Consider the following 46,256-nt stretch of genomic DNA (forward strand, 5'->3'; position numbering starts at 1 on the left):
CGCGCTAACGCGCGACAGCATCGCCGCCGCGCAACGAGAGAGCTGGAGCCCGAATGCCGCAACGCTGATCGTCACCGGCGCGCTGGCTCCCGAGGCCGGGTTCGCGCTCGCCGAGCGCAGCTTCGGTGCGTGGAAGGGGAGCGGGACAGCCTTCCCCTCCCCGACGCCGCGCGGCACGGTCTCCACCACTCCGCGTGTCATCGCGGTCGATATGCCCGGCGTCGCGCAAGCTGCGGTGATCGCCGCGTTGCCCGCTGCCGGACGGCGCGATGCGGACTGGCCGTCGCTCCGCATCGCCAACGCCGCCCTCGGCGGCGGTTTCCAAGGCTGGCTGACGCAGGAGATCCGCGTCAAGCGCGGTCTCACCTATGGCGCTGGCAGCTTGCTCGACAGCCGCCGCGATGCCGCGCTCCTGATGGCTGTGACGCAGACCAAGACGGCCTCGGCAAACGAGGTGGTCGGACTGATCCTCGATCAGATCGATCGCTTTGGCAGCGAACCGGTCGACGCAGGACGTGCGGCCGAACGCAGCGTCTTTCTTGCGAACGGCTTGTCAGGGCAGACGGAGCGCGCTGCCGGGCTTGCCGACTATCTGGCGACGCTGGTCGCGAGCGGCGCGCCGCTCGACGCGCTGCCCGCCGAGCTCGCTTCGTCAGCGCCCCCCTCACCCGAGCGTATCGCCGCCGCGATCGCCGCGCATCTGCGTGCCGATCAGGCGACGATCATCGTCGCCGGCGATTCAAGCCAATGGGCCGGCGCGCTCCGCGAACGTTTCCCGGCGCTCGAGCTGATCGATATCGATGGGAAGCCCTTGCCCTGACCGCAACGGGTCAGGGTGATGGCGGCATGTACCGGTCGCGCAAATCGAGCGGGCGGGCGGTCAGCGGCTTTTCCACCCCCTCGACGAACAGCGCCTGTGGCTGCGACAGCGGTTCGAGCGGATCGCCGTTCCACAGCACGAGGTCGGCGGCGCGCCCCGCCTCCAGCGTCCCGACACGGTCGGCGACGCCGAAGACGCGCGCGGGATTGACGGTGATCGCCGCCACCGCGGCCTCATGCGGCAAGCCCCAGGCGACGGCGTTGCCCGCACCATAGCGCAATTCGCGCGCGCGATGCGCGACGCCGCTTCCCGTCTTGATGACGATAGTTACCCCCGCGGCGTGAAGCCGCGCGGCATTTTCCATCGTCGCGCCAAGCTCGGAGAAGCTGCGCGGCAGATCGGCGAGCGGGTCGAGGATGACGGGGACGTTCGCCGCGGATATCTCGTCCGCGACGCGCCACCCCTCCTCCGCACCGTCGATGATGACGCGCAGCTTCTCTTCGCGCGCGAGCGCGATCATTTCGCTGATGTCCGACGCCCGGTCGACCTTGACGATCAGCGGCATGCGCCCCTGAACCACCGGTACAAGCGCCTCGAGGTCAACGCGCGACAAGCTCTGCGGCCGCCCTTCGCCGCGATCATATGCCGCGCGGTGCGCAGCAAAATGGCGAACGTCGGCCAATGTCGTACGCAGCTGGACGATCGCCGATCCGCGCGCGCCGCCCGCGCGCCCGGCACCGCCCTCGCCCATCTCCAGCACCATGGCGGCGCGCGGACGCGTCACCATCTGCGGCCGCTGGGCAAGATCGATCACCGCGGCCTGCCCGGCGAATTGCAGCGCGCGCCCGCGACGGTCGTCATAGGGCGGCGTGGTCACCGCGTGGGTGATGCCCGCCAGCCGCGATACAGGCAGCAGGATCGAGTCGGGATTGAGGCCGAGCGAAATGTCGAAGCCCGCGCTGATCGCCGCGCTGTGCGTCGCTCGATCCGCGCTCGTCGGAACCTGGCTGACCTCGACCGCTCCCAGCGTGCTGTCGGCCTGGATAAAGCCCGGAGTCACGACCCCGCCGCGCCCGTCGATGACCCGCGCATCGGCCGGGACCGCGACACGGGCGCCGAGCGCCGCGATGCGTCCGTCGCGGATCACGATCGTCCCCCCGTCGATTTCTCCGGCGCCCGTCATCGTCATCAGCCGCGCATCGACGATCGCGATCGTCTCGGCCGAAGCGGGCGCCGCGAGAAGAAGCGCTACGAGCGCGGCGAGCCGGCGGGTCATCTTTTCTCTCCGGGTTGGCCAAGCAGGAAGTCGGAATGGCGGCGATAGCGCACGTCGGCGCGGTCGAAAACGATGCCGCCGTCGATCCAGACCCTTTCGGCGCGCGCATAGATGCTGAACGGGTCGTGGCTCCACAATACGACATCGGCATTCTTGCCGGGCTCGATCGTGCCGACGCGATCGGCGATGCCGAGCGCCTTCGCCGGATTGGCGGTGAACCAGCGGATCGCATCGGCCTTGTTGATCCGGATGCCCGCGCGCCATGCTGCCGACAGCGCCGCCGCGGCTTCTTGGTTCAGTCGCTGGATGACGATCGGATCGTCCGAATGGATGATCGCACAGCCGCCCGCCGCGTGGACCAGCGCCGCATTCTCCTCGATCGCATCGAACACCTCCATCTTGTATCCCCACCAACTGGCCCAGGTGGCGACGCAAATGTCTTCCTTCTCCAGCAACGGCGCGATCTTGTACGCCTCGTTGGCGTGATGGAAGGTACGGATTTTGAACCCGAATTCGCGCGAGACATCGATCATGTTCGCCATCTCGTCGGCGCGATAGCAATGATTCTGGACGAGGATTTCGCCCTTCAGCACCCCGGCGAGCGTTTCGAGCTGCAAGTCGCGCTTCGGCGCTTCGCCGGTCCGGCCGGACGCCTCCCATTTGTCCCGGCGGCGCGCATAGTCCTGTGCGTCGATCCACGCCTTGCGATAGCCCGCGACATTGCCCATTCGCGTCGCTGGCGAGCGCCCCTTGCCGCCATAGACGCGCTTGGGATTCTCCCCGCACGCGATCTTCAGGCCATAGGGGGCGCCCGGGAACTTCATTCCCTGCATCGTCACCGAGGGCACGTTCTTCAACGTCACCGTCCGCCCGCCGAACAGATTTCCCGATCCGGGCAGGATCATCATCGTCGTGACGCCAGCCTCGCGCGCGGCATCGAAACCGGGATCCTGCGGCCAGACCGAATGCTCGACCCACACCAGCGCGGTATTGGGATCGGTCATCTCGTTGACGTCGTTATGCGCGTCGACCGACTCGGGCTGTGCCCAAGCCCCGAGATGCGAGTGCGCATCGATGACCCCCGGGGTTACCCATTTGCCGCGCGCATCGATCGTCCGATAGCCGTCCGGCACCGCGAGCGACGCGCCGACGGCGGCAATCTTGCCGCCCTCCATCAGCACGGTACCGTTCGCGATCTCTTCGCCCGTCGCGGTCAGCACGGTGGCACCCACCAACGCGACGCGCTCGACAGCGGGCGCATGATAGGTGCTGGGATAGGGATCGCGGTCGAATACCGGCGCCGCGTCGGCGGCGGGCGCCGACGCCGGTTGCGGGCGCCCGGACGCGGCGCATCCGGCCAGCGCGGTGGCCGTGAGAAGGACGAACGCCGCGCGCCTCATTTGGCGTCGGGGGTAACCGAGCGGATCACGCCGCCCTTGTCGTCGAGGAAGTCGATCGACGCCTTGCCGTCGGGAGTGACCTTCATCAGGATGCGCGGACGCCCCATCGCGTCGTTCAGCATCACCGCCGACTCGCGGTCGCGGGTCTTGCCGACATACAGGCGCTGACGACCAAAGCTGCCGTCGGCCTGCACCTTTTGCAGCGCGGCGGTCTTTTCGGGCCCGTCGGGCATTTTCGACAGCCGCTCGGCCATGTCGAAATCGAGCGCCGCGTCGGGGCGGTCGTTGACGACCATCGCGGCCCAGCGCCGACCGTCATATTCGCTCTGCGTCAGCTGGATGACCTGATCCTGCTCATATTGGTCGAAGCTCAGATGGCCGCCGCCCGATACCTTGCCGTCGGGGCCCTTCTGGCCGCTGAAGGTCAGCCCGCCGTTTTCGGATCCTTCGTTGTTGTAGAAGATGATCCCGGCGCCGCGGTTGCCGCTCGGATGCGGGCGTTCCTTGCCGTGCATGATGATACCCGGCGAGCGGCTGGTGTTCGACACGATCATGCGGATCGTCCCGTCATCCTCGCGAATGTTGATCCGCTTGACGTCGATCTCGTCGAAAGCCGCCTTGGCGGGTGCGGTGTCGGCGCCGGCGCTGGTCGCCATGGCGATCGCGCAGGCGGCTGTGAGCACGCCTGAATAAAGGACGAGAAGGCGATTGGCGTTCATGGCGTTTCTCCATTGGCAGAAGGCGGGATGGCGGAAAGATAGCGGTCGCGAAGCTCGGTCGCGCGCGACGTCATCGGCTGCGCCTCGCCGCGGATGAAGATCGCGGTCGGGCGCGCGAGTGTGTCGAGCGGATCGCCGTCCCAGATCACGACGTCGCCCTCCTTGCCCGCTTCCAGCGAACCGATACGGTCGGCGAGCCCGAAAATGCGCGCGGGGTTGATCGTGATCGCGGCGAGTGCCGCCTTCCGGTCGAGCCCGTTCGCGGCGGCGTTGCCTGCATTGTAACGCATCTCGCGCTCGCGATGATTGCCATTGCCTTCGATCGCGATGATGACGCCCGCGGCGGCGAGGCGTGCGGCGTTGGTCAGGGTCGCACCCAGCATCTCGAACGACGCCGGGGTATTTTCGACCGGCGTCAGAAGAACCGGAACCCCCGCGGCGGCGATCTCGCCCGCGACGCGCCAGCCCTCGCTCGCACTTTCGAGAATCAGCTTCAGCCGTTCTTCGCGGCCGAGCGCCAGCGCATCGCGAATGTCGGCCGCTCGGTTCACACTGACGAGCAGCGGCATCCGTCCCTCGACGACCGGGATCAGCGCGTCCATGTCGGCGCGCGACAGGGTATAATCGCGCGTTTTGCCGCGATCATAAGCCGCGCGCCGCGCCTTGTAATCGCGCACCTCGGCAAAAAGCGCGCGCAGCGCGACCAGTTCGGCGGCGCGGGCGCCACCCGCGCGCTCGGCGCCCGCGTCACCCATGTCAAGCACCATCGCGACACCGCGCTTCATCAGCATCGCGCGCCCATCGAGCGCGACCGCGGCCGCTTGTCCCGCGAAAAGCAGCTCGCGGTCGCTCCTGTCCTTATAGGCCGGCGTCGTGATGGCGCGGGTGATGCCGCCGAGCCGCGCGACGGGGATCAGCAGCGAGTCGGGATTGAGGCCATAGCCCGCATCGAAAGCCGCGCTGAAGTCGGTCGCGGCGGTCCCGCGATCGTCGGTTGTCTCGACCGAGCGCACCTCGATCAGCCCGAGGGCCGTACCCGTCGCGACGAGCCCGGGGGTCACGATCTTGCCGGTCGCATCGACGGTCTTCGCATCGGCGGGGACGGCGATATCCGCTCCGACCGCGACAATCCGTCCATCGCGGATCACCACCGTGCCGCGCTCCATCTCGCCCGCCGGTCCCATGGTGACCACACGCCCTCCGGTGATCGCGACGGTTTCGGCCGCAGCGGGCGCAGCGGCGAGGGCCAGCGCAGCGGCTAGCAGGCGGATCATCGCGCGAACTCCTGCCCCGGCTGCCCGACCACGAAGTCCGACGGTCTCTGGTAGCGCGGGTCGCTCCGGTCCCACTGGATCACCCCGTCGACCCAGACGCGATCGGCGAGCGCATACACGCTGAACGGGTTCGCGCTCCACAGCACGACGTCGGCCATCTTGCCGGGCTCGAGCGTGCCGACCTTGTCGGCGATGCCCATCGCCTTCGCGGGATTTGCGGTAACCCACCTGATCGCCTCGCCACGACTTATGGACAGGCCGGCGTGGTTGGCGGCGGTCATCGCGATTCCGGCTTCCTGATTGAGCCGCTGGACAAGCAGGCCGTCGTCCGAATGGATGATAGCGCAGCCACCGGCGGCGTCGATCATGGGGGCATTCTCCTCGATCCCGTCGAGCGATTCCATCTTGGCGCCCCAGCTGTTCGCCCAGGTCGCGACGCAAATATCTTCCTTCGCGAGCAGCGGCGCGATCTTGAACGCCTCATTGGCGTGGTGGAACGCGCGGATTTTGAACCCGAACTCGCGCGCGACATCGATCATCACCGCCATCTCGTCGGCGCGGTAGCAGTGGTTCTGGACGAGGATCTCACCGCGCAGCACGCCGGCGAGCGTTTCGAGCTGCAGGTCGCGCTTCGGTGGATCGCCGGCCTTGCCGCCCGCGTCCCACCTGTCCTGTCGGCGGACGTAATCGGCGGCGTCGATCCACGCCTTGCGATATCCCGCGACATTGCCCATCCGCGTCGCGGGCGAGCGTCCCTTGCCGCCATAGACGCGCTTCGGATTCTCCCCGCACGCGATCTTCAGGCCATAGGGCGCGCCCGGGAACTTCATCCCTTGCGTCGTCACCGACGGCACATTCTTCAGCGTCACCGAACGGCCGCCGAACAGGTTGGCCGAACCGGGAAGGATCATCAGGCTGGTCACCCCGCCGGCCCGTGCGAGGCGGAACTTCGGATCCTGCGGCCATACCGAATGTTCGGCCCAGACCTCTGCCGTGTTCGGCGACACGGCTTCGTTGCCGTCCTCGTGCGACGGCGTCGCAGGCGACGGATAAACGCCGAGGTGCGAATGCGCGTCGATGATCCCGGGGGTCACCCATTTGCCGCGACCGTCCACCCGGGCATAGCCTTCGGGCACGGGGAGCTTCGCACCCACCGCCTCGATCTTGCCGCTTGCGATCAAGACCGTCGCGTCGGCGATTTCGGCGCCGGTGCCCGTGAGTACCGTCGCGCCGACGAGCGCCAGTGGACCCGATGCGGCGGGGCGATAAGTCGCCGGGAAGGGATCATCGGGTGCGCCAGGGGCCGCGATCGCGGCACCGGCAGTCGCCAGCGATATCATCGCGATGCACGCCCGGCCCAGATGCTTCATCGTCGACGTCATTTTATCGCCTCCCCGATCTGCATGAGTGACGAACACCCCGAATCCGCCATTCGTTTTTTGGTCGGTCGGCGATGGCGGATTCGCCGCCCCGAACCATCGTTCTCGGCAGGGTGAGATGTTCCGCGCCAGGCGGGGCAATGGAGGGGCCGAAATTTGTGGAATGACAATTGCCTGGCGCGCCGGGCCGAACATCTTTCGACGCAGCTTCCCGCTCCCCATTTTCCGTCCGAATTCGGCGACGAGATCATCCTGTTCGATTCGGGCTTCGCAGCGCCGCAGCTGCTTCCGGACCTCAGCGGATTCGCCGCCGATGCGCTGACCGCCCACCGCGAGGAGGTGTTGCAATATGCCTCCGGTCGCGGGCAGCCCTATCTGCGCGAATGGCTCGCGAACTGGATGAACGAGGACGGCTGCGCGCTGACCGCGGACCATATCCTCATCACCAACGGCGCCAAGCAGGGCATCGACCTGGTATGCCGGCTGCTGCTCGACGAAGGCGACGCGATCGTCGTCACGGCGCCGACCTATTTCACCGCCATCCCCATTTTCCGCAACCATGGCGCCGAATTCGTCGAGATCGGCCAGGATGATGCCGGGCTCGACGTCGCCGCACTCGAAGCCGCGCTCGACGCCCGCGCCGCGGTCGGCAAGGCGGCCCCCAAATTCATCTACAATATCCCCGAATTCCATAATCCGACCGGCGCCACGATGTCGGCGGCACGGCGCGAGGCATTGGTCGCGCTGGCGGAAGCGCGCGGCATTCCGATCGTCGAGGACAGCCCCTATCGCCGCGTGCGCTTCGACGGGCCTGACGCGCCGCTGCTGAAAGCGCTCGACCGATCGGGCTCGGTCTTTCATCTCGGGACATTTTCAAAGCTCGTCGCGCCCGGCCTCCGGATCGGCTGGGTCGCCGCCGAGCCCGCGCTCGTCGCGCGCATGGTCCAGCTCAAGTCCGAGGGCGGATCGTCGCCGCTCATCCAGCGGATCATCCATGAATTCGCACGCTCGGATCGGTTTCCCGAACATGTCGCGCGCGTACAGGCGGCTTATCGCGAACGCCGGGACCATATCGTGGCGGCGGTCGCACGCGAGCTGCCCGATGCCGTCGTCGCTGTGCCCGAGGGGGGCTATTATGTCTGGCTGACGCTGCCCGAACATGTCGACGGCGACCTTCTCGCCGCCCGCGCACACGCCGCCGGGGTCCATCTTATCGCCGGCAGCCGCTTTTTTGCCGCGCAAGGCGCCGCAGCGCCGCGGAACCATATCCGCCTGTCCTTCAGCTATACGACCCCCGCGCAGATCGACGACGGAGTCGGACGGCTGGGCGCAGTCTATCGGGCGCTGGCCGGCGAATGACCGTCGCCTTCCCTCTCGTCGAGTTTCGCGGTGTGGAGAAACGCTATGTCGGGGGCGGCCCCGCCGCCGTCGCCGATCTCGACCTCGCGATCGAGCGCGGCGAATTTCTGACGCTGCTCGGCCCGTCGGGATCGGGAAAGACGACGACGCTGATGATGCTCGCGGGATTCGAAACCCCGAGCGCGGGCGAGATATTGCTCGGCGGCGCATCGCTCGCCGACCGGCCGCCCTACCGGCGCAACATGGGCGTCGTTTTCCAGAATTATGCGCTGTTCCCGCATATGAGCGTCGTAGAAAATGTCGCCTTCCCGCTGCGCGTGCGCGGGATCAGGGGAAGCGAAGCGGCGAAGAAGGTCGCGAACGTCCTGTCGCTGGTGAAACTCGAGGGGCTCGGGGATCGGCGCCCCGACGCCTTGTCCGGCGGGCAGCGCCAGCGCGTCGCGCTTGCGCGCGCACTGGTGTTCGAACCCGACCTGGTGCTGATGGACGAACCGCTCGGCGCGCTCGACCGTCAGCTTCGCGAACATCTGCAGGCTGAAATCAAGCGCATCCAGCGCGCCTTGGGCCTGACCATCGTCTATGTCACCCACGATCAGGGCGAAGCGCTGACGATGTCGGACCGGATCGCGGTGTTCGCAGGCGGACGCATCCAGCAGATCGGCCGCCCCGACGCCATCTATGAAAAGCCCCAAAACGCCTTCGTCGCGGCTTTTGTCGGCGAGAACAACATGCTGACGGGCACGGTGGTGACGCGGCACGACGATCAATGCGCCATCCGGCTGCCCGGCGGACAGATCGTGCGCGCGATGGCGACCGGTGCGATGATGCCCGGCGACAGCGTGATCGCGGCCATCCGCCCCGAACATGTCGAAACGGGCATCACGCCGCCCGCCTGCTGCAACGCCATCGAGGCGCGGGTCGAAGAGCTTGCCTATCACGGCGATCACAGCCGCATCCGCGCGGCGCTCGACGGTGGCGGAACGCTCGTGATCCGGATGCCGAGCGCCAGGGGTTTTGCGGCGGGCCAGCGGCTTCCGATCGGCTGGTGCACCGATCGCTGCTTTGCCTTCCCCGCCGAAGACGGAGCAGCCGCGTGGCGAAAGGCGGTCGCATGAAGAGCTGGGCACGCCTCGCGGGCATCGCAGCGCTTGCCGCCAGTGTGACCGCGTGCGGGTCGAGTTCGGAGCTCCGCCCACTCACCGTCGTCGGCTGGGGCGGATCGTCGCAGGACGCGCATCGCAAGGCCTATTGGAGCTCCTTTTCGCGCACCACGGGAATTCCGCTGCGCGAGGATAGCTGGCGCGGCGGCGTCGGTGTGATCCGCACCAAGGTCGTCGGCGGCGACACGAGTTGGGACATCGTGCAGGTCGAGACCGAGGATCTGATCCTCGGCTGCGAGGAAGGGCTGTTCCAGCGGCTCGACTGGGCCGCATTGGGCGGGCGCGAGGCATTCCTGCCCGCGGCGGTGCACGATTGCGGGGTGGGCGCGATGCTCTGGTCCTATGTGATCGGCTACGACGGCGACCGGATCAAGGGACCCGGGCCACGGAGCTGGGCGGACTTCTGGGACGTCAAACGCTTTCCCGGCAAAAGGGGCATGCGCAAGACGCCCAAATATTCGCTGGAATTCGCGCTGATGGCCGATGGCGTGCCGCCCGATCAGGTCTATCCGACGCTGCGGACGCCCCAAGGCGTCGACCGCGCCTTCCGCAAGCTCGACGAGATCAAGCCCAACGTCATCTGGTGGACGTCGATCTCGCAGGTCCCCGACCTTCTCGGTTCGCGCGAGGTCGTGATGTCGGTGACGAGCCCCGGCCGGCTGATCGTCGCGAACCGCACCGAGGGCCGCAATTTCAAACTCGACTGGCACGGGAATATCTATGCGGTCGATTATTGGGTGATCCTCGCCAACAGCCCGCGCAAGGCCGAAGCGGCGCAACTGCTCCGCTACATGACGCAGCCCGAAAACCAGATGCGGCTCGCCAGCCATATCCCGACCGGCCTCACCAACATCGAGGCGAACCGGCGCGTCGATCCCAAGCTCAAGCTCGACACGCCGAGCGACCCGGCGAACATGGCCGGCGCGCTCGAACTCGACGCCAATTTCTGGGTCGAATATGGCGACCAGCTCACCCAGCGGTTCAATGCCTGGGTCGCGCGCTAAGTTGCCGGAGCTCCGGCGCTGGTGGCGCTTCGCGCTCGTCGCGCCGCTGCTCCTGTTCCTGCTCGCGAGCTTCGTCGCACCCGTGCTGATGATGTTGTCGCGCGCGGTGATCGACCGCGATCTCGAACGCGTCTGGCCCGACAGCGCGGTGGCCCTCCGGCAATGGGATGGCGAGGGATTGCCGCCGGAAGCCCTTGCACGAACCGTCGCGCGCGAAATTCGGACCGCGCGGCAAGAGGGAACGCTCAACCAGGTCGCGAATCGGCTCAATTACGACATGGTCGGCTCGCGCAGCCTGCTCTACGCCACCGCCGACCGGCTGCATGCGGGCGCGCCCGCAAACGGGATCGCCGACCTCGCGCGGATCGACCCGCGGTGGGAGCGACCCGAGATCTGGGCTGCGATGCGTCACGCCGACGGACCGCTGACGAGCCACTATCTGCTCGCCGCGCTCGATCGGCGGCTGGACGCCGACGACAGGATCGTCAACGTTCCTGCCGAACAGGCCGTTTTTACGAATATCTACCTGCGCACCTTCAAGATCAGTGCGATCGTCGCGCTACTCTGCATCGCGCTCGGTTATCCGGTCGCCTACCTGCTCGCTTCGCTGCCCGAGCGGAAGGCCAACCCGCTGTTGATCCTCATACTCCTGCCCTTCTGGACCTCGGCCCTCGTTCGCACTGCGGCATGGGCGGTGTTCCTCCAGACCAACGGCGTCGTGAACAACGCGCTGCAGGCCGTCGGACTGATCGATGCGCCGCTTCAGCTTATCTACAACCGGCTCGGCGTCTATATCGCGATGACGCACGTCCTGCTGCCCTTCTTCATCCTGCCGCTCTATGGCGTGATGAAGGGCATTCCGCCGACGGCGATGCGCGCGGCAAGTTCGCTCGGCGCACCCCCGGTCCGCGCGTTCCTGTCCGTCTACCTGCCGCAGACATTGCCCGGCGTCGCGGCCGGGGCGATCATCGTCTTCACCCTCGCGCTCGGCTATTATGTCACCCCCGCGCTCGTCGGCGGCGGCGCCGACCAGATGATCAGCGCGTCGATCGCCTTCTACACCAACCAGTCGCTCAACTGGGGCATGGCGGCGGCGCTCAGCCTGCTGCTTCTGCTGCCGCTGCTGCTGATGATCTTCGCCGGCCGGACGATGGTCCGGACGGTGCCGGCATGAGCGCCTGCCGGTCCCGGTCGGAGCGCGCCGGCCGTGCCGCGCTGATCGGCTTTTCGGTCCTCGTCTTCGCCTTTCTGGTGCTGCCGATCCTTGCGGTCATTCCGCTCTCGCTCAATCCGACGACCTTTCTCGTCTTTCCCGAGGGTGAGTTTTCGTTGCGCTGGTACCGGACGCTCGCCGAATCGCCGCAGTGGACCCACGCATTCGGCAACAGCCTGAAGATCGCCGTCGCGACGACGCTGATCGCGACCCCGCTCGGCACGCTCGCGGCGATCGGGCTCGCCTATATGCGCTCGCGCGCGAAAACCGTGATCGTCGCGCTGATCACCGCGCCGCTCGTGGTACCGGTCGTGGTGGTCGCGATCGCCTTCTATTTTCTTTTCGCGCCGCTGGGGCTCGTCAATGGCTCGCTCGGGCTGATCATCGCGCACAGTGCGCTCGCGGTGCCCTTTGTGGTGATCGTGGTCCATGCCGCCCTGCGCGGGCTCGATACCGAGCTGTTGCGCGCCGCCGCCAGCCTCGGCGCGCCGCCGCTCACCATATTGACCCGCGTTCTCGTGCCGCTGATCGCACCGGGCGTCGCCGCGGGTGCGGTCTTTGCCTTCATGACCTCGTTCGACGAAACGACGGTGGCCCTGTTCATCGCGGGTCCCGAACAGCGGACGCTGCCGATCCAGATGTTCGAAGGGGTGCGCGAACAGATCAGCCCGGCGATCGCCGCCGCGGCGACGCTGCTGATTGTCGCGTCGACGTTGTTGCTGGGCGCGGCCGAGCTGCTACGCCGCCGCGGCGAAGGGCGCGGCGGATCAGCGACCCCAGACATCGGCGCATAGCCGAGCGAAATTGACCCCGAGCAGCTTTTCGATACGCCGCGCCGGCCAGCCGCGCGCGGCGAGGTCGTCGGCAAGCTTCAGGAAGCGCGCCGGTTCGTTATACTCTGGAATCAGGTTGAACACGTCGGGGGCCTCGCCCGGCGCCGCGATCCCCATCGCCTTGCGTTCTTCGTAGAAGCGGCGCTGGCCTTCGGCATATTCGGCATTGAGTTCGACCCCGCGAATGCCGCCGTCGGTGCCGAGCGCGACATGGTCCTCGCCAGCGACCTTCACCGCATGTTCGATGTGGCGAATGACGTCCCCGGCGCGCGACTGTCCGCTCGCACGAAGGAACGGCATGAAATAGATGCCGGCGACGCCGCCCTTGTCCGCCAGCGCGCGGAGTTCGGCGTCGGTCGTGTTGCGCGGCACGTCGTTCAGGGCACGGCAGCCGGTATGGCTGATCGCGATCGGCGCGGTCGAGGCTGCGATCGCCTCGGCAATCGTGCGCTGCGCGGCGTGGCTCGCGTCGACCATCATCCGCCGCGCGTTGAGCCCCGCCACCACCTCGCGCCCATAGTCGCTGAGCCCCGCATTGCCGGGCTCAAGGCAGCCGTCACCGACGAGGTTGCGCTTGTTGTAGGTGAGCTGGACGATCCGGACGCCGAGCACATCGAACAGGTCGAGCCGCCCCGCCTCGGTTTCGAGCGGCACCGTGTCCTGGAAACCGAAGATGACGCCGAGCCGCCCGCTCGCCCGCGCGGCTGCCAGATCGGCGGCCGTGCGGACGTGCAGCAGATGATCGGGAAGTGCCTGAATGAAGCGCGTGTAGCGCGCGATGCGACGCAGCGTTTCCTCATAACGTCCGGGCGTATTGCCCGCCGCCCCGACCGTCTGGTGAATCGCGGTCAGCCCCGACGCTCGATAGGCGGCGAGCTGGTCCGCGATGCCCGGCGCCTTCGGGTCGAGCGCGCCCAGCGACGACAGCCCGTCGATGACCATCGCCCTGCCGTAGCGCGCGGCGCCGAAATCCGCACCGCGGGCAGGCCCCGCCAACCCCAGCGCCGCCACGCCGCCGATCAGCGCGCGGCGCGAGACGATCATATATGGAGCGCCTTTTCGAACTCGTTCGCGGCGTCGGCGCCGGCGATCGCGGTCAGGTGCTTCAGGAAGACCGGTGTCGTATGGACGGGTTCCTTGGCCATCGCGATCATCAGCCGGTCCATCGCGGGGCGCCCGATGCGATGTTCGAGATCGAGCAGCAGCAGCGGCCCTTTGCCATAGAGCTGGACGCGGTTCGGGCGGCCGTGACCCATGACGGGTCCGGCATCCTTGGTCGCGTCGCGCTTGGCCGCGATATTCTTCGCCAGCTCCCCGGCGCCGAAGGCATGTTCGACATAGCGCATCGACATATATTCGGCCGCCGATTCAACGAGCCAGAAATCGTCGGTCAGCGGGCTCGCGAGCATCCACCAGGCGTGCGCGACCTCGTGCGCGACGTAGCGGCCGGGATTGACCTCGGTGATGTCGGGAGTGTTGCGCCCGCCTTCGGACAAGACCGTATAGGCGGTGCGCGCATAGCCCATCGAGCGGTCGCGCCAGACCTGCGCCATCCGCACCTTGCGCGGCAACGGGCCGAACATCGTTTCGAAATAGCGCGCCGCGCCCTCGGCATGCTTGACGTACCAGCCCGACAGCTGCGTCGACAGATCGCGCGAATAGAATTCGACGCCATGCGCCTCGGCACGCTGCAGCCCGTGCATCGCGACCATCGGCAGGTCGATGTCGAGAAAGTCGCGGTGGATCCGCACGCCCGTCGCGGTTCGCGTCACATCGCCCTGCGCAACGACGACGAGGTCGGGAGCGAGCCCGTCGATCGCCGCGTCGACGGTAAAGCGCGTCTGGATATCGGCGCCCACCGGGAACCACATATGGTCGATGAACAGCTCATAGCCTTCGGGCCGCAGCGGCTTGTTGCCGCTGTCATGCTCGGTAAGGATCGGTCCCGCATAACGGAAACGCAACTTGACCGGATCGGTCGTCGGCGCCGCGAAGCGAAAGCTGTATTTGTTGAGCGCAGGCATCGGCGAGGTCGACGGTTCGACCGACATGGTGACGCCCGACGGCAGTTCCATCGGCTGCAGGGTGAAGCGGTCCGAAAGCAGGAAGGCCTTTTCGGCTTCGGCCTCGCTGAGCGTGATTGTGACGTCGGCGTCGAGCGCGCCTTGCGGGTCGAATTTCGCCGCGACATCGTAATGCGGCGGCGCCGCGTGCGCTACGGAAGCGCCACCGAGCGCCAGCAGGAGTGCCGATATTCTCATCATGCCGATTGCCCTCCCCCGGCGATCCATCCGTCGATGCGTTCTTCAAGCAGCGGCAGCGGCAGCGGCCCCGCGCCCAAGGTGATGTCGTGAAAACGGCGAAGGTCGAACCGGTCGCCGAGTCTGGCGCGCGCACGGGCGCGCAGTTCGATGATCTTCTGCATCCCGATATAATAGGAGGTCGCCTGCCCCGGGATGACGATATAGCGTTCGACCTCGCGCTGATTGTCGTAATGGCTCGACGGCATGTTCGCGTCGAAATAGGCAATGCCCTGCTCGCGCGTCCATTTGAGCGCATGGATGCCGGTGTCGACCACCAGGCGGCATGCGCGCATCAGCGACAGCGAAAGGCGCCCGAAGTCCGAATAGGGATCGGCATAGAGCCCCATCTCCTTCGGCAGCAATTCCGAATAGAGCCCCCAGCCTTCGGAAAAGGCGGCGATGCTCGCAAAGCGGCGGAACTTGGGCAGCCCCTCCATCTCGTGCGCGACGCAGGTTTCGACATGATGGCCGGGGATGGCCTCGTGATAAAGCGTCGCGGCGAGCTGGTAGCGCGGCTGCGCCTTCATGTCGGCCAGGTTGATATAGAAGATGCCGGGGGCCGATCCGTCCTGCGGCGGGTTGCGATAATGCGCCTTGGGCGCCGATTTCTCGCGCCATGCCTCGATCGCGCGGACTTCGACCGGCGCCTTGGGCAGATGCGCGAACAGCTCGCCCTGCCGCGCGCGGATCTCGTCCAGCAGCGCATTGGCCTCGACGACATAGGCGGCACGGCCGGCGTCGGTATCGGGATGATAGAAGCGCGGATCGCTGCGCATGAAGGCGAAGAAGGCCTGCAAATCGCCCGCGAAGCCGACCTGTTTCATGATCGCGCGCATCGCGTCGTGGATGCCGGCGACTTCTGTCAGGCCCAGCGCATGGACGTCGGCGGCCTTCAGCGGCAAGGTCGTGTAGCTTTCGAGTTGCGCCGCATAATAGGCTTGGCCGTCGGGCAACTTCCAGACGCCTGCGGTTTCGTCGGCTTTCGCTTCGGCAGCGCGCAGATGCGCGATCAACGCGCCATAGCCCGCCGCGAACCCGCCCTGCAGCGCCGCGATACCGCGGACGAGGAGGTCAGCGCGCTCGGCCTCGGACAGATCCGCTTTCGCAATCTTGCCTTTGAAATCGGCGAAGACCGGGCTGTCGCCTTCGCCCTCGAACGGCGTCCCCTTGAGCAGGTTGAGGCAAGGTTCGAGGACAAGGCCATAGACGAAGCGCGGCGGCCGGATTCCCTTCGCCTCCTGCGCCGCCATTCGCTCGACCGCCTGCGCCATCAGCGGCGCGATGGCTTCGAGCCGCTTGATATAGGCCTCGGCGTCGGCCCTGTTCGTGACCGGATGACTGTTGGTCAGCGTGCTGGGCACGCGCGTATGCACGCCACCCATCTGGGTCATCACATAATCATGATGGCGCCATTTGAAGTCGCGAAGCGCAAGCTCGGTCGATCGTGCGAACATGCGAAGGCTGAGCGCCGCCTGCGGCGACAGCTTCGCGGCGTCGAAGCCCTTGAGCGCGGCATGGTCGGCCTCGCGCAGCCGGTGATCCTCGAGCTCGCGCGCCTCGCTGATATCGTCCCACTTGTCCTGATCGCGGCGAATGCCGAGCGCCGACTGGCGCGTCGGGCTGCGGTCGAGCGAGCGCTGGAAGATCGCCTCGAAAAAGGCGTCGAGGCGCGCATCCTCGCCGGTCTGGATGGCGAAGACCGGCGGCGCGACCAGCGTCGCACCCGCGAGCACCGCCGATCCGATGAAATTTCGCCTGCTGATCATGCCTGTCCTCCCGTCGCGATCCACGCATCGACGCCGGCTTCGAGCATCGGGAGCGGCAGCGCTCCGCTGCCGAGGACGCGGTCGTTGAAACGGCGAATATCGAACGCGCCGCCAAGCCTCGTTCGCGCCCGGTCGCGCAGTTCGACCAGCTTGAGCTTGCCCATCTCATATGCACAGGCCTGCCCGGGTGTGACGATGTAGCGCTGGATCGCCGTGACATTGTCGGCGTGGTTCGCCGGCGTATTTTCGTCGAGCCACGCCACCGCCTGTTCGCGGCTCCAGCGCAGCGCGTGCACGCCGGTGTCGGTAACGAGGCGCCCCGCGCGCATCAGTTCCATCGAAAGGCGCCCGAACTCCTGCCAGGGATCGTCATAGAACCCCATGTCGATCGGCAACTGCTCGGCGAACAGCGCCCAGCCCTCGCTGAAAGCGGTATAGCCGCCGAAGGCGCGGAATTTCGGCAGCCCGGTCAGCGCGCGCGTCACCGCCTTTTCGAGATGATGGCCGGGCACGCCTTCATGATAGGAAAGCGCCGACAATTCGAAGATCGGCAGGTTCCGCATGTCGCGCGTGTTGACGTAGAGGATGCCGGGGCGCGATCCGTCGGCCGAGGGCGCGAAATAGCCCGCGGTGCCCGCCGACGCTTCGAGCCAGGGTTCGACCGGCTTCACCAGCACGTCGGCGCTGGGGACATGGTTCGTCAGTTCGCCGAGGCGCGCGGTCACGGCGGCGATCTTCGCGCGCATCGCGTCGAGATAGGCCGCTTTCCCCTGGGCGGTGTCGGGATAATAGAAGCTATCGTCGGTGCGGACATGCGCGAAAAGCTCGGGCAGCGTACCCGCGAAGCCCGCGCGCTTCGCCACCGCACGCATCTCGCCGTGGAGACGCGCAGTCTCTTCGAGGCCGATGCGATGCACGTCGGCGGGCGAAAGCGGCAGCGTCGTGTTCCAGCGAAGCTGTGCGGCATAATAGGCGTCGCCATCGGGCAAACGCCAGACGCCATCGTTGCAGTTCGCACCGCACCTGATCGCGCGAAGATGATCGATGAGTTCCCGGAATCCGGGCCCGAAACCTTCGACGAGTCCGGCTTCGGCCGCTTTCACCAGCCGCGCCTTTTCGGCGTCATCGACCGGAATCTTCGCGAGCTTGCCGCGGAAATCGGCGAGGATCGGGCTGTCGGGCGCGCCCGGCTGGAACGGTGCGCCGGTAATCAGTTTCTCGCAATTGCCGATGACGAGCGGCGCCGAGAAGGGTGGCGGGACGACGCCGTTCGCGGCCTGCCGCTCGAGCCCCGTCACGACCGCCGCCAGATAGGAACGCACCGCGTGCAGCCGCGCGACATAGGCCTCGGCGTCGGCGACGTTCGCGATGGGGTGATTGTTGATCAGCGTCTGCGGAATGTCGCGTTGTGGACCGCGCATCTGGCAAACAGGATAATGATTGCCGCGCCAGCGGTGGCGCTCGACTGCCTCTTCGGCGTCATAGGCGAAAAGATCGTAACTGAGCTGCGCCTGAGGAGACAGCGTGGCGCGATCAAAGCGACGCAGTTCGGCAAGGTCGCGCCGCACCAGCGCGACATTCTCGTCGGCGCGCGCCTGGCTGACATCGGGCCACCATCCCGCCGTGCCGCCGGTCACCCCCATCGACGATTGCGCCGCGGGATTGCGCGCCAGATCGCGCTGAAAGACGCTTTCGAAGAAAGCGTCGAGGCGTGCACCCTCGTCCGGAGCGGCCGCCGCCCACGCGGGGGTTGCGGCGACGAGTGCGCCCGCTGCGATCAGTTCGCGGCGACTGATACGAGGGTCGCTCACTGGCCGATCGGGAAATCGCCGAGGGGCGAAACCGCCGTTTCGGCAGCGGCCGCCCTGGCCGGCACGCCCTTCACATGCGTATCGAGGAATTCGAGGATCTTGCGATAGGCGACGATCTGGTTCGCCTTCTTGCGAAAGCCATGCCCCTCGTCGGGAAAGACGACATAATCGACCGGCACGCCGTTCGCCTTCACCCTGGCGACGATATCCTCGGACTCGACCGGCAGCACGCGCGGATCGTTCGCGCCCTGGAGCACGAGCAGCGGCTTCCTGATATTCTCCGCGTGGAACACCGGCGAAATCTTGCGGAGATAGTCGGCGTCCTTTTCGGGGTCGCCGACCTCGGTGAAGAGCAGCCGGCGCAGATCCTCCCACCAGCTCGGCGTGTTGGCGAGCAGGCGCGGCCAGTTCGACACGCCATAGATATCGACCCCCGCCGCGAACGCATCGGGGCGGAAGGCGAGCCCGGCGAGCGTCATATAGCCGCCGTAGCTCTGCCCCTGGATCACGACCTTGGCAGGGTCGACGAAGCCCGTGTCCGCCAGCATCTTTTTCGCTGCTACGACGTCGTCGAGATCGGCGTCGCCATGCTTGCGGTCGTCGAGATGGTAGAAGGTCCGCCCCGATCCGCTGCTGCCACGATTGTTGATCTCGAACACCACATAGCCATGGTTGGCGAGATATTGCTGCAACGGACGATAGCCGATCTTGCTTTCGTCGCCGGGCCCGCCGTGAACGTGGATGACGGCAGGAAGCGCGTCGCCCTTCTTCGCGCCCTTCGGTACATAAAGGATGCCGGGCACCGTAACACCGTCGTACGACTTGAAGCGCACGACCTCGCCCGCCACCAGATCGCCCGGTGCCACGCCGGGCGCACGCGCGTTGAGGAGCGGTGTGCGTGTGCCCGTGGCAAGGTCGAGCGACAGGATTTCACCCGGCGTGGCGCCGTTCGAGGCGCTCACGAGCGCCTTTTTAGCATGGTTGGCGAGCAGCAGCCCGGCACTCGCACCCGGCATCGGGTCGGCGAGACCCTGCGGCTTGAAGGTCGCGGCGTCGAACAGATAGGGGCGCGAACGTGCATCCTCGTTGACCGAAACGACCAGCGTCCTGCCGTCGCGCGACAGATTCGCACCCTGCACGTCCCAGTCGGGCTTGAACACGGTCACGCGCTTCCCCGTGGTCAGGTCCTGCCGAACGAGGAAAGCGAACTCGCCCCCGTCATCGGTGGTATAGAAAAGCTGCGCGCCCTTGTCGGAAAACGTCTGCGGCTCGCACGCGACCGGCTTGCCCTCGGCGGTCAGCTGGATCAGCTTCGCCGCGGTCCGGTCGTAGACATAACAATGCTTGGTCGCATTATCGACGATCCGGCTGAGCCCGACATAGCGGCGATCGGGGCTGACCGCGCGAACCTGATACGCCTTGTCATTCTCGAACAGCTTCGTCTTGGCATAGCCGTCGGACTGGATCTCGTAGAGGTCGAAGAAGCGCGGATCGCGCTCGTTGGTCTGGACGAAGAAGCTTTTGCCGTCCTGTGCCCATTCGACGAAACGCGCGACATGCTTCGCACCCGGCGTCACGTCGCGCGTCGTGCCGTCGCGCTCGCGGACATAGATATGCGCGAGTTCGTTGCCGCCCTGATCGCTCGAAAAGAGGATCCGCTCGTCGTCCGGGAAATATCCGATCGCGCTGACCGTTTCCTTGACCGAGTTGGTGAGCGGGGCCGGCGTCCCGCCGCCCGACGGCATTTCATAGATGTTGGCGATGCCGGTACGATTGCTGGTGAAGATCAGCTTGCTGTCATCGGGCGACCAGGACAGGCCGCCGATCACATCCGAATCCATGAGCTGCTCGATCGTGTAGCGCCGGGGCGATTCCTCCCGGCCGGCGGCCGGGACGGCCATGCAGGCGAGGCTGGCGCCGAGCAGCAGATATCTAACCATCATTATCCTCGGATATATGTCGAGGGGGCGGAGCCTCGGCCCCGCCCGCCCGATCAGAAATTGACGGCTGCGCGTAGCGTGTAGGTGCGGCCGATCGGGTCGTAGACACCGAACTGACGCGTCACTTCGCCTTCGTACGGCACGGCTTGGTCGAAGAGGTTCCGCACGCTGAACTGGAGGCGGAAATTGTCGTTCACGCGGAAGCCGAGCGTCGAATTGACGATCGTCGACGACGGGAAGTTCAGCACCGGCGTGTCCTCGATGGTCGCGGTGTTGTCGATCACCGTCTTTTGCGACCAGACGACCTGGACATCGAGGTCGAACGGATCGAAGGCATAGCCGATCCGCCCGTTGACGCGCCATTTCGGCGTCCCGATCGTACCCTTCACGTCGATGATCGGCGATCCCGAAGACGTCTGCGTGGTGAATTTGGTGACGCGAAACGCCCCCAGTCCCAGCCGCAGCGCGCCACTGTCGCCACCACCTGCGATATTCGGCACCGGAATACGGTAGTCGAGCTGCGCGAGGACGCCCGCGAACTTCTGCGATGCCGTATTGAAATAGGATTCCGAATAGCCGTTGGCGATGTCGCCCGCGATGCGCGCCGGACCCGGCTGGGCCGCCGCCTCGGCCGCGGTCAGGCGGCGGAAGGCGTTGCACGCATTTTCGTTGGGATAGTTCGGGCTGTCATAGCAGGCGGCCTGCGCGGTCACGAGGGTGAAGCGCGTGATCGCGTCGCGCAGATCGATGTTGTTGTAGTCGATCGCGAAACGCAGCCCCGGCACGGCCTGCGGCTGATAGACCATGCCGATCGACCAGCTGTTGGCCTTCTCGTTGTCGAGGTCGAGATTGCCCGACACATTGCCCGAGGGCGAGGCGCCGCTTGTCGTCGGATTGAAGGCGTTGGGAGCAGGCCCGCCGACCGCCGCGAGCGCGGCGGTGCAATTGGCCAGGCGCACCTCCGGGTTTGGCCCCGAATTGACGCGGCTCGCGGCGCAGACATCGCTGGCGTTCCGCAGCACGCTCGCCCCCGGCAGCGCCAGTTCGACGATCGAAGGCGCACGGATCGCGCGGGTATAGACGCCGCGGAAGGTCAGCCCTTCGATGAAATTCGGCTGAAGCCGCGCGCCCGCCGACCAGGTCAGATCGCCGCCGGCGGTCGAATGGTCGACGTAACGCAGCGCGCCTTCGAACTGCAGCGCGCGGATCAGCGGAACGCCCATTTCCTCGTCGATCAGCGGCACGACGGTTTCGCCATAGACTTCGTCGGTGTTGAAGCTGAACGGCGGCGTCTCGGTGAAGGCTGCCGAGCCTCCGAGCAGGCTGATCCCGCCCTTCAGGATATCGTCGGGCACGAAGCTGCCGGATTCGCGGCGATGTTCGTAGCCGATGTTGAATGCGACGGGATCGGCGATCCCGAACGGCAGCTTGCCGCCGAGGTTCGCCGTGAAGGTCTGAAGCGTGTTGATGCTGATCCCGATACCGCGATCGACGACATATTCCGCCGCCTCGTCCGAGAAGCCATTTTCGCCGAAGATGTTCAGCGGCACGCAGCTGCCACCGACGCGGCAGACGGGACTGCCCGGCGTTCCGACGACATCGATCGCCTGAAGGAAGCGCGTCAGATTGACCTGGTTGAATTCCGATTCGTTGCGGCTGCGGCCGTAATTATAGGCGAGATCCCAGTTCCATTTTTCGGCACCGACTTCGAAATCGCCACGGAAGCCTGCGACGATGCGATACACGTCGAGCTTGGTGCGACCCGGCACGCGGTCGGCGATGTCGTTCATGTTCCGGTTGAGCTTGAACGTCGTCACGCCGTTGGCGACCAGTATATCGCGCGCCTGCTGGCTGAGGAACGGATTGTCGATGCTCATCTGGATCACGGGACCACCCAGAATGTTGGGCGCGGCGAACTGGAACAGGTCGCTGATCTTCGTCCCGCTGGTGTGTGCGTAAGAGCCTTCGACGAAGAAGGTGATATTGTCGGTCAGGTCGTAATGGCCGATCGCGTTCAGCAGATAGCGCTCGTTGGGCGAAAGCAGGCTGAAATGGCGTGCCGGATCGAGACCGTCGCCGCCGTCACGGAAAATCGGATAGGGGCCCGAACTCGCGCCGAAAAAGCTTTCGCCGAGGACGAACGGAACCAGGTTTCCGCCCGGGCCGAACTGCAAGGGGTTGCCTGCGGCATCGCGAATATAGCTGTTGGTACCCGGCGCGATATCGGCGCTGAGATAGGGCAGCCCCCCTTCGGTGAGCGCCGCGTAGCGCAGATCGTCGACGACCATCTGCGCCGGGATGCCGTCGGTGCGGCTGGTGTTGCCCGACGACGTGAGATAGCGGAACTTGAACCGCTCGGCGAGCACCATGCCTTCCTGGCGCACATATTCGGCGCCGAGCACGATGTTGCCGCGGCCGCCCGCGAAGTTCCTGCCGAACAGGGCGCGGACCGACTGGTTCGCCGCGTCGCCGCGGTCGCTGATGCTGGCCTGGCCGGCGAGTTCGAGGCCCTCGTAATTATCCTTCAGGATCACGTTGACAGTGCCGGCGATCGCATCCGAGCCATAAACGGGGGCGCCGCCGATCGCGACCGTTTCGATCCGTTCGATCAGCCCGACCGGGATCAGGTTGAGGTCGACCTGTGAGCCCGGCGACGTTGCGCCGCCGCTGCCCGACACCGTGTTCGACGACACGAAGCGACGCCCGTTGACAAGCGTCAGCGTGCGCTGCGATCCGAGGCCCAGATAGTTGGAATAGCTTTGCGCCACCCCGAGATTCGCCTGCGCGGCCCCCACCTGGCTGTTCGCCGCGGGGGCAAAGCCAGGGGTGTCCTGCAACGCCTCGATCGCATTGGTATAGGCGCGACGCTCGATCTGTTCACGGTCGGTCACGGTCGCGGACTGCAGCGTATCGAAACCCGCACGTTCGATGCGCGACCCCGTGACCACGATTTCCTCGCCGACGGTCTCCGGGACAGCCGCGGCCGCCTGATCCGGCCGCGCGCGGCGGATCACCACCGCGCCGTTGGCGCTCCGGACGACCTCGAGTCCCTTATTCGCGAGCATGAGGCGCAACGCCTCGATCGGCGTATAATTGCCGTTCACCGCGTTCGTCTTGATGCCCGACAGGTCGGCGTCGGGCGCCATGACCTGCACGCCCGACTGGACGGCGAGACGCTGGACGGTCTGGGCCGCATCGCCCGAGGGGATGGAATAACGCTGGCGTTCCTGCGCCATGGCGGGCGCTGCGCACAGCATCGTTGCCGCCACACCGACCATCAGAACCGTGCGCGAATTGAATCGGCTCAATTGCCCCCACCTCATCGTCTTGCCTCCCTCATGCCCCGGAGCGATCCTGCGCTTCCATAAGCAGACGAGCGACGGCGTGCGGAAATCCGCTATCAGTGCGACGGAGAATTCTGCTGGCGCACCAGCACGAGTTCGTCGCCGCGGCGCACGACCTCGCCGTTGAACGCCTGTGCCGCTGCCCCCGCGAACGCCTGCGCGTCGCCGAGCTTGAAGACGCCCATGAACTCGGCGCGCGCGAGCGTGGGGTCCTCGATCACGACGCGAAGATCCGAATAGCGATTCACCTCGGCGGCCGCCGCGCCAAGCTGCTGGCCATCGAAAACCAGTACGCCGTTGCGCCAGGCGATCCGGCGTTCGACGTCGGCGGCATCGAGCACCGCCTTGCGCGGCCCCGTCGCGGCCGCGACGAATTGTTCGTTGCGGCGAATGTAACGCGGCCGGGCCGAGCCGCTCGCCTTGCCGCCCACGGCGACGACGCCCTCCTCGACCGTGACCTCGACCCCGCCATCCTCGATGCCGACGACGAATTCGGTTCCCACCGCGCGCACGTCGAGCCCTTCGGCACTGACGACGAAGGGTCGCTGCTTATTGTGCGCAACCTCGAACGACGCTTCGCCGCGGCGAAGAACGATCCGGCGGATATCGTCCTCGTACCGCACCTGCACCGCCGAATTGCCGTTGAGCGTCAGGATGGAGCCGTCGTCGAGCGCGATCCGGCGCACCTCGCCCCGTTCGGTCGATATCCGCCCGGCCAGATGATCGTAGGCGACGGCGCCACCGAAAGCGGCCAGCGCGACGGACGCCGCCATCGCATAGCGCCGCCACGGGCGTTCGCTGGCGGGCGCAGGGACATCGCGCTGCGTTCCGCCATCGAGCGCAGCGATCCGGTCGACATCGAGCCAGATCGCCTGCGCGCGAACATAGGCGCCCAGATGCCGGCTGTCGGCCTCCAGCCATTCGTCGAGCTGTCGCTGTTCGGCGCTGTCTAGCGGGCGCTCGGCCGACCGGACCGCCCAGGCTGTCGCCTGGCTGTCGATGTCAGCCCCATTTCCAGAACCTGCGCTCACGCTGTCTTCCATCCTGTGCGCCAGCCGGCGCCTCCTTCATTGCGTCGGAAACGAGCCGAAGCGCCTTGGCGAGATGCTTCTCCACCGTGCTTTCGGCTATTCCCATATGTTCGGCGATCCGGCGCTGCGAAAAGTCCTGAAACTTCTTCAGCTCGAATGCCTGTCGGCATTTTGGCGGCAACGTCTGCAATATTTCGTACAAACGCGCCAGTTCTTCCTGTCCACTGAGACGTCGGTGAACGCTCATCTCTTCGTCAATGATGTTCAGCGAGTCCAAATCCGCCACAAGGTCGATCGCGACAATGCGCGAGCGGCGAAGATGCTCGCCCACAATATGGCGCGCGGTCACGAACAGATAGGCGCGCGCATTGCGGATCGCGTCGGGATCGCCGGTCCAGAGCCGCGCATAGGCTTCCTGCACGACTTCGTCGACATCGCAGGAATCGAGTCCGCGCACGCGGCCGCCGAGCCATTTGCGCAAGTCGGGCTCGTGCGGGAGCACTTCGCGTGCAAACCAGCGGAGTTGAGCCTGACGATCCATGGCGCGATGGCAACAGTATTCGCCGCATGCGTCAAGAGAAAATGACAATATTGTGAATATTTTTGTTCAAAAATAATAAGTTAAATGAGCATGCTCGTCAGACCCGGGAACCGCCCTCCCGGCTGTTTCCAAAAAGCAGGGTGCCCTTATTGCGTGATGCGTTTGACGACCTTCCCCGACGTGTCGAGAAACTCGATGCTCGGTTCGCCATCGGCGCCGACCTTGAGCAGTAGCCGCGGCTTGCCGCTCTTGTCGGCGAGCCGCACGATCGCATCGTCCGATGTCTTGCCGGTGAAGACGCGCTCGGCTCCCGCCCCGCCGTTCGCCATGGCATAGGCGCGCATCTCTTCGCGGATACGGTTCCTGCCGGCTTCGTCGGGCGCGGCCGCGGCGCGCGCGCTCATTTCCATCAGCGGCTTGATCGACCAGTCGGGGCGGTCCCATACGCGCAGCCCGGCGGTGCGATTGCCGTTGGCCTCGCTATACTGGATACCGACGGTCTGGTCCTGCTTGTACTGGTCGAACATCAGCGAGCCCGAGGCGCGGCGATTGTCGCCGACGGTCTTGCTGCCGAAGGTCAGTCCGCCGACCTCGTCACCCTCGTCGTTGAAGAAAAGCATCCCGCCGCCGTCGCGGCTGTGGTGCTTGTATTCTTTGCCTTCCATGAACAGCCCCGGAAAGCGTTCCGAATTGGCGAGAACAAGGCGATATTTGCCGTCGGGCTCGACGATATTGATGCGCTTGACGCTGATTTCGTCGAATGTGCCCTTCGGAGGTCCGCTGTCGGCCATCACGAGCGCGGTCGGTGCCGCGGCCCCCATGATGAACCCTGCGGCGACAAGCACCAGTCGCGTTCCCCTGATTTCGACCATCCGCTGTCTCCTCAATAATTCCACTGATCGACCGGCGCGCCGGCGGGCGCATTCTTCCGGACGTGATCGGCGACCTCGCGGACGACACCCGCCCAGTCGGTGTGGTGCCAGTTATGTCCCTTTTTCGGCCGCCCATATTCGAAGCGGATCGGATAATCCTTGCCCGCGACCTCGGCGATCATGTCCTGGAACTGATAGACCGCGAGGTTGAGGTAGAAATCGTCCATCTCGCCGGCGAAGAAATGCAGCTTGCCGCGCAGCTTCGGACCGAGCGTCGCCCAGTTGTCGCGCGCATAGCCCGACAGGTCGAAGCCCTTTTCGCGCATATATTTGACCACGTCCTTGTTGATGACCCCGGTCTTGTAGTCATAGAGCATGACGGGATAGCCGTCCGGGCCGACCGGGCCGTGCGTCGTCTGCCAGATGCCGAGCTGGTAATAGCTCCGCCCCTTTGACCCGAGCATCCCCTCGAGCGCGGCGAGCGTGCGCAGATCGACGAGCGGATGCCCCTCGCGGCTGCGGCGGAACGGCTTTTCCTGCGTGATCCAGTCGTTGATCTTCAAGGTGAACATATTGTCCTCCTTGTAGATGTCGGTGAGCTGGTAGCGGGTGAAGTCGATCGGGTCGGGGTTGAACACCCACGCGCCGCCGAACAGGTCGGGATAGTGAAGCTGCAGCGCCAGTGCCTCCCATCCGCCCGTCGAAGCCCCCTCGACGATCCGGCCATAGGGCTGGTCGATCAGCCGGAATGTCTTTTCGAGATAGGGCATCAATTCCCTGGTGATCGCATCGCCCCACGGCCCGTTGTTCGCCGAGTTGAGCGCATAGGATTCGAAGAAATAGGGCCCCGGCGTCTCGAGCGTGATCCCGACCATGCGCGGGAATTTTTCGCCGGACCACTCCTGCGCGAATTGATACCCGGTCTTGACGTTGGCGTCGGCGGCACCGCGCCGCGCGCCCTCGCTGTCGCTCGCCGGATCGGTGTCGAAATTGAACGAACCGCCGAAATGGCCATAGGTATAGATGGCCGGATAGCGCGCGCCCGGATGCTTGTCGAAATCCTTCGGAAGCAGCACCTCGGCGCCGATATACATCGGCATGCCCCAGAAGTCGGACAGGATCTTGCTCTTGATGCGCACGCGCTTGATCCACGGCGTGTCGGATTCGCGCGCGATCGGCCCGATCTTTTCGGTCAGCGTCAGCGCGACGGGCGCGCTCGCGGCCGGATCGAGCCGGACGTCGGCGGGCTTGCTATAGGGATTGCCCGGAAACATCGGTGCGATGACGCGCTGGTCGTTCATCGGCACCCAGATCGTATGCCCGTCGGCGCGCTTCGCCTTCTTGTACGGGACGAGTACCGCCTGGACGCTGTAATCGCCGGCGGGGAGGCGATCGAGCCCGAAAGGAAAGCCATCCGATTTCGCGTCCAGCGTCACCGTCGCACCGGGGCGAAGATTCTCGACATCCATGCCGAATGCCGGCGGGCCGTTCATGCCGATCATCTGGCGCGGCTCGGCCTTGGCAGGAGCGCCGTCGGCGGCGCGGCGCGTCGCGACGACGATCAGCCGCCCCGTGACGGGCTCGCTGACAGCCGACTGCGGCAGCGTAACCGAAAAGCTGATTTGCGCTGCCGCCGGAGCGCCGCTGGCAAGTGCGGCCGCCGCCAAGCCCCAGGACAACAAAAGCCTGCCGTTTTCCAGAATACCCATTCCAGCCCCCAAATTCATCATTCCCTGTCCGGCACGATGAACGGGACAATAAAATCCTCCACTCGCCCGGCTGGCGTGCCGCTCCGTCATGAGAACTCGCGCCGCTCGGCGTGCATGTGTCGGTGGTCGGGCCCGGCGACATCGCGAACGAGCAATTCCTTCGCACGCGCGATGCGCATCATCGTCAGCGTTTCGCGCGGATTGCGTCCGGTCGCCTTCTTGAAGGCCGTGCAGAAGTGGAAGCGGTACCACCCGCCGGCGCCGAGCATGGCATGCCGGATGCGAGCATCTGACTGCGCGCTTGCCCGAGTTTTCCGCCGGACGGATCGACTTGTTCCCCGGTTTGGCGACGTGTTCGATCCCCAGCCCGCCTGCGGACTGTCCGGAGCAATCGATAGGGATATTTATTAACTTATCAGCGACTTATGTCATCCACACGGAGGCCTGTCCATGCACACATCTCTCAAGCGAGATTTATTTCGTTCGGCCGCGATCGCCCGGTTCCTCGTGCTGGGATCGGCCGCGCTCGCCGCGTCGCCGGCCTTCGGACAGGACACATGGACGGGGGCGACCTCCAACGACTGGTTCACCGGCACCAACTGGGCGGATGGCACGGTGCCGACCGCCACCGACAATGTGGTCATCAACATCAGCGACGCCAGTGCGCCGGTTATCAATGCCAACGCGGTGAGCGGGACAGTCGACGTCGGCGCGGCGGGCACCGGCCAGTTGATCATCGCGAGCGGCGCCACGCTCACCTCCTCCGGCGGGCCGCAGAGCCGGCTCGGCGTCAACGCGGGCGCCACCGGCATCGCGATCGTCACCGGCAACGGCTCGCGCTGGAACCTCGGCCATGCCTGATCATCGCGGATGGCGGCGTCGCTTCCAATCTGCTGGCGCCCCCGTCCACCGGCAGCCTTGCTGTGGGATCGCAAGGGGGCTCCACCGGGGTCATGACGGTGACGGGGGCCGGGTCGGCCTGGAACGGGAGCGGTAGCTTTTTCGTCGGCAACGAGGGCACCGGCACGCTGACGATCTCGGCCGGTGGCGCGGTCAGCAATGGGTTCGGCTCCGTCGGCGAAAATGTGGAGGGGACCGGTACGGCGACGGCAATGCCAGGCGCGTGAAGCATGACTCGACCGGCTTGCTGATCGGTCTCGATGCGATCGCCGATGAGGAACTGCAGTTGGGGGTGTTCGGTGGCTATCAGCGCGGCAATGCCGATGTGCGCGCCGCCGCGTCCGAGGCCGATATCGACAGCTATCATGTCGGCCTCTACGTCGGCGCCGATCATGGCCGCCTCGGCCTGCGCGCCGGATATGCGTTCAGCTGGCACCATGCCGATGTTACCCGGCGGATCGGCTTTGGCGATTTCACCGACAGCCCCACGGGCGACTTCGACGCCTCGACCGCCCAGACCTTCGGCGAGATCGCCTACCGTTTGGACCTCGGCCCGACCCGGATCGAGCCCTTCGCCCAGATCGCCCATGTCTTCGTCGACAGCGAGCGGCTCCGCGAACGCGGCGGCGCAGCGGCGCTGCAGGTCGAGCGCGAACGCACGACCACGCGCTTCTCGACGCTCGGAGCCCGCACCGAGCAGACCTTCTCGCTGGGATCGATGGAGGCGAGCCTGCGCGTCGCCGCCGGCTGGCGCCATGCCTTCGACGATCGCCTGCCGGTGGTCGCCACCAGCTTCACCGGCTCGTCACCCTTCCTCATCGCCGGCACGCCGATCGCGCGCGATGCCCTGTCGGCGGACATCGGCCTCGGTCTGGCGCTGTCCGGTCGTGCCCGGTTCGACCTCTCCTATACCGGCGACGTCGCCGGCGGCGCCGAGACCCACTATGGACGCGCGACGCTGTCTTGGCGGTTCTGAAAGATGAGGACCAATTGCACTTCCTCTACCTCACCCTGGAGGAGGGCCCATTGCACCGCCGAACCGCCGCTCCTTTCAAGCGCGAAGCCGCTCCCCGATTGACAACGAAGGACAATCTCGTCACGAGCTGAAGCATGGCTCAGGGAGGAAAGCGCTCGACAAGCATCGACGTCGCCAGGCTGGCTCAAGTGTCGCCCAAAAGCGTGTCGCGTGTCTTTAACAACGAACCGCATATTTCGCCCGCGTTGCGCAAAAAGGTGCTGCGCGCGGCCAAGGAGCTCAACTACCATCCCAATGTTCTTGCGCAGGGTCTTGTCCGGCGACAATCCTACCTCATCGGCCTGATCTATGAAAAGCCGAGCCCGAGCTATGTCGTCGAATTGCAGCGGGGCGCGCTCGAACGTCTGCACGGCGGACGCTACCGCCTGATCGTGCTGCCGGTCGAATCGGTTATGGACCGCCCGCTCGAAGTGGTGAGCCTCGTACGATCCGCTGCACTGGACGGCGTGATCCTCGCACCACCGGCGTCCGACCACCCCGAGATCCTCGACGGGCTTCTGGACGCGCACATTCCTTTCGCCCGGATTGCCCCCCAGTCGCGCCTCGACGTCGGCCTGTCGACAGCGATGGACGATATCGCGGCGGCGCGCGAGATCGCTGCGCATGTCATCGGGCTCGGGCACCGGACGATCGCGATCATCATGGGTGATCCGGCCCACGCGGCGAGCGACCAGCGCCTGATCGGCTATCGCCAGGCGTTCGACGCCAACGCGTTGCCGCAACGTCCCGAACTGGTCGAAACCGGCGATTTCAGCTTTGAATCGGGGTATGAAGCGACAAAGCGGCTGCTGTCGCGCAAGCTGCGGCCGACGGCCATATTGGCGCAGAATGACGACATGGCGGTGGGCGCCATGTCCGCAGCGCGCGAACTGGGTTTCGACGTTCCCGCCGACCTCACTGTCGTCGGCTTCGACGATTCGGAGATCGCCCGCGTGGTGTGGCCGCGCCTCACGACGATCCGCCAGCCGGTCATGGAGATGGCGAAGACGGCGACCGACATGCTGCTTCGCGAGCTCGCGGGCGAGGAACCGGGAGCGATGGTTATCCATGCGCATGCGTTCGTCGATCGGCTGACCGCCGCGCCGCCGCCGGCCTCGTCATAGCCCCGGAGCGGGTTTCGACCGGCGTCGCGCAAAAAAGGAGCAGCGGCCCTCACGAGAAGAGCCGCTGCCATTATTCGGGGGACGTGGAATCAGAAGTTGAATTTCACCCCGCCGTAGATCCGCCGCGAACCCGATTCATAGCGGAAGGGCAGTTCGGGAAATTGCAGATAGACGCTGGTGTCGGCCTTGGTGATGTTGATCGCCTCTGCGAAGACCTCGAAATTGTCGGTGATCTTGTAACTGATCTGGCCATCGAGCTGACCATAGGATTTCTGGTAGATGCCCAGCGTGCGTGTCGTCGTGCCGTCGGCGAAACCGAAGTTCCCGAGATATTGCTTCGAGCGCCAGCTGTACGAGGCGCGCGCGGCAAATCCATATTTCTCGAAATAGATTTGCCCGTTTGCCGAATGTTTCGACACGCCGGGCAAGGGCAGATTGTCGGTGAAGTCGGTGCTGAAATCGGTGCTGGTGTCCGAGAAAGTATAGTTGGCGGTAAAGCCCAGCCCGAAGTCGAGCGCATATTGTGCCGCGAGTTCGAACCCCTTCACCCGGCCGCCCGATCCGTTCGCCGGCTGCGATACGGGCCCGAGCCGGCCGCCGGCCTGGTCGTTCACGAAAACGGCGACGGTTTCGTTGACGATGAAACTGTCGACCTCCTTCCAGAACAGCCCGGCGGAAAGCAGCCCCTGATTTCCGAAATAATGCTCGAAACCGAGATCGAACTGATAGGCGCGGAACGGATCGAGTTCGGCGTTCCCGCGGCTGCCGTTGGTGAATTTGAACAGATCGTCCGCGGGGTCGCGGGTAAATTGGGTGGCGAAACCCTGTCCAAGCGAAACAAGCGGCTGGCGGGCGACGACCCGCGCCGCCGAGAAGCGGACCTTGTCGCCTTCGCTGAGGTTGAAGACGGCATTCACACTCGGCAGAAAGTCGGTGTAGCGCCGGACGACCCGGTCGGTGGTGAAGTCGCGCAGCACCCCGTTCCAGCTGTCGGTTCCCCAATAGCTGGGATCGGCGCTGGCCGGCTGGTTCTGGTCGACGGTCAGGCTGGTGTTGACGACGCGAAGCCCGACATTGACATGATAGGGATCGTCGAGCCCGCCCAGGTCGGCCATGACATAGCCCGACTTCGTCTCCTCCTTGACCCGATAGGTCTGCAAGGGATCGGCAAAGAAGCTGAACGGCGTGTCGGGATAGAGCGACTGGATCCATTGCAGGGCATTGGTCATCTGCGACCGGTCGGCGACAAGCACGGTATCGCCCGCGACATGCCCACCGCCCGCGAAATTGGTGATCGCCTCGACCCGCTCGGGATTGCTCGTCAGCGTCTGATAGGGCGTAATCAAGGCCGGCGAATTGCCGAAACGGGTGCATCCGGCAAAGGCCGCGGGCTTGTTCGCCTCGGGCAGATCGCAAATCTTGTAGCCGATCGCCCCGTCCTGAAAATAGCCGTAGGGCGTCCAGTTGTACGAGAAACCGGGCACGCGCTCGGCCTCGGGAATCGTGGTCGCATCGAGTTCGCCCTTGCTGCTGTAATCGGCAAGATAGCGGCCCGAGGTGAAATCGACCGTGCGCTGACCATAGCGGAAACCCGCGCTCAGCGTGATCGTGTTGGTGTCGCTGTCGTCGACGTCATAACCGAAGTCGGCGCGGATCGAATGCCCCTTGATGTCGGAGCGGTCGCCAAAGGCCCAGTGCGACTTGAAGAAGCCATAGGCCGGATTGCTGAACAGGTCCTGCGGGCTGCCCGGCGCGATGCCGAAACTCGGGAAGTCGCCGTTCCTGTATGTGAAATCGAACGTCGCCGGCGCGGCCGGATTGGGGATGAAACCCGGCTGCGGTCCCGAGGTGCCGGGGCCGCGGACGCCATAGGCGGTGAAACGCACATCGTTGTTCGCCACTTCGCGGCCCATCTTCGACGAGGAATAATCGGCCATGACCGACGCGCGGAAATTGGCGTCGTTGTCCCACTCTATCCCGAACTGAAGGTTGTCGGACTTGATCTTCGAGACGTCGACGAACGAAATAACCTCGGCCGATTGCGCACGCACGGTTCCGTCGGTCAGCACGCCATTGTCGTTGATATTGTAGCTGCCCACCATACCCTGCGATTCGCCCTGCCCGAACGGGAATTTTACCGAAGCCTCGCGCGTGTCGATCTTCAGGTCCGAATGGAAATATTGCGCGCTGACCTCGAGTTCGTCGGTCGGTCTGAAATTGACCCCGAGCGAGGCGCCCCAGCGCCGGCGATATTGGTCGCGGTCGGTGATATAGCGGTATTCGGGAGCATAATAGTTGGTCGGGACGGTCGCGGTGTCGCGGCGCCCCTCGTCAAAGGCCCAGTTGCCGCGATTGTCGCCGCCCAGGACATTGACGTGATTGTTCGTCCGCTCATAGCTGAACGATGCGATGATCCCGAGGCGGTCGTTGAAATTATAGCCCAGCACCGCCGCGCCGGCGGGTTCCCAGCCGCCGATTTCGCTACCCTTGCTCATCTTGAAGTTGCCGGCGGCGGTCAGGCCGTCCTGCAAGTCGAGCGGATTGCGGGTCTTCAGATTGACGATGCCGCCCAGACCGCCTTCGAGGAGCGAGGCATTGGGTGACTTGAATACCTCGATGCCGCCGATCAGTTCGGACGGAACGCCCTCCAGACTGTCGTTGCGGTTATAATTCCCCTCGCCGACCTTGTAGACTTCGAGCCCGCTGACGAAAAGTTCGCCGTTCAGCAGCGTCACATTCTGCTCGAGGCCGCGAATCCGGACCTTCGACCCTTGCCCGTTTTCGCGGTCGATCTGAATTCCGGGAAGGCGTTGCAGCGATTCGGCCACATTCTGGTCGGGGAATTTCCCGATATCCTCGGCCGTCACCGACTCGATGATCAGGTTCGAATCGCGCTTGGCATTCAGCGCATTTTCCAATGACGCGCGAAAACCGGTTACGACGATTTCGGCTTCGGTGCCCTCGTCGGCAGCCGGTCCGGACTGCGCGGACGCCGGCGATGCGGCCAGTCCCATGGCCAAGACCGATGCCGCCGCAAACAACATGCTCCGGTGGCGCAAAGTCCCGCTGATCATATCCATCCCTCCCAAACCGCATCTTGGTGTGCGGACAATGAAATCCTGGTCGCGCGGGGACCGACTCGCCGAAGCCGACAAGCAGACTCGAAGGACGATCGCCCCGTGCCCCATTTTTGTTGCATAATCCTGTCAACGTTGTCAAACAAACTTTCGAAATTGCAGAAATCTGAGCCGATTCATGTCAAGGTTGACATAATCAATTCGCTAAAATTCTGGCAAAAGAGCCACGTCCGGAGAGGAATTTATGCTTCTTAAAACAATGCTTTATATTGCCGGCATTTCCGCAACCGCCGTTACCTCGGCGGCGTTGCAAGCTGCGCCTGCCCCGGACACTCCAGCGAGCACGGTTCATCCCGAGAAATGGCCCGAAGTTGCTTACCCGCAAGTCTTGACCACGAGCGGCGAGGCCCGTGTCCGGGCGCTCCTGGCCCGCATGTCGGTGGAGCAGAAGGTTGGCCAGATCATCCAGGCCGACATCGGCAGCGTGACGCCCCGGGATGTGCGCGAATATCATCTGGGTTCGGTCCTCAACGGCGGAAACTCGGGGCCCGGCGGCAACGACCTCGCTCCCGCGCGCGACTGGCTCGCATTGGCCGACGCCTTTTACGCGGCGTCGATGGAGAGCACGCCGGCAATCCCCATCATGTGGGGCACCGACGCCGTGCACGGGCATAGCAATATCGTCGGCGCCACCCTGTTTCCCCACAATGTCGGCCTGGGCGCCGCGCGCGATCCCGGACTGATCGAGCGTATCGGCCGGATCACGGCGATCGAAATTCGCGTCACCGGCCAGGAATGGACGTTCGCGCCGACGGTGACCGTTCCGCAGGATTATCGCTGGGGGCGTGCCTATGAAGGCTATTCGTCGGACCCCGCGCTCGTCGCTTCCTATGTCGGAAGCATGATCCGCGGGCTGCAGGGACCGCCATCGACCGCGCCCCTTCTCGCGGGACCGCATGTCGCCGCGAGCACCAAGCATTTCCTCGCCGACGGCGCCACCGTGGACGGCAAGGACCAGGGCGACGCGACGGTGTCCGAACTCGAACTGCGCCTCGTCCACGGCGCGCCCTATATTCCCGCGATGGAAAATGGCGTCGCCACCGTCATGACCAGCTTCTCGAGTTGGCAGGGCGCGAAGATCTCCGGGAACAAGGGGCTGGTCACCGACATTTTGAAAGACCGGATGAACTTCGGGGGGTTCGTCGTCACCGACTGGAATGCCCATGGCCAGGTCGCCGGCTGCAGCAACGCCAGCTGCCCCGTTGCCGCCAACGCCGGGATCGACATGTTCATGGCGCCCGACAGTTGGCGCGCCCTTTACGCAAGCACGCTGACCCAGGTGAAGGATGGCACGATCCCGATGGCGAGGCTCGACGACGCCGTGCTGCGCGTCCTGCGCGTCAAGCAGCGTCTGGGCCTGTTCGATGCGGGCAAACCATCCGCGCGCGCCTATTCGGGCCGCTACGAGCTGCTCGGCGCGCCCGGGCACCGGGCCGTCGCCCGCGAAGCGGTTCGCAAATCGCTCGTCCTTCTGAAAAACACGGGCGTGCTGCCGCTCAGGCCGCAGGCGCATATTCTCGTCGCCGGCGATGGCGCCGACGACATCGCCCGCCAGTCGGGCGGCTGGACGCTGAGCTGGCAGGGCACGGGGCTCGACAACAGCAATTTCCCCGGCGCGACCTCGCTATGGCGCGGCATCAAGCAAAATGTCGCCGCAGCGGGGGGCAGCGCCGAACTGGCCCCCGATGGCGACTATAAAAAGCGCCCCGATGCAGCGATCGTCGTCTTCGGCGAAACCCCCTATGCCGAATTCCAGGGCGATATTCCCTCGCTCCAGCTGCGCCCCGAACTGCGCCGTCCGTTCGCGACGATGCGCAAGCTGAAAGCCGCGGGGATTCCGGTGGTCGCGGTCATGATCACCGGCCGGCCGCTCTTCGTCAATGAGGCGCTGAACGAGGCCGACGCCTTCGTAACGGCCTGGCTCCCGGGATCCGAAGGCGGCGGCGTCGCCGACCTGCTGTTCGCCCGCAAGAACGGCAGCGCGGCCTTCGACTTTCAGGGGCGCCTCCCGACAGCCTGGCCGGCAACGGCCGGACACGATGGACCGACGCTGTTTCCTTTCGGCTATGGCCTGACCTATGCCGACGGACCGCAACCGTGGAAAATGCTTTCGCAAGACAGCCAGGTCGCCGACGATGGCAGCGGCGGCGGTGTCTATTTCGACAAGGGGCGGGCTGCCGCGTCCTGGTCGCTGACCGTGTCAGAAGCCGACGGCGGCGACCCGCTGCGCGTGACGACGGTTCCCGCCACCGGCCTGTCGGGACGGGCGACCGTCACCGCGGTCGATCACACCGTCCAGGAAAGCGCACGACAATTCGTCATCGCCGCCGGCCCGGACGGCGCCGCGGTCGAGATCAACGCTCAGAATGCCGTCGACCTGTCGCGAGAGACCAACGGCGACGTCATGCTGCTTGCAACCTTGCGTCTCGATGCGGCGCCGTCGGCGCCCGTTTCCATGTCGGTTCGCTGCGACGGCGCGGATTGCGGCCGTCCGCTTCATCTCCCCGAACTTGCAGCCCTGCCACTTGGCCAGTGGCGCGTGCTGGGGGTACCGCTCAAATGTTTCGCAGCGGCGGGCGCCGACACGACGCGCATCACCGCCCCATTTCGGGTGAGCACCGATGGCAGCCTGAATATCAGCCTGTCACGGGTCGCCTTGGGCAGCGGCATGGAAGCCGATGTCATCGCAAAATGCGAACCGGACTGACAATATTTCAGTTAGCCTCCCGGTTGTCAGGTCCAGCGCCCGCTCAAAGGGGCGGATAATCAATGCGAACGCGGCAACGGACAGCATCCCCGTACAGATCGGTCCCTCACACCAGCGTTGCGGCCTGTCGCCGAATCCGGCCCCATGGAGACCATCCGCTTCGCGGCCCGATCTTTGAGAAGCCGCCGGTTGGCTGATCGGTTTCACGCTCGCCAGCCTTGATCCGGGTCTCGTCAACGGTTGCTGAAACTTCGCTATCCACCGCTGCCCCTTGACCTTCCGATCGCCCGCCCGACAGCCCAGCCAACAACGAGACCCGACGCCATTACGATATATCGCACGAACGTGCTGGCTTCGAAGGCGAACAGGAACGCCACCACCGCGGCAATCAGAATGCCGATTGCCATGCCGGCAAGTGCATATTTGTCTTCAGTCGATCGTTTCTCCGCCATTTTCATCTCCTGATATTGTACCGGACGGGCCTATGTGCCGCCCGCATCCTTTCGAGCTTCACTTTCTCCTCTGGTGATCGCCTCGCGAAATCCTCCTCCAACCTCCCGCCCCGCCTCCGGGGCAAGCCCGCATCGCGACGCGAGCGTCAGCACGCCCCGGTCCAGCGCGGCACCAACTCGTTGATAATGATTTCCGGCGGTTTCCGACCGGTCGATGGTTTCGGTGAAAGGCTCGATAAAACCCTCGCCGCCCGGACAATCGATCGCGTCGACCGTCAGGAGGCCCGCCTCCGCCATATCGCCGGGCATGTCGTAACGGACGGAAAGGACGTGGTTGCGACGAACGATCGTGCGCCCCGGCGGCTCATGGAGATAGTCGAGATGCCACGCCCAATGCTCCGGGATCGGGCGGCCGGCCGCCCATGCTTCCAGCTGCCCCGCCGCGGCAGAAAAACCCGCGAGGGCATCGTCCGAGCGGACGGGGGGTGCCTTGCAATAGTCGTCAAACGACGCGTCGAGCGTCCGCACGAGTTCGCTGATCGCGGCCATATCCGTCGCCTGGTTTCCGCCGGGAAAGACGGAGTCGACATAGCTTACCCCGCCATCGGCATCGGTGGCCGTCCCGCATGCGGGGCGCTGGACGCTGATTTCGCGTTCCCGACCGGCCTTGATCTCATATTCGATGCGCAGCCGCGGCGTCGCACGCGACATCCTGTATATATGGGGCGGCGACGGATTTTCGGGATCCTGTTCGGTATCGAACGCCTCCAGTTTCCAGCCGGCTACCGTTTCCTGCCGAAAGTCTCCGTCTGCCGCAGTCGATCCGGGCAGGAGCGCCGCCGCCGCTATGAACCACCATCCCGGCATGGCCGATATCCTCCTCCGGTTCCTGTCCTAGAAACGCAGCGTCGCCGAAAGGCGGGCGCCGTGCCGGTCGCCACGGTCGCTGAAGGCGCCGACATAGTCGGCCCCGATCGTCAGCGGCGCGGCCGGCCTCCACGCCAGTCCGGCCGTGACCGTCGCCGCGTCGCGGGCGAGCGGCGCCGCGGCGACCGCGAAAGCCTCACCGCCCGCCGCAAAACGCAGTGTGGACGTCACCGGCATGGCTCGAAGCCCATGATCCCACGACAGGCGGGCCCGCGCCGCCACCGGTGCCTGCTCGCCGCCGACTCCGGCCTCCATCCCGATCGACGACCAGGCATGGGAGCGGTCGCCATTCTGGCCTTCCAGTGCCAGGGTGCCACCCCGTTCGGCAAAATCGTCGGTGCTGAACCACAGGCCGGTCAGCCCCGCAAAGGGTTCGATCCGGATGCCGCCCAATGCCAGCGTCATGCCCAATTCGCCCCACGCCTGCGTCGCCGAACCGTCATAGGATGCCGTCATCCGTCCCCCCGCTCCCGCGATGTCCACATCGCGCCGCGTGTCGATATCAAGATTGGTGTGGCCAATACCCGCGCGGAGTCGCCATCGACCCAGCTTGGCGTGACCGTAAAGCGCACCGAACAGGCCGTTCACGCCCGCGCTCGATGCCCGATCGCGCACTGTCACGTCGAGCGTCGAGCCCCCGCCGGCCAGGCCAAGGGTGACATGATCGCCCACGCCGAGTTCGGCGCCGACGAGCAGCCGATAGCCGGACGCCTCGCCGGGCGCCGCATTGCCGTCGCCCTTGCGGTCCGTCCAGTTGCCGGTGGCCTGTCCCCACAGCGCAAAGGCGCCCGCGGGCGGGTCATCACGCGCGACGAGCGCTTGCCGCAATTCCTCCGTATCCGTCATCGCATGCGCCAGCACGGCCGGATGAATCTCGCCCGAAAGCGCATCGAAGGTCGCCCGCGCCTCGTCGAGACTGGTGCCAATCAGATGGTCATGCACCGCCGTACCCGTCCCGAAGATGCCATCGATGACCTGTCCCGCCGCGATCTGGTTCGGCGTGATGGCTGCGCCTGCAAAACTCAGATCGTTGCGCATCAGCTCCAGACTCACGGCATTCGCGCTGTAGGTCAGCGACGGCAGAAGGAAGGCGAGATTCGAGGTCACATTCGCAAAGCGACCTTCCACCCCGCCGCCCGCGGTCAATATTTCGTAGCGGGTGGAGGGCCGATAGTCCCCGTCTGCGGCAAGCACCGACACTGTCCCGCCGTGAAGCGCGACCGCTCCGGCCACGTCGACCCCGTCCGCCATACCCGCCGCATCCACCTCGACCTCGAAGACCGATCCCGCCTCGAACGACAGCGGGCCGTCCACCCGCAGCGTGCCGATCGAATTGCCCGGGGCGAGGGTCGCACCGGCACCGACCGTCACGGCTCCGACACGCCCCGTTCCGCCCAATATGCCGCCGCTCGACAGATCCACCGCCGAGTTGAAAACACCGTTGACCGACAACCGTCCGGCTTGCACCCGCGCCGGCCCCGCAAGGCCTCCCGAGCCGGCGAGGATGAGGGTTCCCGCACCCGCCTTGGTGAGCCCGCCGGCGCCCGACATCGCCCCCGACAAGGTCAGCACCCTGCCGGCCGAGACGTCGATCGTGCCGTTGTCGACATCGACATCGCGGCTCGACCCGAAGCTACCCGTGATCGCGAGTCTACCCCCGGCAAGGGTGATCTCGCCCCCTGCGTCGCCCAGATTGGCGTCGCCCGAAACCGACAGCGTGCCGCTTTCGATACGCACATTCCCCGCAAAGCCGTTCGTACCGGCGAGGATCAGCGTGCCCTCGTCGGTCTTGACGATACCGCCCGAACCGGTGATCGGCGCGGCGATCCGGGCAATCATCGCCGCGCCGGCCGCGGTGCCGTCGCCGACCCGGATGACGGTGGCCGGGGCGGCGATGATCAACGCGTCGCCCTCCAGCGCATAACCGTCGCCGGCGAACTGGAGTCCGGCGACCTCGACCGCACCGCCGCCGTCATCGAGTTGCGGGGCTCCGCCTTCACCCATGAACACGAGAAACTGTCCGGCCGCGAGCGGGACAGCATGGTTCGCGGTATCGGTGAAGCCCGCCTCGCCGATACGGATCGTTCCCCCTCCGCCCTGCCAGAAGGAGAAGGGATCGGGGTCATCGGGGCCGCTGCCGCCGCCGCTGTTCCTGACGAGCAGATTGACCTGGTTGGCGATGGCGGTCTGCAGGGTCAGATCACCGGCCTGATAGCCATTCGGGGTTATGCCGATGCCGAGGCCGTTGTCGGTCAGCGTGCCCATATGGTCGATCAACCGATAGAGACCGGCTCCGAACCCGTCTGCGCTGGTGATATTGAGTTGACCGTCCAGCACCACATCGCCGTCCACCCTGAACAGTCCCGCGTCGGATGGAGAACCGAGGGCAATGTCCAATATGGAGGCCCGCTCCATGACCAGGCTGCCCATGGTCAGGGTCGCGCCCGACGCGCCCCTCAACATCCCGCCGGTTTCCACCGTCACGGCCCCGGCGATGGTTCCGGTTCCCGACAGTCTGCCACCGCCCTTCACCGCGACGCCGCCGATGTCGCTACCGATCGCGCCGGTCACCCGCAGTTCGCCGCCCTCGACGACCGTTACCCCGCTGTAGCTGCTGTTCCCCGCGAGAATGGTGGTGCCGGCAAGCTGCCGGACCACGCCCTCGCCGGTTATCGCCGCGTCGAAGACATAGTCGTCGCGAGCATGGTTGAATACCAGCGTGCCCAGCGTGCCGAGCGTAACGACTGGCGTGTCGAGGACGCCCGGGTTGCGTATGAAGCCATCCTGCACGCCGCCGATCTCGATCGTACCTATACCGCCGCGGGTGCCGGCATGGACGCCTGCGGCCTCCGCAAGGCCGCCGTTTGCAAGGGTCAGCTTGCCGAAGCCTGAGCCGACGGCGGCACCGGCGCAGGGCGTGCCGGCGGGTGGATTGACGGGCGCGGGCGCGCAGGCCGCCACATGGATCTGGCCGCTGTTCGTCCAGATCGAACCCGGCCCTACGATATTCACCGTGCCGCTGGCCGTGGCGTTGGTGTTCCGGCTGTAACCGAGATAGGCGTCGGCGCCACTGGTGACGCGACCGCCATTCTCGATGTTCAGTGTTCCGGCGCCGGCATTCCATGTGCTGCTGTTGATGACCTGCGCGCCGATGAAGAGGTCGCCGTCGTTCGTCCAGCGCGAACCGTCGCCTCTGACCGTGACTGTGCCGGTGGCGCCGCTGCGGTTGCCGATGTAGCCGTTGGTATTGGAAACATGACCGCCATGGGAAATGGTCAGGGTGCCGGTGGCGGAAACAATCGTGCCGAACCGGGACAGGAAGCCGTTCGCGTTGAGGCGGCCGCTCTGCGCCGCGATATGCAGGTCGCCGAGGTTCGCCCAGGTCGAGTTCGTCCCCGTCACCGTGACCGAACCGGCCGCGCCCAGCCCCCTGTTGTCGCCGGGCGTGTCGTTCCAGCCGTAACCGACATAGGCGTCGGCGTTCCGGACAAGGCCGCCGCCCTCGATGTTCAGTTCGCCCCGGCCGCCCCCCGACGGGCCGAAACCCATCTCGGCACCGATCCACACATCGCCGCCGTTCGTCCAGTTCGATCCCTCGCCTCTGACCGTGACGATGCCCTCGGCGCCCGCAAGATTGCCTACATAGGCCCCGTCGCCGAGTGATGCCGCTCGTGTGGAATAGCTGTTGATGACGGTGCCGCCGTCCGAAATGGTCAGCGTTCCCGTCCCTCCATAGCCGAGGATGCTGCGCCTTTCGCCGCCGATACCGAGCGTGTCGTCGATCGACCAGAGGGAGCCCGGTCCCGCCACGGTAACGGAGCCGGCGGAGGCGTTGTTCAGGCTGATGCCGATATTGCTCAGCCTTTCGGAATAGACTGCGCCGCCGTTCAGGATATTCAGCGTCCCCGTGCCGGCAATTCCATTCGCGTAATTGCCGAGACTTGCGCCGATCTGGAGGCTGTTCGTGTACAGTACCGATTTCTCGCCATCGATGGTCGCCCGCCCTGCACTGTCGATGAGGCTGCCGATGTAGCTGGAATCGTCGCCGCCGGAGAGATCTGCGCCGGCGAGTACCTGGCCCCCGTTCACGATGTCCAGCGCGCCGGAGTTGATCCGAATGTAGGAGCCGGCGTCCCAGATCGCGGAGCCCGCGCTGAGGGGGATTTTCGGCCTGGCGTCGATCAATGCCGATCCAACGGCGGTGGCGTTCCCTATTACGCCCCCCTCGCTGGTCACAGAGCCCTGATCCTCGACCACCAATGGGCCGAGCATGACGAGAACGTCACCGACGTTCCAGCAACATTCCTCCCCCTCCGGCAGGGTTTTCCCCTCGGAGAAGACCTGCGCCTGCGCCGGGGCGGCCGACAGGACCGTGAGCAGTCCGGCCAGCGCCGTTGAACCAAGAAGGTCGCGAAAGGAATTGGCGGACCTGAACCAGACGCGTTGCGAACGGACACCGCCGGATATCCCTGTCGTCATATCTGCCTCCCGTTCACAGCCAGCCGCGCGGCGCCGGGCGGCCCCGTCTTCCGCCACCCGCGACACCTTTTATGTTCTCCGGGAATCAGAGCCCCCGACCGCTTTCGATCGACGGGCCAGCGGCATCAATCCCGCGTTCCGGGGGGTGATCCGGCAAACGCCTGATAAAAGGCTCTATTGTTTTGACGTGGAGGGAAGAGGGACGCTCAGGACGAGGCGGGTTCCCCGCCCCGGCTCGCTTTCGATGAGAAGCCTCCCCCCCATCTGCCCGGCCCGACGATGCATGTTGGCGAGGCCTCGGCCCTCGCCGGGCGAGCCGTTCGCCCGGGCGGGTTCGAACCCGACGCCATCATCCGACAGCATGATTGCGATCGCATCGCTGCCGGCCGCTTCCGCGGCCAGTTCGATCCGCGACGCATCGGCATGGCGCAGCGCGTTGGCGATCCCTTCCTGCAACAGGCGATACAGGCTGAGCAACTGCCGCGCATCGATCCCGGGGGCCGGAATCGGAAGCGCACACCGCCAGTCGAAGGCAATCCCCGAACGCGACAGCCGCGCCGCCATCCGCTCATGGAACATCGCCAGCGCCTCATCGATCGGTTCGTTGCCCGCGTCGATCGCGCTTGCGATGTTGCGCAGATCGTCGACGGCGAGTTGCAGTTCCTGCTCGATCCCGTCCTGACCAAGCCGACGCGCACGCACCTCGAGCAACAGGTGAGTCAGCATTCCGCCTACGCCGTCGTGCATGTCGCGCAACAGCCGCTGGCGTTCGGCGTCGATCGCGATCCGCCTTTCCTGGTGTCGCAGCAGGCTCGACGATCGCAGAAGATGGGCATCCTGTTCGAGAACCTGCCGCTCGAGATCGCTGCGCGCTTCGTCGGCTTCCTGATTGAGCCGCCGCCCCTGGATCGCAAGTTCGAACAGAAGGCCGAACATCACCAGTGGCGCGGCCAGCACCGACGCCTTGAGTAGCGGGTGGAACAGAAGATCATAGGCGGCCGAGACCAGCACGACGAGGAGTAACGCCAATATCCTCATCGCCGATCCCGGAGCCGCACGCCCTAGGCGCTGAAGCGCCACGAACCCGTAACCTAGCAACAGAGTGAGCGCTGCAGCGTCAAGAATTGCCGCGACACCCGCGATGTTGCGTCCCGTGAGCGAGGCGCCGATCAAGACGACAAAGGCGATAGCGCAGCAGACTCCGGCGGCCTGTGCTTCGCGTCCGTGCCAACCGGCAAAGGCGTTCATCGTCCATGCCATGGTCATCAGCATCGGATATTCGACGCCGTAGCGTAGCGGTGGATACCAGATCGATGAAAGCTCCACCGCGCCGAACACCGTGAGCCAGATGTCGGCGCTCAAGAGCAGCAGGAACAGGCCGGCGATCGCCTGAAGCCATGAAAAGCGGCTGATCGGCAGCAGCGTCAGCAGCGCCGTCCCCAGCACGAACGCCACGGCAATCGCCAGCCATGCGATGTCGCTGCGCTGGATACGTTCCCGCAACGCTGCCCCGTTCACGCGATCGAGCGGTCCGACATAGACGGCTCCGCCTGCACCGCACGGATCGGCGACGCAGGCAAGCGTCCAGCCGTCCGCCGCGCCGCCTGAACCGGACGGGGAGATCAGCGCCGCACGCGTCGGATGGAGCAGCACTGGTTGCCAGCCCGGCACGCGTAATATCGCCGGATGCGAAAGTCCGGGGGCCCAGGCGCCGGCCGGCCCGTCAATCGCGGTGCTTGCCGCCACGGCCGGTTGCAGGCGATATTCGCTGAGCCCCGCCACCGGGTCGAGCCCCTCGACGATCAGCGCATGACCGCTCCAGAACAGCAGTTGCGCCCCGAAAATGATCATGAGCGCGCGGCGCCATCCCCATTGGCGGAAGGTCACGGTCATGGCCGCAGCAATCCGCTCCGGAAGGCGCGGACCATCGCTTCTCCCCGGCTGCTCACCCCGAGCTTGCGGTAGATCGACTTGACGTGATCCCCCACCGTGTGCGGCGACAGCGACAGCGCTTCCGCCGCCCGCCTGTTGCTATAGCCGCGCGCCAGAAGTTGAAGCAGTTCAATCTCTCGCGGCGACAGGGGCGCCTCGTCTCCTTCGTCCTTCGCATGCATGGGCTGTTCGCGCAGATAACGCAGCACATAGGCCGCGATGCTGGGTGACAGCGGAGCGCCTCCGGTCACCGCGTCGGCCGCCTGGCGGCCGATGTCCAGGCTCCCCATGTCTTTCAGGAGATAGCCGTCCGCGCCTGCGAGTACCGCCGCGAGCACGGTCTCGCGGTCCCCCAGAACCGAGAGGACCAGAATCTTGGGTTCCCTGCCTCCGCGCGTACGGATCTCCCCGATCAGGTCGATGCCATTGCCGTCCGGAAGCCCGAGGTCGAGAATGAAAAGATCGACATCGCGGTCGAGAAACGCGCGCGCATCCGCCAGCGTCGCCGCCGTGGCAAGCAGCGACAGGCGCGAGTGGGCTTCCACGCCGTGCGCGACATGTGCGGTGACCCGGGGATCATCCTCGACAATGACGACGTTTGCTTGCACGCCCCAAGCCACCTCGCGCAAATAAGTGGCGCTCATCATCCTTCAGCTCGTCAGGGAGAGCAATCCCCCGGTTCGCGGGATCGGTTACAATGCCCGGAACTTCGCATGGAAATGCGCAGGGCATGGTTGCCGGCACGTCGAAGGTAGCCTCCGTGTGAAGCGATCTGTATCCTCCGGTTCTGATGGGATTCTCGCTTCTCTGGCCTTGGATAGGGCTCGGCCTGGCCGTGATATTGCTACTGGGGCTGACCATCGGCGATCTGCGGGTCGATCGCGCCGTGCCGCGCACGCGCGACATGGTGTGGCTGGCCTGGGCGGCCGCTGCTACCTATCTGCTCCATCAGTTCGAAGAGCATGGCATCGACGCGCGGGGGGTGCCCTATGCCTTCCGCGGCGTGCTTTGCATGCGCTTCGGATTCGCCGATCCGACCGCGTGCCCGATTCCGGAATCCTTCATCACCGCGGTGAATATTCCCGTCGTATGGCTCGCAGGTCCTATCGCCGCCCTGTTGGGGCGCCGCTATCCGGCCATCGCGCTGAGCTATTTCAGTGTGCCGGCGGTCAATGCCCTCGCGCACATTGGTCCGGCGCTCGGGTCCGGCAATTACAACCCCGGCCTGCTGACAGCCGTGCTGCTGTTCCTGCCGCTGTCGCTTTGGACTTTGGGTATTGCGCTGCGCAGACCGGACCTCGGATGGCGAATGGCAGGCGCCACCATCGTCGGCGGCATCCTGCTGCATGCGGTACTGATACTCAGCCTTCGAGCCTGGCTGACGGGCTCGATCGGCGAAAACATTCTCGTCGCTATCCAGATCATCAATCCGGCGATCCCCATGGTGCTCGTTGCCGTCCTGATGCGGCGGCGCCGCTCCCCGCTTCATGCCGAATGATGCGCTCTTTCCTTCAATCCCCTCCGGCGGTTGCTCCTTGAAGAGCGGCCGTGGACGCAGGAGCGGCTTCGCGACCTCTTGTTCAGCCGGGAACCCCGCGCTTCCCCGATATCATGTCCCCGGCATCATCGGCCGCTTGGAAGTCGGCAAACAGGACATACGGATCGCGGGAACCACGAAAGCGCCCGAACATGCGGTGGGACGCGTCGAGGAGAAACCGCATTTCCCGGTGCCCATCATCGAACGGGAATGGTGCACCCGACAGGATTCGAACCTGTGGCCCCCAGATTAGGAATCTGATGCTCTATCCTGCTGAGCTACGGGTGCGCCG

General features: G+C 65.6%; 33 protein-coding genes, 1 tRNA gene and 1 pseudogene (1 of these 35 only partly in view). 12 read left to right on the top strand and 23 right to left on the bottom strand.

The window, feature by feature from the left end; translation table 11 throughout:
• On the top strand, window positions 1-820 hold the end of the coding sequence (locus JHC57_RS01355; RefSeq protein WP_294027995.1) for a pitrilysin family protein. It extends 1,994 nt beyond the left edge of the window; 820 of the gene's 2,814 nt are visible here — the last part of the coding sequence; its start codon lies beyond the left edge, outside the window; the stop codon is at window positions 818-820.
• A gap of 10 nt (window positions 821-830) precedes the next feature.
• Here the strand turns inward: JHC57_RS01355 and JHC57_RS01360 are convergent, their stop codons facing one another.
• The 5 genes from JHC57_RS01360 to JHC57_RS01380 are packed head-to-tail and all read right to left on the bottom strand — an operon-like array spanning window position 831 to window position 6,871.
• Window positions 831-2,096: an amidohydrolase family protein gene (locus tag JHC57_RS01360; protein WP_294027997.1), complete on the bottom strand. Its 1,266-nt coding sequence runs from the start codon at window positions 2,094-2,096 to the stop codon at window positions 831-833.
• Window positions 2,093-3,496 carry an amidohydrolase gene (locus tag JHC57_RS01365; protein WP_294027999.1) on the bottom strand — a complete coding sequence of 468 codons (1,404 nt, stop codon included), beginning with the start codon at window positions 3,494-3,496 and terminating at the stop codon, window positions 2,093-2,095. The genes JHC57_RS01360 and JHC57_RS01365 overlap by 4 nt, the downstream gene beginning before the upstream one ends.
• Window positions 3,493-4,215 (bottom strand): hypothetical protein, encoded by a 723-nt coding sequence (locus tag JHC57_RS01370; RefSeq protein WP_294028001.1) that lies wholly within the window; start codon window positions 4,213-4,215, stop codon window positions 3,493-3,495. The genes JHC57_RS01365 and JHC57_RS01370 overlap by 4 nt, the downstream gene beginning before the upstream one ends.
• Complete coding sequence (locus JHC57_RS01375) at window positions 4,212-5,489, bottom strand: amidohydrolase family protein (RefSeq protein WP_294028002.1); 1,278 nt, start codon at window positions 5,487-5,489, stop codon at window positions 4,212-4,214. Before JHC57_RS01375 ends, JHC57_RS01370 begins: the two co-directional genes overlap by 4 nt.
• Complete coding sequence (locus JHC57_RS01380) at window positions 5,486-6,871, bottom strand: amidohydrolase (RefSeq protein WP_294028004.1); 1,386 nt, start codon at window positions 6,869-6,871, stop codon at window positions 5,486-5,488. Before JHC57_RS01380 ends, JHC57_RS01375 begins: the two co-directional genes overlap by 4 nt.
• Before the next feature lie 153 nt (window positions 6,872-7,024).
• Here JHC57_RS01380 and JHC57_RS01385 point away from each other — a divergent pair, with 153 nt between their 5' ends.
• The 5 genes from JHC57_RS01385 to JHC57_RS01405 are packed head-to-tail and all read left to right on the top strand — an operon-like array spanning window position 7,025 to window position 12,398.
• Window positions 7,025-8,227, top strand: coding sequence for a PLP-dependent aminotransferase family protein (locus tag JHC57_RS01385; protein ID WP_294028006.1), 1,203 nt, complete (start codon window positions 7,025-7,027; stop codon window positions 8,225-8,227).
• On the top strand, window positions 8,224-9,342 hold the full coding sequence (locus tag JHC57_RS01390; protein ID WP_294028008.1) for an ABC transporter ATP-binding protein: 1,119 nt from the start codon (window positions 8,224-8,226) through the stop codon (window positions 9,340-9,342). The genes JHC57_RS01385 and JHC57_RS01390 overlap by 4 nt, the downstream gene beginning before the upstream one ends.
• Window positions 9,339-10,391 (top strand): polyamine ABC transporter substrate-binding protein, encoded by a 1,053-nt coding sequence (locus JHC57_RS01395; protein ID WP_294028009.1) that lies wholly within the window; start codon window positions 9,339-9,341, stop codon window positions 10,389-10,391. The genes JHC57_RS01390 and JHC57_RS01395 overlap by 4 nt, the downstream gene beginning before the upstream one ends.
• Before the next feature lies 1 nt (window position 10,392).
• On the top strand, window positions 10,393-11,565 hold the full coding sequence (locus tag JHC57_RS01400; protein ID WP_294028011.1) for an ABC transporter permease: 1,173 nt from the start codon (window positions 10,393-10,395) through the stop codon (window positions 11,563-11,565).
• The gene (locus JHC57_RS01405; RefSeq protein ID WP_294028013.1) at window positions 11,562-12,398 is read left to right on the top strand and encodes an ABC transporter permease; all 837 of its coding nucleotides are present in this window, start codon (window positions 11,562-11,564) and stop codon (window positions 12,396-12,398) included. Before JHC57_RS01400 ends, JHC57_RS01405 begins: the two co-directional genes overlap by 4 nt.
• Here the strand turns inward: JHC57_RS01405 and JHC57_RS01410 are convergent.
• From JHC57_RS01410 to JHC57_RS01460, 11 genes are all read right to left on the bottom strand, one after another.
• Entirely contained in the window at window positions 12,372-13,481 is a 1,110-nt protein-coding gene (locus JHC57_RS01410; protein WP_294028015.1) for a membrane dipeptidase, read from the bottom strand. The genes JHC57_RS01405 and JHC57_RS01410 overlap by 27 nt on opposite strands.
• A complete protein-coding gene (locus tag JHC57_RS01415) occupies window positions 13,478-14,701 on the bottom strand; it encodes a hypothetical protein (RefSeq protein ID WP_294028017.1) in 1,224 nt (407 codons plus the stop codon). Before JHC57_RS01415 ends, JHC57_RS01410 begins: the two co-directional genes overlap by 4 nt.
• Window positions 14,698-16,506, bottom strand: a complete 1,809-nt coding sequence (locus JHC57_RS01420; protein ID WP_294028018.1) for a DUF885 family protein — start codon at window positions 16,504-16,506, stop codon at window positions 14,698-14,700. Before JHC57_RS01420 ends, JHC57_RS01415 begins: the two co-directional genes overlap by 4 nt.
• Complete coding sequence (locus JHC57_RS01425; protein ID WP_294028020.1) at window positions 16,503-18,317, bottom strand: DUF885 family protein; 1,815 nt, start codon at window positions 18,315-18,317, stop codon at window positions 16,503-16,505. The genes JHC57_RS01420 and JHC57_RS01425 overlap by 4 nt, the downstream gene beginning before the upstream one ends.
• The gene (locus JHC57_RS01430) at window positions 18,314-20,257 is read right to left on the bottom strand and encodes a S9 family peptidase (RefSeq protein ID WP_294028022.1); all 1,944 of its coding nucleotides are present in this window, start codon (window positions 20,255-20,257) and stop codon (window positions 18,314-18,316) included. The genes JHC57_RS01425 and JHC57_RS01430 overlap by 4 nt, the downstream gene beginning before the upstream one ends.
• A gap of 53 nt (window positions 20,258-20,310) precedes the next feature.
• Complete coding sequence (locus JHC57_RS01435; protein WP_294028024.1) at window positions 20,311-23,565, bottom strand: TonB-dependent receptor; 3,255 nt, start codon at window positions 23,563-23,565, stop codon at window positions 20,311-20,313.
• Between the two features lie 92 nt (window positions 23,566-23,657).
• Window positions 23,658-24,632 (bottom strand): FecR family protein, encoded by a 975-nt coding sequence (locus JHC57_RS01440; RefSeq protein ID WP_294028025.1) that lies wholly within the window; start codon window positions 24,630-24,632, stop codon window positions 23,658-23,660.
• Window positions 24,604-25,173, bottom strand: coding sequence for a sigma-70 family RNA polymerase sigma factor (locus JHC57_RS01445; RefSeq protein ID WP_294028027.1), 570 nt, complete (start codon window positions 25,171-25,173; stop codon window positions 24,604-24,606). The genes JHC57_RS01440 and JHC57_RS01445 overlap by 29 nt, the downstream gene beginning before the upstream one ends.
• A gap of 146 nt (window positions 25,174-25,319) precedes the next feature.
• On the bottom strand, window positions 25,320-26,045 hold the full coding sequence (locus JHC57_RS01450; RefSeq protein WP_294028028.1) for a hypothetical protein: 726 nt from the start codon (window positions 26,043-26,045) through the stop codon (window positions 25,320-25,322).
• Window positions 26,046-26,056: 11 nt separating this feature from the next.
• Window positions 26,057-27,754 carry an alpha/beta hydrolase-fold protein gene (locus JHC57_RS01455; RefSeq protein ID WP_294028029.1) on the bottom strand — a complete coding sequence of 566 codons (1,698 nt, stop codon included), beginning with the start codon at window positions 27,752-27,754 and terminating at the stop codon, window positions 26,057-26,059.
• An 86-nt stretch (window positions 27,755-27,840) separates the two neighbouring features.
• A complete protein-coding gene (locus JHC57_RS01460; RefSeq protein WP_294028030.1) occupies window positions 27,841-28,023 on the bottom strand; it encodes a hypothetical protein in 183 nt (60 codons plus the stop codon).
• Window positions 28,024-28,204: 181 nt separating this feature from the next.
• Here JHC57_RS01460 and JHC57_RS01465 point away from each other — a divergent pair, with 181 nt between their 5' ends.
• The 4 genes and pseudogenes from JHC57_RS01465 to JHC57_RS01480 all read left to right on the top strand — a co-directional run bounded on the left by JHC57_RS01465 (window position 28,205) and on the right by JHC57_RS01480 (window position 30,793).
• Window positions 28,205-28,615, top strand: coding sequence for a hypothetical protein (locus JHC57_RS01465; protein ID WP_294028031.1), 411 nt, complete (start codon window positions 28,205-28,207; stop codon window positions 28,613-28,615).
• A 62-nt stretch (window positions 28,616-28,677) separates the two neighbouring features.
• A complete protein-coding gene (locus tag JHC57_RS01470; protein ID WP_294028032.1) occupies window positions 28,678-28,881 on the top strand; it encodes a hypothetical protein in 204 nt (67 codons plus the stop codon).
• Window positions 28,872-29,630: pseudogene (locus tag JHC57_RS01475) on the top strand (autotransporter outer membrane beta-barrel domain-containing protein); the annotation flags it as partial. The gene JHC57_RS01470 and the pseudogene JHC57_RS01475, both read left to right, overlap by 10 nt.
• Window positions 29,631-29,764: 134 nt before the next feature.
• On the top strand, window positions 29,765-30,793 hold the full coding sequence (locus JHC57_RS01480) for a LacI family DNA-binding transcriptional regulator (protein WP_294028034.1): 1,029 nt from the start codon (window positions 29,765-29,767) through the stop codon (window positions 30,791-30,793).
• A gap of 89 nt (window positions 30,794-30,882) precedes the next feature.
• On the opposite strand, the gene JHC57_RS01485 is transcribed toward JHC57_RS01480, so the two are convergent.
• A complete protein-coding gene (locus tag JHC57_RS01485) occupies window positions 30,883-33,807 on the bottom strand; it encodes a TonB-dependent receptor (protein WP_294028036.1) in 2,925 nt (974 codons plus the stop codon).
• A gap of 496 nt (window positions 33,808-34,303) precedes the next feature.
• Here JHC57_RS01485 and JHC57_RS01490 point away from each other — a divergent pair, with 496 nt between their 5' ends.
• Window positions 34,304-36,637, top strand: a complete 2,334-nt coding sequence (locus tag JHC57_RS01490; RefSeq protein ID WP_294028038.1) for an exo 1,3/1,4-beta-D-glucan glucohydrolase — start codon at window positions 34,304-34,306, stop codon at window positions 36,635-36,637.
• 254 nt (window positions 36,638-36,891) lie between these two features.
• Here JHC57_RS01490 and JHC57_RS01495 read toward each other — a convergent pair whose 3' ends face one another.
• From JHC57_RS01495 to JHC57_RS01515, 5 genes are all read right to left on the bottom strand, one after another.
• Entirely contained in the window at window positions 36,892-37,089 is a 198-nt protein-coding gene (locus JHC57_RS01495) for a hypothetical protein (protein ID WP_294028039.1), read from the bottom strand.
• A 30-nt stretch (window positions 37,090-37,119) separates the two neighbouring features.
• Window positions 37,120-37,956: a hypothetical protein gene (locus JHC57_RS01500; RefSeq protein ID WP_294028041.1), complete on the bottom strand. Its 837-nt coding sequence runs from the start codon at window positions 37,954-37,956 to the stop codon at window positions 37,120-37,122.
• Between the two features lie 27 nt (window positions 37,957-37,983).
• A complete protein-coding gene (locus tag JHC57_RS01505) occupies window positions 37,984-42,495 on the bottom strand; it encodes an autotransporter domain-containing protein (protein WP_294028043.1) in 4,512 nt (1,503 codons plus the stop codon).
• 174 nt (window positions 42,496-42,669) lie between these two features.
• Window positions 42,670-44,388 carry an ATP-binding protein gene (locus tag JHC57_RS01510; RefSeq protein ID WP_294028045.1) on the bottom strand — a complete coding sequence of 573 codons (1,719 nt, stop codon included), beginning with the start codon at window positions 44,386-44,388 and terminating at the stop codon, window positions 42,670-42,672.
• Complete coding sequence (locus JHC57_RS01515; protein WP_294028047.1) at window positions 44,385-45,074, bottom strand: response regulator transcription factor; 690 nt, start codon at window positions 45,072-45,074, stop codon at window positions 44,385-44,387. The genes JHC57_RS01510 and JHC57_RS01515 overlap by 4 nt, the downstream gene beginning before the upstream one ends.
• Before the next feature lie 188 nt (window positions 45,075-45,262).
• On the opposite strand from JHC57_RS01515, the gene JHC57_RS01520 reads away from it, so the two are divergent.
• Window positions 45,263-45,925 (top strand): HXXEE domain-containing protein, encoded by a 663-nt coding sequence (locus tag JHC57_RS01520; protein ID WP_294028049.1) that lies wholly within the window; start codon window positions 45,263-45,265, stop codon window positions 45,923-45,925.
• A gap of 250 nt (window positions 45,926-46,175) precedes the next feature.
• Here JHC57_RS01520 and JHC57_RS01525 read toward each other — a convergent pair.
• Window positions 46,176-46,252 (bottom strand) — tRNA-Arg (locus JHC57_RS01525).
• Between the last annotated feature and the right edge of the window lie 4 nt (window positions 46,253-46,256).

Origin of the sequence: Sphingopyxis sp., from assembly GCF_016463645.1 — a bacterium.
Taxonomy (GTDB): Bacteria; Pseudomonadota; Alphaproteobacteria; order Sphingomonadales; family Sphingomonadaceae; genus Sphingopyxis.

Bases quoted from the DNA above. Each gene is read 5' to 3' on its own strand.
- JHC57_RS01360 (WP_294027997.1), bottom strand. From the start codon at position 2,096: ATGACCCGCCGGCTCGCCGCGCTCGTAGCGCTTCTTCTCGCGGCGCCC.
- JHC57_RS01365 (WP_294027999.1), bottom strand. From the start codon at position 3,496: ATGAGGCGCGCGGCGTTCGTCCTTCTCACGGCCACCGCGCTGGCCGGA.
- JHC57_RS01370 (WP_294028001.1), bottom strand. From the start codon at position 4,215: ATGAACGCCAATCGCCTTCTCGTCCTTTATTCAGGCGTGCTCACAGCC.
- JHC57_RS01375 (WP_294028002.1), bottom strand. From the start codon at position 5,489: ATGATCCGCCTGCTAGCCGCTGCGCTGGCCCTCGCCGCTGCGCCCGCT.
- JHC57_RS01380 (WP_294028004.1), bottom strand. From the start codon at position 6,871: ATGACGTCGACGATGAAGCATCTGGGCCGGGCGTGCATCGCGATGATA.
- JHC57_RS01390 (WP_294028008.1), top strand. From the start codon at position 8,224: ATGACCGTCGCCTTCCCTCTCGTCGAGTTTCGCGGTGTGGAGAAACGC.
- JHC57_RS01395 (WP_294028009.1), top strand. From the start codon at position 9,339: ATGAAGAGCTGGGCACGCCTCGCGGGCATCGCAGCGCTTGCCGCCAGT.
- JHC57_RS01405 (WP_294028013.1), top strand. From the start codon at position 11,562: ATGAGCGCCTGCCGGTCCCGGTCGGAGCGCGCCGGCCGTGCCGCGCTG.
- JHC57_RS01410 (WP_294028015.1), bottom strand. From the start codon at position 13,481: ATGATCGTCTCGCGCCGCGCGCTGATCGGCGGCGTGGCGGCGCTGGGG.
- JHC57_RS01415 (WP_294028017.1), bottom strand. From the start codon at position 14,701: ATGATGAGAATATCGGCACTCCTGCTGGCGCTCGGTGGCGCTTCCGTA.
- JHC57_RS01420 (WP_294028018.1), bottom strand. From the start codon at position 16,506: ATGATCAGCAGGCGAAATTTCATCGGATCGGCGGTGCTCGCGGGTGCG.
- JHC57_RS01430 (WP_294028022.1), bottom strand. From the start codon at position 20,257: ATGGTTAGATATCTGCTGCTCGGCGCCAGCCTCGCCTGCATGGCCGTC.
- JHC57_RS01445 (WP_294028027.1), bottom strand. From the start codon at position 25,173: ATGGATCGTCAGGCTCAACTCCGCTGGTTTGCACGCGAAGTGCTCCCG.
- JHC57_RS01450 (WP_294028028.1), bottom strand. From the start codon at position 26,045: ATGGTCGAAATCAGGGGAACGCGACTGGTGCTTGTCGCCGCAGGGTTC.
- JHC57_RS01455 (WP_294028029.1), bottom strand. From the start codon at position 27,754: ATGGGTATTCTGGAAAACGGCAGGCTTTTGTTGTCCTGGGGCTTGGCG.
- JHC57_RS01460 (WP_294028030.1), bottom strand. From the start codon at position 28,023: ATGCTCGGCGCCGGCGGGTGGTACCGCTTCCACTTCTGCACGGCCTTC.
- JHC57_RS01465 (WP_294028031.1), top strand. From the start codon at position 28,205: ATGCACACATCTCTCAAGCGAGATTTATTTCGTTCGGCCGCGATCGCC.
- JHC57_RS01480 (WP_294028034.1), top strand. From the start codon at position 29,765: ATGGCTCAGGGAGGAAAGCGCTCGACAAGCATCGACGTCGCCAGGCTG.
- JHC57_RS01485 (WP_294028036.1), bottom strand. From the start codon at position 33,807: ATGGGACTGGCCGCATCGCCGGCGTCCGCGCAGTCCGGACCGGCTGCC.
- JHC57_RS01490 (WP_294028038.1), top strand. From the start codon at position 34,304: ATGTCGGTGGAGCAGAAGGTTGGCCAGATCATCCAGGCCGACATCGGC.
- JHC57_RS01495 (WP_294028039.1), bottom strand. From the start codon at position 37,089: ATGGCGGAGAAACGATCGACTGAAGACAAATATGCACTTGCCGGCATG.
- JHC57_RS01500 (WP_294028041.1), bottom strand. From the start codon at position 37,956: ATGCCGGGATGGTGGTTCATAGCGGCGGCGGCGCTCCTGCCCGGATCG.
- JHC57_RS01505 (WP_294028043.1), bottom strand. From the start codon at position 42,495: ATGACGACAGGGATATCCGGCGGTGTCCGTTCGCAACGCGTCTGGTTC.
- JHC57_RS01510 (WP_294028045.1), bottom strand. From the start codon at position 44,388: ATGACCGTGACCTTCCGCCAATGGGGATGGCGCCGCGCGCTCATGATC.
- JHC57_RS01515 (WP_294028047.1), bottom strand. From the start codon at position 45,074: ATGATGAGCGCCACTTATTTGCGCGAGGTGGCTTGGGGCGTGCAAGCA.